The 55,846-nt window shown below is 72.1% G+C and carries 54 protein-coding genes and 1 pseudogene (2 of these 55 cut by a window edge); 33 read left to right on the top strand and 22 right to left on the bottom strand.

Going from position 1 to position 55,846, the window contains the following annotated elements; genetic code table 11:
* Positions 1-425: the 5' portion of an HNH endonuclease gene (locus KYY02_RS03585; RefSeq protein ID WP_371235911.1), read on the bottom strand. Its footprint begins 805 nt before the window's first position; 425 of the gene's 1,230 nt are visible here — the first part of the coding sequence; its start codon is at positions 423-425; its stop codon lies beyond the left edge, outside the window.
* A 430-nt stretch (positions 426-855) separates the two neighbouring features.
* Here KYY02_RS03585 and KYY02_RS03580 point away from each other — a divergent pair, with 430 nt between their 5' ends.
* Positions 856-1,023 carry a hypothetical protein gene (locus tag KYY02_RS03580; RefSeq protein ID WP_371235910.1) on the top strand — a complete coding sequence of 56 codons (168 nt, stop codon included), beginning with the start codon at positions 856-858 and terminating at the stop codon, positions 1,021-1,023.
* A 51-nt stretch (positions 1,024-1,074) separates the two neighbouring features.
* Here KYY02_RS03580 and KYY02_RS03575 read toward each other — a convergent pair whose 3' ends face one another.
* The gene (locus tag KYY02_RS03575; RefSeq protein ID WP_371235909.1) at positions 1,075-1,458 is read right to left on the bottom strand and encodes a DUF6083 domain-containing protein; all 384 of its coding nucleotides are present in this window, start codon (positions 1,456-1,458) and stop codon (positions 1,075-1,077) included.
* Between the two features lie 448 nt (positions 1,459-1,906).
* Here KYY02_RS03575 and KYY02_RS03570 point away from each other — a divergent pair, with 448 nt between their 5' ends.
* On the top strand, positions 1,907-2,128 hold the full coding sequence (locus KYY02_RS03570) for a CarD family transcriptional regulator (RefSeq protein WP_371235908.1): 222 nt from the start codon (positions 1,907-1,909) through the stop codon (positions 2,126-2,128).
* Between the two features lie 524 nt (positions 2,129-2,652).
* Here the strand turns inward: KYY02_RS03570 and KYY02_RS03565 are convergent.
* The 3 genes from KYY02_RS03565 to KYY02_RS03555 all read right to left on the bottom strand — a co-directional run bounded on the left by KYY02_RS03565 (position 2,653) and on the right by KYY02_RS03555 (position 6,164).
* Entirely contained in the window at positions 2,653-3,504 is an 852-nt protein-coding gene (locus KYY02_RS03565; protein ID WP_371235907.1) for a class I SAM-dependent methyltransferase, read from the bottom strand.
* Positions 3,505-4,056: 552 nt separating this feature from the next.
* On the bottom strand, positions 4,057-5,109 hold the full coding sequence (gene ku, locus KYY02_RS03560) for a non-homologous end joining protein Ku (RefSeq protein WP_371235906.1): 1,053 nt from the start codon (positions 5,107-5,109) through the stop codon (positions 4,057-4,059).
* A gap of 251 nt (positions 5,110-5,360) precedes the next feature.
* Positions 5,361-6,164: a nuclease-related domain-containing protein gene (locus tag KYY02_RS03555; RefSeq protein WP_371235905.1), complete on the bottom strand. Its 804-nt coding sequence runs from the start codon at positions 6,162-6,164 to the stop codon at positions 5,361-5,363.
* Between the two features lie 100 nt (positions 6,165-6,264).
* On the opposite strand from KYY02_RS03555, the gene KYY02_RS03550 reads away from it, so the two are divergent.
* The 9 genes from KYY02_RS03550 (at position 6,265) to KYY02_RS03510 (ending at position 14,730) form a co-directional block, all read left to right on the top strand.
* Positions 6,265-6,762, top strand: a complete 498-nt coding sequence (locus tag KYY02_RS03550; RefSeq protein ID WP_371235904.1) for a protein-tyrosine phosphatase family protein — start codon at positions 6,265-6,267, stop codon at positions 6,760-6,762.
* Positions 6,763-6,879: 117 nt separating this feature from the next.
* Positions 6,880-7,554, top strand: a complete 675-nt coding sequence (locus KYY02_RS03545) for an SH3 domain-containing protein (protein ID WP_371235903.1) — start codon at positions 6,880-6,882, stop codon at positions 7,552-7,554.
* Positions 7,555-7,597: 43 nt separating this feature from the next.
* Positions 7,598-8,959, top strand: coding sequence for an FtsW/RodA/SpoVE family cell cycle protein (locus KYY02_RS03540; protein WP_371235902.1), 1,362 nt, complete (start codon positions 7,598-7,600; stop codon positions 8,957-8,959).
* 37 nt (positions 8,960-8,996) lie between these two features.
* The gene (locus KYY02_RS03535) at positions 8,997-10,475 is read left to right on the top strand and encodes a penicillin-binding transpeptidase domain-containing protein (protein ID WP_371235901.1); all 1,479 of its coding nucleotides are present in this window, start codon (positions 8,997-8,999) and stop codon (positions 10,473-10,475) included.
* A gap of 45 nt (positions 10,476-10,520) precedes the next feature.
* Entirely contained in the window at positions 10,521-11,024 is a 504-nt protein-coding gene (locus KYY02_RS03530) for a DUF3291 domain-containing protein (protein WP_371235900.1), read from the top strand.
* Positions 11,025-11,136: 112 nt separating this feature from the next.
* Complete coding sequence (locus KYY02_RS03525; protein ID WP_371235899.1) at positions 11,137-12,075, top strand: AurF N-oxygenase family protein; 939 nt, start codon at positions 11,137-11,139, stop codon at positions 12,073-12,075.
* 244 nt (positions 12,076-12,319) lie between these two features.
* Positions 12,320-12,973, top strand: coding sequence for a TetR/AcrR family transcriptional regulator (locus KYY02_RS03520; RefSeq protein ID WP_371235898.1), 654 nt, complete (start codon positions 12,320-12,322; stop codon positions 12,971-12,973).
* A 178-nt stretch (positions 12,974-13,151) separates the two neighbouring features.
* Positions 13,152-13,463, top strand: a complete 312-nt coding sequence (locus tag KYY02_RS03515; RefSeq protein ID WP_371235897.1) for a DUF8847 domain-containing protein — start codon at positions 13,152-13,154, stop codon at positions 13,461-13,463.
* A 103-nt stretch (positions 13,464-13,566) separates the two neighbouring features.
* Positions 13,567-14,730: a C40 family peptidase gene (locus tag KYY02_RS03510; protein ID WP_371235896.1), complete on the top strand. Its 1,164-nt coding sequence runs from the start codon at positions 13,567-13,569 to the stop codon at positions 14,728-14,730.
* On the opposite strand, the pseudogene KYY02_RS03505 reads toward KYY02_RS03510, so the two are convergent.
* The 3 genes and pseudogenes from KYY02_RS03505 to KYY02_RS03495 all read right to left on the bottom strand — a co-directional run.
* Positions 14,694-15,773, bottom strand: a pseudogene (locus KYY02_RS03505) (styrene monooxygenase/indole monooxygenase family protein); the annotation flags it as partial. The gene KYY02_RS03510 and the pseudogene KYY02_RS03505 sit on opposite strands and share 37 nt — an antisense overlap.
* A 53-nt stretch (positions 15,774-15,826) precedes the next feature.
* Entirely contained in the window at positions 15,827-16,327 is a 501-nt protein-coding gene (locus tag KYY02_RS03500) for a roadblock/LC7 domain-containing protein (protein ID WP_371235895.1), read from the bottom strand.
* On the bottom strand, positions 16,324-19,716 hold the full coding sequence (locus KYY02_RS03495; RefSeq protein ID WP_371235894.1) for a sensor histidine kinase: 3,393 nt from the start codon (positions 19,714-19,716) through the stop codon (positions 16,324-16,326). The genes KYY02_RS03500 and KYY02_RS03495 overlap by 4 nt, the downstream gene beginning before the upstream one ends.
* Positions 19,717-20,109: 393 nt before the next feature.
* Here KYY02_RS03495 and KYY02_RS03490 point away from each other — a divergent pair, with 393 nt between their 5' ends.
* Positions 20,110-20,904 carry a protein phosphatase 2C domain-containing protein gene (locus KYY02_RS03490; RefSeq protein ID WP_371235893.1) on the top strand — a complete coding sequence of 265 codons (795 nt, stop codon included), beginning with the start codon at positions 20,110-20,112 and terminating at the stop codon, positions 20,902-20,904.
* 17 nt (positions 20,905-20,921) lie between these two features.
* Here KYY02_RS03490 and KYY02_RS03485 read toward each other — a convergent pair whose 3' ends face one another.
* The gene (locus tag KYY02_RS03485) at positions 20,922-21,416 is read right to left on the bottom strand and encodes a MarR family winged helix-turn-helix transcriptional regulator (protein WP_371235892.1); all 495 of its coding nucleotides are present in this window, start codon (positions 21,414-21,416) and stop codon (positions 20,922-20,924) included.
* 230 nt (positions 21,417-21,646) lie between these two features.
* On the opposite strand from KYY02_RS03485, the gene KYY02_RS03480 reads away from it, so the two are divergent.
* Entirely contained in the window at positions 21,647-22,471 is an 825-nt protein-coding gene (locus KYY02_RS03480) for a lysozyme (protein WP_371235891.1), read from the top strand.
* 174 nt (positions 22,472-22,645) lie between these two features.
* On the opposite strand, the gene lon is transcribed toward KYY02_RS03480, so the two are convergent.
* Entirely contained in the window at positions 22,646-25,081 is a 2,436-nt protein-coding gene (gene lon / locus KYY02_RS03475) for an endopeptidase La (RefSeq protein WP_371235890.1), read from the bottom strand.
* Positions 25,082-25,232: 151 nt separating this feature from the next.
* Between lon and KYY02_RS03470 the strand changes: the two genes are divergently transcribed.
* The 7 genes from KYY02_RS03470 (at position 25,233) to KYY02_RS03440 (ending at position 34,595) form a co-directional block, all read left to right on the top strand.
* A complete protein-coding gene (locus tag KYY02_RS03470) occupies positions 25,233-25,922 on the top strand; it encodes a spermine/spermidine synthase domain-containing protein (RefSeq protein ID WP_371235889.1) in 690 nt (229 codons plus the stop codon).
* 124 nt (positions 25,923-26,046) lie between these two features.
* Positions 26,047-26,787, top strand: a complete 741-nt coding sequence (locus KYY02_RS03465; protein WP_371235888.1) for a response regulator transcription factor — start codon at positions 26,047-26,049, stop codon at positions 26,785-26,787.
* Positions 26,784-27,896, top strand: a complete 1,113-nt coding sequence (locus tag KYY02_RS03460; protein ID WP_371235887.1) for a HAMP domain-containing sensor histidine kinase — start codon at positions 26,784-26,786, stop codon at positions 27,894-27,896. Before KYY02_RS03465 ends, KYY02_RS03460 begins: the two co-directional genes overlap by 4 nt.
* Before the next feature lie 291 nt (positions 27,897-28,187).
* Entirely contained in the window at positions 28,188-31,973 is a 3,786-nt protein-coding gene (locus KYY02_RS03455; protein ID WP_371235886.1) for a multifunctional oxoglutarate decarboxylase/oxoglutarate dehydrogenase thiamine pyrophosphate-binding subunit/dihydrolipoyllysine-residue succinyltransferase subunit, read from the top strand.
* Positions 31,974-32,050: 77 nt separating this feature from the next.
* Positions 32,051-32,230 (top strand): DUF6104 family protein, encoded by a 180-nt coding sequence (locus KYY02_RS03450; RefSeq protein ID WP_003992906.1) that lies wholly within the window; start codon positions 32,051-32,053, stop codon positions 32,228-32,230.
* Between the two features lie 459 nt (positions 32,231-32,689).
* Entirely contained in the window at positions 32,690-33,562 is an 873-nt protein-coding gene (locus tag KYY02_RS03445; RefSeq protein WP_371235885.1) for a DUF4097 family beta strand repeat-containing protein, read from the top strand.
* 1 nt (position 33,563) lies between these two features.
* Positions 33,564-34,595, top strand: coding sequence for a helix-turn-helix transcriptional regulator (locus KYY02_RS03440; protein WP_371235884.1), 1,032 nt, complete (start codon positions 33,564-33,566; stop codon positions 34,593-34,595).
* A 303-nt stretch (positions 34,596-34,898) separates the two neighbouring features.
* Here the strand turns inward: KYY02_RS03440 and KYY02_RS03435 are convergent, their stop codons facing one another.
* Together KYY02_RS03435 and KYY02_RS03430 are read right to left on the bottom strand one after the other, a co-directional pair.
* Positions 34,899-35,864 carry a zinc-binding dehydrogenase gene (locus tag KYY02_RS03435; RefSeq protein ID WP_371235883.1) on the bottom strand — a complete coding sequence of 322 codons (966 nt, stop codon included), beginning with the start codon at positions 35,862-35,864 and terminating at the stop codon, positions 34,899-34,901.
* Positions 35,865-36,029: 165 nt separating this feature from the next.
* Positions 36,030-37,268, bottom strand: a complete 1,239-nt coding sequence (locus KYY02_RS03430) for an NAD(P)-dependent malic enzyme (RefSeq protein WP_371235882.1) — start codon at positions 37,266-37,268, stop codon at positions 36,030-36,032.
* A gap of 582 nt (positions 37,269-37,850) precedes the next feature.
* Here KYY02_RS03430 and KYY02_RS03425 point away from each other — a divergent pair.
* Genes KYY02_RS03425 through KYY02_RS03415 form a run of 3 tightly spaced genes read left to right on the top strand, consistent with a single transcriptional unit; the run spans position 37,851 to position 40,537 of the window.
* On the top strand, positions 37,851-38,807 hold the full coding sequence (locus KYY02_RS03425; RefSeq protein ID WP_371235881.1) for an ABC transporter substrate-binding protein: 957 nt from the start codon (positions 37,851-37,853) through the stop codon (positions 38,805-38,807).
* A gap of 30 nt (positions 38,808-38,837) precedes the next feature.
* Positions 38,838-39,776, top strand: a complete 939-nt coding sequence (locus tag KYY02_RS03420) for an amino acid ABC transporter permease (protein ID WP_371235880.1) — start codon at positions 38,838-38,840, stop codon at positions 39,774-39,776.
* Positions 39,773-40,537: an amino acid ABC transporter ATP-binding protein gene (locus KYY02_RS03415; protein ID WP_371235879.1), complete on the top strand. Its 765-nt coding sequence runs from the start codon at positions 39,773-39,775 to the stop codon at positions 40,535-40,537. The genes KYY02_RS03420 and KYY02_RS03415 overlap by 4 nt, the downstream gene beginning before the upstream one ends.
* A gap of 59 nt (positions 40,538-40,596) precedes the next feature.
* Here the strand turns inward: KYY02_RS03415 and KYY02_RS03410 are convergent, their stop codons facing one another.
* Positions 40,597-41,367 (bottom strand): class I SAM-dependent methyltransferase, encoded by a 771-nt coding sequence (locus KYY02_RS03410; protein ID WP_371235878.1) that lies wholly within the window; start codon positions 41,365-41,367, stop codon positions 40,597-40,599.
* Positions 41,368-41,467: 100 nt separating this feature from the next.
* Here KYY02_RS03410 and KYY02_RS03405 point away from each other — a divergent pair, with 100 nt between their 5' ends.
* Positions 41,468-42,118, top strand: a complete 651-nt coding sequence (locus KYY02_RS03405; protein ID WP_371235877.1) for a CGNR zinc finger domain-containing protein — start codon at positions 41,468-41,470, stop codon at positions 42,116-42,118.
* Here the strand turns inward: KYY02_RS03405 and sodX are convergent.
* Positions 42,001-42,435 (bottom strand): nickel-type superoxide dismutase maturation protease, encoded by a 435-nt coding sequence (sodX, locus tag KYY02_RS03400; RefSeq protein WP_371235876.1) that lies wholly within the window; start codon positions 42,433-42,435, stop codon positions 42,001-42,003. The two genes, KYY02_RS03405 and sodX, sit on opposite strands and share 118 nt — an antisense overlap.
* Before the next feature lie 146 nt (positions 42,436-42,581).
* Here sodX and sodN point away from each other — a divergent pair, with 146 nt between their 5' ends.
* The 4 genes from sodN (at position 42,582) to KYY02_RS03380 (ending at position 44,709) form a co-directional block, all read left to right on the top strand.
* Positions 42,582-42,977: a superoxide dismutase, Ni gene (gene sodN / locus KYY02_RS03395; protein ID WP_004983535.1), complete on the top strand. Its 396-nt coding sequence runs from the start codon at positions 42,582-42,584 to the stop codon at positions 42,975-42,977.
* Positions 42,978-43,108: 131 nt separating this feature from the next.
* The gene (locus KYY02_RS03390) at positions 43,109-43,531 is read left to right on the top strand and encodes a helix-turn-helix transcriptional regulator (protein ID WP_371235874.1); all 423 of its coding nucleotides are present in this window, start codon (positions 43,109-43,111) and stop codon (positions 43,529-43,531) included.
* Positions 43,532-43,540: 9 nt separating this feature from the next.
* On the top strand, positions 43,541-43,969 hold the full coding sequence (locus tag KYY02_RS03385; protein WP_371235873.1) for a VOC family protein: 429 nt from the start codon (positions 43,541-43,543) through the stop codon (positions 43,967-43,969).
* A complete protein-coding gene (locus tag KYY02_RS03380) occupies positions 43,966-44,709 on the top strand; it encodes a VOC family protein (protein ID WP_371235872.1) in 744 nt (247 codons plus the stop codon). Before KYY02_RS03385 ends, KYY02_RS03380 begins: the two co-directional genes overlap by 4 nt.
* Here KYY02_RS03380 and KYY02_RS03375 read toward each other — a convergent pair.
* The 8 genes from KYY02_RS03375 to KYY02_RS03340 all read right to left on the bottom strand — a co-directional run bounded on the left by KYY02_RS03375 (position 44,706) and on the right by KYY02_RS03340 (position 52,398).
* Positions 44,706-44,948, bottom strand: coding sequence for a hypothetical protein (locus KYY02_RS03375; RefSeq protein ID WP_371235871.1), 243 nt, complete (start codon positions 44,946-44,948; stop codon positions 44,706-44,708). The genes KYY02_RS03380 and KYY02_RS03375 overlap by 4 nt on opposite strands.
* Positions 44,949-45,214: 266 nt before the next feature.
* Positions 45,215-45,799 (bottom strand): dihydrofolate reductase family protein, encoded by a 585-nt coding sequence (locus KYY02_RS03370; RefSeq protein ID WP_371235870.1) that lies wholly within the window; start codon positions 45,797-45,799, stop codon positions 45,215-45,217.
* A 159-nt stretch (positions 45,800-45,958) separates the two neighbouring features.
* Entirely contained in the window at positions 45,959-46,396 is a 438-nt protein-coding gene (locus tag KYY02_RS03365) for a hypothetical protein (protein WP_371235869.1), read from the bottom strand.
* 3 nt (positions 46,397-46,399) lie between these two features.
* The gene (gene ctaD, locus KYY02_RS03360) at positions 46,400-48,100 is read right to left on the bottom strand and encodes an aa3-type cytochrome oxidase subunit I (RefSeq protein ID WP_371235868.1); all 1,701 of its coding nucleotides are present in this window, start codon (positions 48,098-48,100) and stop codon (positions 46,400-46,402) included.
* Positions 48,101-48,222: 122 nt separating this feature from the next.
* Entirely contained in the window at positions 48,223-48,762 is a 540-nt protein-coding gene (locus KYY02_RS03355; protein WP_371236013.1) for a hypothetical protein, read from the bottom strand.
* A 176-nt stretch (positions 48,763-48,938) separates the two neighbouring features.
* A complete protein-coding gene (locus KYY02_RS03350) occupies positions 48,939-49,553 on the bottom strand; it encodes a GNAT family N-acetyltransferase (RefSeq protein WP_371235867.1) in 615 nt (204 codons plus the stop codon).
* Between the two features lie 192 nt (positions 49,554-49,745).
* Positions 49,746-50,801: a family 2 encapsulin nanocompartment cargo protein polyprenyl transferase gene (locus KYY02_RS03345; protein ID WP_371236012.1), complete on the bottom strand. Its 1,056-nt coding sequence runs from the start codon at positions 50,799-50,801 to the stop codon at positions 49,746-49,748.
* Between the two features lie 190 nt (positions 50,802-50,991).
* Complete coding sequence (locus tag KYY02_RS03340) at positions 50,992-52,398, bottom strand: family 2B encapsulin nanocompartment shell protein (protein ID WP_371235866.1); 1,407 nt, start codon at positions 52,396-52,398, stop codon at positions 50,992-50,994.
* A 291-nt stretch (positions 52,399-52,689) separates the two neighbouring features.
* Between KYY02_RS03340 and KYY02_RS03335 the strand changes: the two genes are divergently transcribed.
* From KYY02_RS03335 to KYY02_RS03315, 5 genes are all read left to right on the top strand, one after another.
* Positions 52,690-53,280, top strand: coding sequence for an N-acetylmuramoyl-L-alanine amidase (locus KYY02_RS03335; RefSeq protein ID WP_371235865.1), 591 nt, complete (start codon positions 52,690-52,692; stop codon positions 53,278-53,280).
* A gap of 234 nt (positions 53,281-53,514) precedes the next feature.
* Positions 53,515-53,856 (top strand): DUF6010 family protein, encoded by a 342-nt coding sequence (locus KYY02_RS03330; RefSeq protein WP_371235864.1) that lies wholly within the window; start codon positions 53,515-53,517, stop codon positions 53,854-53,856.
* Complete coding sequence (locus KYY02_RS03325) at positions 53,853-54,851, top strand: 1-aminocyclopropane-1-carboxylate deaminase/D-cysteine desulfhydrase (RefSeq protein ID WP_371235863.1); 999 nt, start codon at positions 53,853-53,855, stop codon at positions 54,849-54,851. Before KYY02_RS03330 ends, KYY02_RS03325 begins: the two co-directional genes overlap by 4 nt.
* A 130-nt stretch (positions 54,852-54,981) precedes the next feature.
* Complete coding sequence (locus KYY02_RS03320) at positions 54,982-55,281, top strand: UBP-type zinc finger domain-containing protein (protein WP_371235862.1); 300 nt, start codon at positions 54,982-54,984, stop codon at positions 55,279-55,281.
* 219 nt (positions 55,282-55,500) lie between these two features.
* Positions 55,501-55,846 carry the 5' portion of an ATP-binding protein gene (locus tag KYY02_RS03315; protein WP_359046028.1) on the top strand. It continues 68 nt past the right edge of the window, so only the first 346 of its 414 coding nucleotides appear in the window; its start codon is at positions 55,501-55,503; the stop codon falls past the right edge of the window.

Raw genomic sequence — 55,846 nt, 5'->3', positions numbered from 1 at the left:
GGGGTCATGCGGGGCCGTTCGTCGGCTTCGCGGGATATCGCCCACAGGAGGCTCAGCGGCTGGTGACGGCTGGGGGCCGGGTTCCCGGGGCCGCGGGAGACCTTGAGTTTCCGGAGGCGCTCCAGCAGGGCGGAGCGGTCGAGGGGCATCTCCCCGGTCTCCACCACGAAGCCGAGCTCGCGCAGGCGTCGCGCCACCGTGGCCGCACCGCCGCTGAAGTCCCCCGCGCTCAGGAAGTCGCCCGTGGCATACCCGTGGGCGACACCGGAAATGGCCTTCGAGTCGTAGCGAAGGCCGTCCAGGACCAGCTCGTACGACCTGGCTCGCCCGAAGCCGTACGTCCGGAGGAAGTCGTCCCGGCCCAGACGGCGGAACTCCTCGGTCGCCGCGATGACGTCCTCGTACCTGATGTCGCCAAGTCCCATACGCCGAAGGCTAGTCGGACAGTATGACAATCCATGCGATTGTGACGCGCAGGAGGTGGGGCGGTGTTCCTCGGCGAGCAGGGATGCGGCTGTGCGTCGCTGTTGGTGGTGTCGGGCCCGCACCGAGGCACCGTCTGGGAGGATTCGAGACCGATGCACCGCGATGGACCGATGGACCGAGGAACCGAGCCGACCGGGTATGACTTCGCGCACCGGTACCGAGGGCGGCTCGAGCGCACCGAGCGACAGTTCGAGACCCGACGGGGTGAGGACGATGCAGTACTGCGAGCGTCATGAAATGCACAACTGCGCCGATTGCGGCGCTCCGCGCGCACCTCACGGTAGCGCGCCTGCCACCAGTGAATGGGACGGCTGGCCGGCGGCCTCGATCATCATCCACGCCAGCGGCAAGGCCCACCTTCCGGGCTGCATGCACATCGTCCCGGCCGACATCCGGCCGCCCCTCTACGGCTGGGTGCTCACCCCCTCGCCCGGGGCATGGCGTCGCCTCGCTCCCTCCAGCCCGCTCCGCGCCACCCAGGGCAACACCGAGCGGACGGCTGTGAGCCGCTGTATGAGCTGCGACGCGACGCAGTAAGGGCACTCCTCGGTGCGCGGCCCCTCGGCCGGCAGGGTGACCTGCTGGGCGTCAGCCGGCGTCCGGCCATTCCTCGGGCGGCAGAGACGGTTCCGGGTCCTCCTGCCGGGCCGCTTGCCGGGCGTTCTCCTCCCTCAGGGTCGTCAGCCATCGCCACAGGTCCGGCAGAGGCTGTTCCGGGCAGGCGAGGCGGTGCTCGATGCGGCAGCGCTGGAACTGGTCCGGCGGGCACACTCCGTAGACCGTCACCCGTCCGTCGGACAGCTCGATCCAGCGGTGCTCCGCCGGCACGGTGTGGGCCAGTGGGTTCATGTCCGGTTCCAGCAGCACCCAGTCGTGCTCCAGCGTCGTCGCCCGCTCCTGCGGCAGCCCGCAGTACGGGCAGCGGAACCGTCCACCGCCCAGCCGCCTCGGCTCCTCCTCCAGAACCCCCATACCATGAGGGTCGCCAGCTCGGCGGCCCGGGCGTAGGGCGCGAACCGGACGGGACGTCTGGGGCAGGAGTCCGCCGGCGGGACGCGGGACGACACGGCAGGTGTGGTCGGCAACCGACGGACGACGGCACACGGCCGAGACGCAGCGGACCTTCGGCCCTTGCGGGCCGGCCGGAACGATCGGCGTGCATCGCGGTCGTGCGGGAACCCGCTCGGCTCCTGGGGAGGCGGCAGGCTCCGTTGGACGGGTTCCGCAGTGTCCCGCCGCCAGTGTCGAAGGACATGCTCATCACGGATCCCCCGCCCTCACGTAGCCGTCCCGGCGCAGGTCAGAGGCCCGGACGGTCGGGGGGTGCGCGGGCAGGAGGAGACCTGACGGGGGCCTGATCCGCTGATTTCCCCGGGCATCTCCGACTCCCTGCGCCCGTGATGGGCGCATACTGGAGGCAATGACAAAGTCTGCTGCGCCCAAACGCCACCTGCCCACCAGCCCCTTCAAGGCCCCGGTCGCGCTGCCTCCCAAGCAGTTCGCCGTGGGCGACCAGGTCACGCACGACATGTACGGCCTCGGCCGGGTCACCGGTATCGAGGAGGGGATCGCCGCGGTCGTGAACTTCGGCTCGGCGGAACGGCGGATCCTGAGCCCGTACTCCAAGATGACCAAGCTGTAGGACCGCTGTATCCGGTCACAGTACGTCGGGTCCCCCCGGGGACTCGCCATGAATGGGAGCCCCCTCATCGATCTGACCTTTCAGTTCTCCGCTCCGGAAGGAGCGCCTCGCCCTGCTTCCGCAGTGGCTCCGCCTCCGGCGACACATCCCTTCCGCGCCCCGGACTTCGGGGACGACGAACATCTCCGCCCGGAGGACGGTCCGGAGCCGTTTCCGGATGCGGGTGCGGTACGGCCCAAGGCGGCCGGTCGCCGTCCGTGACGGTGGTCCGGCGGTGCCGGAGGTGACCGGGCTCACCCGCTGGAAAGCGGATGAGCCCGGTCACGCGTCGGTGGCGACGGCGCAGAGCAGGGCGGCCACGCCCGTTCGTCGGGTCCCGCCTGATCGCACAGCACTCGCCCCCGTACTACGCCGTCGTCGCCCCGGGCCACTGTAGGACGGTGCGGGGAGGCCGACCGGGCGCCGGGCGGGAACAGGGCGGTGGTGGAGGCGCCGGGCGGGGCGGGGGTCCGCGGTCCGGTGGGTCACGCGGGTCCCGGCCAGGTCGCGGTCACCAGCCAGTGGCAGGCCGTGAGGCGTACGCCGTCCTCCGTCTCGTAGGCGCGGAAGGCGTCGGTGGCGGCCAGGCGGGCGCGGTCGACGGCCTCGGGGGCGGCGTCGCGCAGCCAGTGGCGCATGGGGCCCCAGCCGAAGAGGAAGGCGGCGGCGTCCGCGGCGTCCGTGCCCCACATCTGCGGCACTTCGAGTGGTTCGGCGCCGATCGCTTCGAACCCGGCTCCTCCCAGGACGCGTGTGGTGCGTTCCGGGTCCGCGAAGGCGGCGGGGCCGGTCTCCGTCCTCTCGGAGAAGTCGGGCAGGGTCACGTGCTCGGCGACGGCCGCGAAGACGACCGACTGGTCCATCCTGTCGACGGACTGCGGGCAGACGAAGGCCAGACGTCCGCCCGGCCGCAGGGCGCGTCCGATGTTCGTGAACGCGGCGACCGGGTCGGCGAAGAACATGATGCCGAAGCGGCTCAGGGCGACGTCGAAGGCGGCCTCCTCGAACGGGTGCACCTGGGCGTCGGCCCGGAGGTGGGAGACGTTGGCGAGGTGTTCCGCGGCGGCGCTCGCGCGGGCGCGTTCCAGCATGGGCGCGGAGAGGTCGACTCCTACGGCGCGGGCGGCGGTGCGGGCGGCCAGGCGGGTGAGGCGTCCGTTGCCGCAGCCGATGTCGAGGACGCTGTCGGTCTCCCGGATGCGGGCGGCGGCCAGGAGCGGGGCGTTGGTGGGGTCGTTGAGGGCGTCGTAGCGGGACTGGTGGTCGGCCCAGTGCCGGCCCTCGTAGCCGTTCCACGCCTCGGACTGGTGGGTGTTCACGATCCGGTTGTCGGCCATACGGTCCATGGTGCCGTGCGGGGGCGTCCCGCGGGGCCTCTCATCGCTCGGGCGGATCGTCCTGTGGAGCGACGACCCGCTGCGTTCCCCGGCCGGCGAAGGGTTCGCCGGCCGGCGGCACGCGGTGGATCTCCTGCGGTGGGCGAAGGAGCGGCCCTTCCGATCCCCTGCGGGGAGGCTTCCTCGGTCATGCCCTCCCCCGGTGTCCCGGACGTCCCGTGCGACCCGGCAGCCTCGCCGTGCGTACGGGTTCCGCGGGTCGCGCACATCGAAGCACAGCCCTGGAGGAAGACGTCGAACACGGGTGCCGGGATGCGCCGGCCCGCCGTCACGGGCGTGGCGCACTCCCCTTTCCGCCCGGCGCGTTCGTCCCGGGTGCGGCCCGGGGACGGTGACTTCGCCGGGTACGTGCGCGATCGCCGGGTACGCGCGGATCGCCGGGTGCGGCTGCTGGCCGCCGTCCGGCTGCTCGCCAGAGACGTGCGGGACGTCGGGGAGTCGGCGCGACGCACGCGGGTGCGGGCGGGCGTGTGGCGGCGGTTCCGCGGCGGGTCAGGCCGAGCGCTTGCGGGACGTCGTCCTCGTCGCCCGGGTCTTCTTCGAGGGCGTGTCCCCCGCCGTGTCCTCGGGCGCGCTCTTGGCCGTGCTCTTCGCCGTCGTCTTCTTCCCCGACCGGCTCGTCCTCGGTGTCGGTGTCGGTGTCGGTGTCGGCTTCCGAGCCGAGGACGCCGTCTTCTTCTCCGCCGTCGACGGGGCCTTCCCGCCGCCGGCTCCCCCGGTGGACGGGCGGGACGTCCTGCGCCGCGGCGGCCGCTCGGCCTCGGGCTCCGCCGGCTCACCGCGGACCGCGCGGACGCTCCGCTCCAGGGCCGTCGTCAGGTCCAGGACCTCGACGCCGCGCTCCGGTTCGGGCGCCTCGGGCAGGGCCTTGCCGGAGATCTTGGCGGCGACGACCTGCTCCACCGCCTCGCGGTATCCGTCGCGCAGGTCCTCCAGGCCGACCTCGCTGAGGGCGTCCATCAGGGTGTCCGCGAGGTTCAGCTCCTTGTCGTGGAGGGTGACGTCCGCGTCGGGGGCGATCCCTTCGGGGGCGCGGACCTCGTCCGGCCAGAGCAGACCGTGCAGGGCGATCGCCTCGCCAACCACGCGGAGCATGCCCAGGCGCTCCCTGCCCCGCAGCGCGAACTTCGCGATGGCCACCCTGTTGCCGCGCTTCAGGGTCTCCCGCAGAAGCGTGTAGGGCCGGGCGGCCGGCGCCCTGCCCGCCGCCAGGTAGTACGCGGCGCCCAGCTGGAGCGGGTCGATGCTGTCCTCGGGGACGAAGGTGACGATCTCGATCGTCCTGGCGGTGGGGATCGGCAGGTGGGCCAGGTCCTCGTCGGTGATCGGGATGATCGTGCCGTCCGCCTCCTCGTAGCCCCTGCTGATCTCCTGGGCGGTGACCTCGCGGTCCTCCAGCTCGCAGAACTTGCGGTGGCGGATCCGGCCGCCGTCCTCCGTGTGGATCTCGCGGAAGGGGACCGCGTGGCTCTCGGTGGCGTTCACGAGCTTGATCGGGACTCTGACCAGGCCGAACGAGATCACGCCGTTCCAGATGGATCTCATGTGCGGCACCTTCCCGGTCGCCCGCCGATCACCTTCGGGGCGTTTGTCGCCTTTTGCGAGATATTTCCATCTTATGATGCACGTCGCCGGGACGAGGGGCGACGGCTCGCGCCCGGTACCCCGCAGGAGGTGCCGCGCCGGGCGGCCCGGGGCCGGGACCTCAGGCCGCCCCGGGCCGCCCCGTGACGCTCACGGGGAGGCCCGGTCACTCCGCGGCGCTCACGGGAAGCGGACCCCGGCGCTCCGGCAGGTCACAGCCGGGCCCAGGTGTTCCGGTCCCGGGCCGTCGCGTACAGGGCCTCCGTGTCGGCCGGTTTCAGGACTCCGCCCGTACGGGCCAGGGCCTCCACGTCGGCGTCCGTCAGGACGCGCACCCCGCGGGGCGGGGCCGGGACCGTCACGGCCGACGCGCCGACCAGGACGAGCACCGGGCGGACCTCGGCCGTCAGCGCGTAGGAGGCGCGGTCGGCGTCGGCCCGGACCCGGTGCAGCAGGGGGCGCGGTTCGTGGCGGCCCAGGCCGACCCCGGGGTCGGCGACCGTCACCCGCTGCCGGCGGGCGTACAGGGCGTGGACGGCGTACAGACCGCCGGGGCCGATCAGCAGGTGGTGGATGCGGTCGCCGCCGGGGAGCGGGATCGAGTGCAGGGCGTGCCAGCCGGCGCCGTCCATGCGGTCCAGGGCCTCGCCCACCGCCCGCTCCGCGGCGAGCGCCCTGCGGCGCGGGTCGGGGCGGAGCCGGTGGGCCGGGCCGGGGGCGCGGTCGAGGTCGATCAGCAGCGCCTCGCCGGGGCGGTTCGGCGCGAGGTCGTCGTCGGGGTGCAGGGACAGACGGGCCAGCTCGGCGGGGGTGGGGACCGGGGGCGGGCCGACCGAGACCGGGCCGGTGAGGAGGGGACCCAGTGCGTTGAGCACGTCCTCCTCGTGGTCCCCGTCGAGCAGGTTCACCCGGGCCGTCTCACGGTCGTACCAGGCGAGGTCGCTGCCGTCCGGGAGACAGACGTACAGCCTCTCCCGGCCGTGCCGGTAGGTCGGTACGACGCGCAGTCCGTCCATGCACCATCACCCCATATCCATGGGAACAGGAGGGATGCTCCAGGGGCAAGAAGCCGTTTGTCTTGGAGAGAAGCTGGGCGGTGAGGGTGGGGAGGCGCCGTTGCGTACCCGCGGGAAGCAACCCGACGTACCGGCTCCGGACACTCCGTGGAACGAGATCGTGCCCGGCCTGTGGATGGGCGGACACGAGTTCCGGGGCCTTTCCGGCCGGCTGGAGTCCGCCGTGGTGAACCACCGGTTCGATCTTGTGCAGACGCTGCTGCGGCTGCCCGGGCACGGGCCGGATCCCGGGGTCGAGCACCATGTGTGGCCGATCCCCGACGGGCCGCTGGACGGGACACAGCTCGCGGGCGTGATCCGGCTGGCCGAAGCGGTGTGCGAGACGCTGGACGGCGGCCGTACGGTCCTCGTGCGCTGTTACCACGGGTACAACCGCTCGGGCCTGGTGGTCGCGCACGCATTGATGCGGCAGGGCGGGACCGCCGAGGCGGCGATCCGGCTGATCCGCTCCCGCCGCTCGCCCTGGGCCCTGCACAACGACCTGTTCGTCGACTACCTCCGTGCCGGGCTGACCACGGCACGGTTACTGGAGGAGTAGGCGGGGTGGGCGGTGCCGTCCCCGATGGCGCAGCAGGGCGGGCGGGCACGGAAGGGCGCTCCTAGTGTGGCGATAAGTCTCCTTCGACCCGCTTTCCTCGCATGTGGAGGTACTGCCATGTCCCTGCGTTCCCCGCTCACCCGCCGCCTGCCCATAGCTCTCGCCACCGGGGCCCTGGCGGTCGCGACCGCCGTCACCCCCGCCGTCGCCGCCGACGACCCGAACCAGGGCGGCGGTCAGGGGAACTGGACCCAGCAGGGCGGCAACGGAAACCAGCAGGTCGGCAACCAGCAGGGCGGCAACGCCCACCAGCAAGGCGGTAACCAGCAAGGCGGCAACGGCCACCAGCAAGGCAGCAGCGGAAACCAGCAGGGTGGCAACGCCTACCCGCCGGACAACGGAAACCAGCAGGGCGGCGGGAACCAGCAAGGCGGCAACGCCCACCAGCAAGGTGGCAACGGCAACCAGCAGGGCGGGAACCAGCAAGGCGGCAACGCCCACCAGCAAGGTGGCAACAGCGGCTTCAACAACCCGGCCGGCGGCAACCACGGCGACCAGGGCCAGTACAAGGGCGTCGTCACGGCGCCGTCCCTGGCCCTGCGCAGCGCCCCGGACCGGGGTTCCCAGATCATCCGGTACGCCCACAAGGGCGACGTCGTCTCGATCTTCTGCAAGGTCCCGGGCGACAAGGTGAACGGCAACCCGCTCTGGTACCTCCTCACGGACGGCACCTGGGCCTGGGGGTCGGCCGCCCACATCGACAACATCGGTCCCGCGCCACGCTGGTGCTGATGATCAAAGCACACAAAGCGTCCTCTTTGGGTAAGTTCCCGGCATGAGCAAGGTCGGCATCACCCCGGCGACGGCGGATCCGCCCGCGCCCACCGTCCGCCCCACCGGGCGCCGCGGCGTCGAACTCGCCCTGATCGTCCTGGCCGTCCTGCTGTCGGTGTACGGCTACTGCGCCGTCGGCCTCGCCAGGAACGGCACCGTCCCGCCCGGCGCCGCCGGTTACGGCGCCGGGCTCGGCGTGCTCGCGCTGGTCGCCCATCTGGCGGTGCGCTGGCGCGCCCCGTACGCCGACCCGGTGCTGCTCCCCATCGGGGTGCTGCTCAACGGCCTCGGCCTGGTGCTGATCTACCGGCTCGACCTGGAGACGCCGGGCGATCCGGCGGCCCCGACCCAGCTGGTCTGGTCGACGCTGGGCGTGGCGCTGTTCACCGTGGTCGTCCTGGTGCTGCGCGACCACCGGGTGCTCCAGAACTACGCCTATGTCTGCGTCACCACCGCGCTGGTGCTGCTGACGGTCCCGATTTTCTTCCCGGCGGTGAACGGGGCCAGGATCTGGATCCGGGTCGCCGGTTTCTCCATCCAGCCCGGGGAGTTCGCGAAGGTGCTGCTGGCGGTCTTCTTCGCCGCGTACCTCGCCGCGAACCGGGGCGCCCTCACCTACGCCGGCCGCCGCGTCCGGTGGCTGCGGCTGCCCACCGGGCGGGTGCTCGGCCCGATCGTCGCCGTCTGGCTGGTCAGTGTGGGCGTGCTGGTGCTGGAGCGGGACCTCGGCACCTCACTGCTGTTCTTCGGCCTGTTCGTGGTCCTGCTGTACGTCGCCACCGGCCGCACGGGCTGGATCGCGGTGGGACTGCTGCTGGCCTCCCTGGGGGCGGTGGCGGTGGGCCGGCTGGAGCCGCACGTGCACCACAGGATCGAGACCTGGCTGCACCCGTTCGGCTCCATCGAGGCGGGCGAGGGCCCGAACCAGCTCGCCCAGTCCCTGTTCGCCTTCGCGGAGGGCGGGACGCTCGGCACCGGGCTCGGGCTCGGGCACTCGGTGCTCATCGGCTTCGCGGTCAAGTCCGACTTCATCCTGGCGACGGCCGGCGAGGAGCTGGGCCTGGCCGGCCTGTCCGCGATCTTCCTGCTCTACGGGCTGCTGGTGGAGCGCGGCTACCGGGCGGGGCTGGCCCTGCGCGACCCCTTCGGACAACTGCTCGCGGTGGGCCTCGCCTCGCTCGTGGCGCTCCAGGTGTTCGTGATCGCGGGCGGGGTGACCGGGCTGATCCCGCTGACCGGGATGGCGATGCCCTTCCTGGCGCAGGGCGGCTCGTCGGTGGTGACCAACTGGGCGATCGTGGCGCTGCTGGTGCGGCTGAGCGACTCCGCGCGGCGGCAGGGCGACGGGGGTGCCGTCCGGTGAGCCGGCGCGTCCGGCGCGGCGGTGGAGGCGCGGTCCGGTGACCCGGCACATCCGGCACGCCGCGCTGTTCTGCGCCCTGCTGCTGCTGGCTCTGCTGGTGAACGCCGCCCGCGTCCAGGTGCTGCGGGCCGACGCCTACGACAGCAACCCGGCCAACCGCCGGGCCGCCATCGCCCGCTACCAGCAGCCTCGCGGCGACATCCTGGTCGACGGGCGGCCGGTCACCGGCTCACGGGACACCGGGGAGCAGCTGCGCTACGAACGGACGTACCGCGAAGGGCCGTTGTACGCCCCGGTGACCGGCTTCGCCTCGCAGGAGTACGGGACGACGCTGCTGGAGCACACGGAGGACGCGCTGCTGTCGGGAACCGCCCCGCTGCTCGCGCCGCTGCCGCTGTGGAACGAGTTCACGCGCTCCCGCAGCGCGGGCGGCGACGTGGTGACCACGATCGATCCGGCGGCGCAGCGGGCGGCGTACGAGGGGCTGCGCTCACGGAAGGGCGCGGTGGCGGCGGTGGAGCCGGCGACCGGCCGGATCCTGGCGCTGGTGTCGCTCCCGTCGTACGACCCGGAGCTGCTGTCCGGCAACGGCGCGACGGCACGGGACGCCTGGGCGCGGCTGAACGCCGATCCGGACCGGCCGATGCTGAACCGGGCGGTGCAGCGGACGTACCCGCCGGGTTCGACGTTCAAGGTGGTCACCGCCGCGGCAGCGCTGGACGCGGGCGTGGTGAAGGACCTGGACGAGCCGACCGACTCCCCCGACCCGTACACCCTGCCGGGGACGAGGACCCGGCTGACCAACGGGTCCCGGGGCTGTGAGGACGCCACGGTGCGGGAGGCGTTCGTCTGGTCCTGCAACACGGTGTTCGCCGGGCTGGGGGTGGGCACGGGGGCGGCGAGGATGGGGGCGACGGCCGGGAAATTCGGTTTCAACGACCCGGACGTACGCGTCCCGTTCCGGGTGGCGCGCAGCACCTTCGACACCACGGTGGACCGGGCGCAGCTCGCGCTGTCGTCGATCGGGCAGTACAACACCCGGGCGACGCCGCTGCAGATGGCGACGGTCGCGGCGGCCGTGGCGAGCGGCGGACAGGTGCGGGAGCCGTATCTGGTGGAGCGGACCACACGGGCGGGCGGCGGCACGGTGTCGGCGGCGGGTTCGCGTCCGGTGCGGCGGGCCATGCATCCGGCGACGGCGGTGCGGATGCGGGAGCTGATGCGGGGCGTGGTGGAGGACGGCACCGGCACGAAGGCGGCGATCCCCGGTGCGATCGTCGGCGGCAAGACCGGTACCGCCCAGCACGGTCTCGGCAACTCCGGTACGCCGTACGCCTGGTTCATCTCCTGGGCGCAGGGCGGTGCGGACATGGAGGCGAAGGTGGCGGTGGCGGTGGTGGTCGAGGACGCGGCGGCGAACCGGCGGGAGATCAGCGGGGGCGGGACGGCGGCGCCGATCGCGCGGGCGGTGATGGAGGCGGTGCTGAACTCCTGGAGTGAGCGGACCGCCCGGTGAGACGGGGGCGCCGGACCATCGCCTTCCCGGCCTAGCGTTCCGTACATGACCGAGATCGCGTACGAACTCGCCCAGGTGAACATCGCCCGCCTGAAAGCCCCGTTGGATTCCCCGCAGTTGAAGGACTTCGTCGACCACCTCGACCCGGTGAACGCGGACGCCGACGCCGCCGACGGCTTCGTCTGGCGCCTGCGGAGCGAAGGGGGCGACGCCACGGACATCGCCGTCTTCGGCGACTCCTGGCTGATCATCAACATGTCGGTGTGGCGGGGCGCCGGTTCCCTGACGGGGTTCATGTACCAGGGACGCCACCGCGAGATGCCGGCCCGGCGCAGGGAGTGGTTCGAGCGCGTCGGGGAGGCGATGGTGGCGCTGTGGTGGGTCCCGGCGGGCCACCGCCCGACGGTCGCGGAGGCCGAGTCCCGTCTCCTTCACCTGCGCACCCACGGTCCGACCCCGTACGCCTTCACCCTGCGCACGGCGTTCCCGGCGGGAGGCGCGGAGCCCCTGGTCGGCGAGGTGCCGGAGGGTCTGGGCTGCTCGGCGTAGCGGCGGTGGCCATCGACGAGTCGCGCGCGGGGGATTGACGGCCTTGCTGACAGGCAGTCTCATAAGTGGGTGACCCGCCGGTAACCCGAGACGCCCCCGAGGTGGAACCGTCATGACGACCCTGCCGGAAACCGACGCGCTCGATGGCCTGCGGGACGCGCTCGGGCCGCTCAAGGACCGGGAACAGGTGGCCCAGCGGCTGCTCGACGCGTCCGCCAGGCACTCCTTCGACCCGGACGAGGAGCTGGACTGGGAGGCGCCCTTCGAGGAGGGCAAGTGGTTCTGGCCGCCGGAGCTGGTGTCGCTGTACGGCACCCCGATGTGGCGGCGGATGAGCGAGGAGCAGCGCCTCCTGCTCTCCCGGCACGAGGCGGCGGCGCTCGCCTCGCTGGGCATCTGGTTCGAGCTGATCCTGATGCAGCTGCTGGTCCGGCACGTCTACGACAAGGCCGCCACGAGCGCGCACGTGCGCTACGCGCTCACCGAGATCGAGGACGAGTGCCGGCACTCCAGGATGTTCGCCCGGCTGATCACTCGCGTCGGCACCCCCTGGTACCCGGTGGGCCGCGTCCACCAGAACCTCGGCCGGCTCTTCAAGACGATCTCCACCACCCCCGGCTCCTTCACCGCGACCCTGCTCGGTGAGGAGGTCCTGGACTGGATGCAGCGGCTGACCTTCCCGGACGAGCGGGTCCAGCCGCTGGTCCGGGGCGTCACGCGCATCCATGTCGTGGAGGAGGCGCGGCACGTGCGCTACGCCCGTGAGGAGCTGCGGCGCCAGATGGTGACCGCGCCCAGGTGGTCGCAGGAGTTCACCCGGGTCACCTCCGGGGAGTTCGCCCGAGCGTTCTCCGTGGCCTTCGTGAACCCCGAGGTCTACACGAGCGTCGGCCTGGACAGACGGAAGGCCGTCACCCAGGTCAGGGCGAGCGCCCACCGCCGGGACGTGATGCAGCAGGGGGCGAGGAGACTCACCGACTTCCTCGACGACATCGGCGTGCTGCGCGGCGCCGGACGGAAGCTGTGGCGGTCGTCGGGGCTGCTCGCGTAGCGGACGCGACGACGAAGCGACCGCACCGGCAAACCCACCGCCGCACGACGGGCCCCCTCGGACACAGCCCCGACCGCACCGACGCGCCACACGGCTCCGGACGGAGACCGCGGCGGTCGTCCGGGCCACCGGCCCGGACAGACACGCCGCCGGAACGACCGCACCGGCAGGCCCGCCGCCGGAGGGAAACCGCGGCGGTCGTCGGGGCTGCTCGTGCGGACGGGCGGGCGGATACCCTGCGGGCATGACCCCGCAGGTCCCCACCCCCGCCTACCGGCGACTCAGCGTCGAGGAACGCCGCAGCCAGCTGCTCGAGGCCGCGCTGTCCCTCTTCGCCCACCGCGCCCCGGAGGACATCTCCCTGGACGACGTGGCGGAGGCGGCCGGCGTGTCACGCCCCCTGGTGTACCGGTACTTCCCGGGCGGCAAGCAGCAACTGTACGAGGTGGCCCTGATGTCCGCCGCCGACGAGCTGCGGCACTGCTTCGACGAGCCGCACGAGGGTCCGCTGCTGCCCCGGCTGTCCCGGGCCCTCGACCGCTACCTCGCCTTCGTCGACCTGCACGACACCGGGTTCAGCGCGCTGCTCCAGGGCGGGAGCGTCGTGGAGACCTCCCGTACGACCGCCATCGTGGACGGCGTGCGGCGGACCGCCGCCGAGCACATCCTCAGCCACCTCGGGGTCGCCGAGCCCGGACCCCGGCTGCGGATGACGATCCGGATGTGGATCACCGCAGTGGAGGCGGCCTCGCTGATCTGGCTCGACGAGGACAAGCAGCCGCCTTCGGACGAACTGCGGGACTGGCTCGTGGAGCAGTTCGTGGCAGTGCTGGCGGTGACCGCACGGCGCGACACGCAGACCGACGCGCTGGTGCAGGCACTGGCCACGGACCTCTGACGGACCGCGCGCCGCCGACACCGGGGGCGTCCCCCGCCGGACGAACCGCAGGACCGGCTCGTGGAGCAGTTCGTGGCGGTGCCGGCGGTGACCGCACGGCGCGACACGCAGACCGACGCGCTGGTGCAGGCACTGGCCACGGACCTCTGACGGACCGCGCGTCGCCGACACTGGGGGCGTGAAGAGCGAAGACACCCCGTTCGAGGGCGGGCCCATGGACGGGCGCGTCCTGCCCGTGCTGCTGGGCATCACCGGGCACCCGCCGAAGACGTACCGCATCCCCGTCCCCGCCCCGGACGGCGGCCCGCCCACCGTGCTGGTCTACCGACGGGTGCCCCGGGCCCGGGGCGCGCGGACCGGGCTGACACGGGGCTGGAAGTACCTGTACGACCCCACGGGGCAGGCCGGCCGCCGGAGGTGGCCGTGGTCGAGGGCCGCGCCCGATCCAGACGCCACGCCGAAGGGCAAGCCGGACGACGCCGACGGGTGACCGGGTTGCGCCGAACCGCGCACACTCGGCGAGCGGGCCGCGCACACCCGCCCGATGCTCGCGGTGCGGAGCGGACGAGCCGCCCCGCGTCGGAGGTGATGGTATGTCAGGAAAGCTTCTGCGTCTGGTGTGCACGGCGGCGCTGGCGGCCGGGGCCGTCCTCGCCCCCGCGCCCGCGGCGGCCGTTCCGGAGCCGGGTGGCGGCACCGGCGAGCGTTCCGTCGCCGAGCTGCTGACGGAGCTTCAGGCCCTGTACCGGGAGGCCGGGAAGGCCACCGAGACCTACAACGCCACCGAGGAACGGCTGAAGAGGCAGCGCGCCGAGACCGAGCGGCTGGAGCGGGCCCTCGCCCGTACCCGGCACTCCCTGCACGACAGCCGGGGCGCGGCCGGACGGCTGGCCCGCCAGCAGTACCAGAGCGTCAGCGGCCTCTCCCCCTACCTGGGGCTGCTGCTCGCGCGCGATCCGCGGCGCGCGCTCGACCAGGAGCACGTGATCGGGCGGATGGCGCGGGAGCGGGCCCGGACGGTGGTCCGGCTGACCGGCGACGAGAAGGAGGCCGGCGCACTGGCCCGCCGGGCGCGCAAGGCCCTCGACGCCCGGCTCGCCCTCACCGAGCGGCGCAGGAAGGAGCGGGACGAGGTCCTCGAACGGCTCCACGCGGTCGAGGAACTGCTCGCCTCGCTCACCGCCGAACAGCTCGCCGCGCTGGCCGAGCTGGAGCGGGAGACGGTGGCCGAGGCACAGGAGGAGCTGGTGACCTCCGGCGCGCTGGGCAGCGGCGGCACTCCTCCCTCGGCTGCGGGCGAGCGGGCCGTGCGCCACGCCGTGGAGCAGCTCGGGAAGCCGTACGAGTGGGGTGCGGAGGGGCCCGCCGCGTACGACTGCTCGGGGCTGACGTCCGAGGCCTGGGCCGCCGCCGGGACGCCGATCCCCCGTACCAGCCAGGAGCAGTGGGCGCGGCTGGAGCGGGTGCCGCTGGCGGAGCTGCGGCCGGGGGACCTCGTCGTGTACTTCCCGGAGGCCACGCACGTCGCCCTCTACCTCGGCGACGGCAAGGTGGTGCAGGCGCCCCGCCCCGGCGCGCGGATCAAGGTCTCACCGATCGCGGCCAACCCGGTGCTGGGCGCCGTGCGCCCCGACCCGGCCGCGGAGCCCGTGCCGCGGTACGTGCCGCCGGAGCTCCCCGGAGGGGCGGCGGAGGGGTCCGACGAGGGGTACGCCTCCGGTCACGCGCCGGACGCGCCCGAGACCTCCATCAGGTAGCCCCCGGTCTTCTTCGGGTCGTAGAAGAAGTTCTCGAAGTCGGCCGGGTCGTTGAAGCCGTTGGCGAAGCGGTCGGCGACCGGCTGGAGCTGTCCGGCCGCGCCGATCAGGTTCAGGACGTGCTCCGGCGGCGGGCCGAGCATGGCGTTCGTCCACTTGGTGACGTGCCGCGCCGTCTCCCAGTAGCGGTCGAAGGTCGCCTGCATCCAGGCCTCGTCGAACTCCTCCTCCCCGTGCTCCAGGATCGAGGCGAGGTAGAAGGCGGCGCACTTGGACGCCGAGTTGGAGCCCTGGCCGGTGATCGGGTCGTCGGCGACGACCACGTCGGCGACGCCGAGGACGAGGCCGCCGGAGGGCAGTCGGCCGACCGGGTTGCGGACGGTGGGGGCGTAGCGGCCGGCGAGGGTGCCGCCGGCGTCGGTCAGTTCGACCTCGGTGGCCCGCGCGTACTCCCAGGGGAGGAACCTCTCCATGGGTTCCAGGGTCAGGGAGAGGTGTTCCGCGGGGTCCCTGACGTCCTCGAAGGCGTCCAGCGGGCCGCCGGGGACACCCTCCCAGAACAGGATGTCGGCGCGGCCCGAGGTGGTGAACGTCGGCATGACGAACATCTCGCCGACCCCGGGGACCAGGTTGCAGCGGACCGCCTCCATGTCCGGGTGCTCCGGACGCGGGCCGAGGCCGTGGACGTAGGCCACCGCGAGGGCGCGCTGCGGCTCGCTGTACGGGGACCGCTCCGCGTCGCGGGCGAACATCTGCACCAGCTCGCCCTTGCCGGCCGAGACGAGCACGAGGTCGTACGTGCGGGAGAAGTAACCGAGCGGCATCCTCAGCAGCGCGGCGATCTCGGCCACCGTGCGCATACGGCGGCACAGTACGACGATGGCCCGCATCTCCGGCGTCACGCGGGAGGCCAGGTTGCCGTTCGTCAGCTCCTTGCGCTCCTCGGCGGCCTCGAGCGCGGCGGTGGCGCCGACGAACGTCTCGACGAGCAGGACGTGGCCGAAGCGGGTACGACCGCCGGTGAGCGAGTAGGGGCGGACCCGGGCGGGTCTGCGGTCGCCGCCGCGGACCGGGAGCCGTTTCCCGGGCTTGCCCATCAGCGGCTCCCGGTGGACTCGTTCTCCAGGGACTGGCGCAGCTCGCTGCGGAGTTCAGGCGTCAGGACATGGCCGGCGCGGCCGACGAACAGGGCCATGTGGTACGCCACCACGCTCATGTCGCAGTCCGCGGAGCCGTGCACGCCGAGCAGGGAGCCGTCACTGATGGACATCACGAACAGGCTGCCCTCGTCCATCGCCACCATCGTGTGCCTGACCGGACCGAAGTCCATCAGCTTCGAGGCGCCGACGGTGAGGCTGCCGATGCCGGAGACGACGGTGGCCAGGTCGGCGGCGGAGCCGCGGGGGCCGGTGCGCTTCGTGCTCCGTGCGTCGCGGGCCTCGGTGTTGCGGGAGTCGTCGGAGGAGAGCAGGAGCAGGCCGTCGGAGGAGACCACCGCGACGGAGAGGATCCCGGGCACCTCCTCGACGAGGTTGCTCAACAGCCAGTGCAGGTTGCGGGCCTCACTGCTCAGTCCGACAGTACTGGGCGCGGTCAACTGCTTGCCTCCTCGGCTGTGCTCCCCGTGGTCTCTTCGGGTGTGGCGGCCGGGTCGGACGGCGCCCGGTGGCCACCGGTCCGTTCGGCGAGTTCCGCCTCGGCGTCCCGGCGCCCGGCGTCCGCTCCCCGGCGGAAACCGCCCAGCCGGCGGCGCAGGGTCTCGGCGTCGACGGACCCGGTGCGCGGGCTCGGGGCCGCGGTGGGCGCGGTGGTCCTCGGAGTGCGCTTGGGCAGCCCCTTGGCCGTGACCGGTTCCCCGTTCCCGTCTCCGTTCCGGTCGGCGACGTGCGCGTGCTCCGCGGCGGCGCCGTCCCCGGACGCGGCGTCCGGCCGTCGCGAATGTCCTTCCGGGTTCCCGGCCCCGGCTACGGGGCTGTCCGCGAGGTCGGCGCCCGCCGGGGGCCGTCCCTCCGGCCCGGCGTCCGCCCCGGACGCGTCCCCGTGGGCCGCGGCCGGGTGGGCGGCGTCCTCCGTGTCCTCGCCGGCCGGCCGGCTCGCGGCGCCGGAAGGGGCTTCCCCGTCTCCGGCCGCGTGACCGGCGCCCGGGCGGACGACCTCGTCCGCCCCCGCGCCGAACGGCTGCGGAGCAGCGCCCGCGGCCCCGGACGGGGCAGCGTTCCCGCCCGTGTGACCTGGCCCCGGGCGAACGCTCTCGCCCTCCGGCCGGCCGGCGGTCCCGGCATCGGTCCCGGCTTCGGCTGCCGCTCCGGTACCGGCTTCGGTGACGGCGCCGCTCCCGGTTCCCCGGGCGCCGGGAACGGCCGTGCGGTCGGCGTGGCCGACGTCGCTCCCGTGGTCCCGGGTGGCTTCCGGCGAGGGCGCCGGCTCGTCGGCCGTCTCCGGCTGCGCCGGGATCAGCAGCTCCATCGTGACCTCGGCGGGCCGCTCAAGCGGCACGTCGGCGCCCTCCGCGTCCTCGTGCCCCGCGCGCTCCCGCGCAAGATCCTGTGCCGCCCCGCCAGGGGCCTGCGGCTCCACCGGCCGGTCGGCGCCGCTCCCCGCCGGCTCGCCGGCGTCCTCGGCGCGGGCCTTCTCCGGCCGCCCGGCGGAGTTCTCCGCCGCCTCCTCCGCGAGGGACGGCGAGGAGTCGTCCGCGTCGGCCGCCTCCGGCGTCCCCGCCGGCTCGTCCGGGTTCTCCCCACCGGGCGGGCCCTGGTGGCGTACCGCCTTCTCCGCCAGGGCGACCAGCGGGTCGTCCGACTTCGTGCGGCCGTGGGAGCCGGCCTCGGCCCCGGCGCCCGGGAGCGCGCGCGGGGGGGCGCTGCCGCCGGCGGGGGCCGCGTCGGGGGCGGCGGGCGCCAGGAGAGGAGCGGGGAGGACGACGACCGCGGCGATGCCGCCCTGCTTCTGCTCACGCAGCCGGACCCGCACCCCGTGCCGGTGGGCGAGCCGGGCCACGACGTACAGGCCGAGACCGAGACCGTCCTCGGTTTCCACGTCGTACGTGGTCTCCGGGTCGAAGTCGGACAGCCGGGAGTTGAGCCGCTCCAGCCGCTCCCCGGTCATGCCGATGCCCTCGTCCCGGACGGAGAGCACGACCTCGCCGTTCTCCAGCAGCCAGCCGGAGACCTCGACGGGCAGGTCGGGCGGGGAGAACGAGGTGGCGTTCTCCATGAGCTCGGCCAGCAGGTGGGACAGGTCGTCCGCGGCGAACCCGGCGATGTGCACGTGCGGCGGCAGCGCGGCGATACGGACCCGCTCGTACCGCTCGATCTCGCTGACCGCGGCCCGTACGACGTCCACCAGCGGGACCGGACCCGTCGTGTGCCGGCCCTGCTCGGTGCCGGCGAGGACGAGGAGGTTCTCGTTGTGCCGGCGCATGACCGTGGCGAAGTGGTCGAGCTTGAAGAGGGTGGCCAGCCGGTCCGGGTCCTCCTCCCGCTCCTCCAGTCCCTCGATGACGCCGAGCTGACGCTCGACGAGTCCGAGGGTGCGCAGGGCCAGACTGACGAACGTACCGCCGATGCCGGCGCGCAGTCGCTCCAGGTGGGCGGCGGACTCGGCGAGTTCGGTGCGCAGTTCCTCGCGGGCGTCGGCCATCTTCTGCCGCTGGCCCACGAGGTGTTTGCGGTCGGCCTCCAGTGTGGCGACCCGCTCGGCGAGGGCGACGGTGCGCGCGTGCAGGACGTTGACGGAGCGGACGACCTGGGCGAACTCGTCGTTGCGGCCGGTGAAGGCGACCGGTTCCTGGCCGACGGGGTCCTCCGCCTCGGCGAGGCGGGCGGAGCCCCGGCGCAGCACCGACAGCGGGCGCGTCAGGGTGCGGGCCATCGCGGTGGTGATGCCGACCGTGAGCAGCATCAGGGCGCCGAGGACGGCGATCCGGATCTCCAGCGCGGTGACGTCGTCGTCGCGCAGCCGGGCGAGGTCCTTGGTGCGCTTGTCGAAGAGGGCGGACTCCACCCCGCGCATCGTCTCGACCCGCGCGGTGAGCGCGGCCTGCAGCTTCTTGACGCTGGTGTCGAGGTCGTCGTCGGAGAGGGTCGGCTCGTCGGTGAGGCGGGCCAGGTACCTCTCGGCGGTCTCGACCTCGGGGCCGGTGACCGTGGAGTCGTAGGAGGCGCGGGCGGCCTGGGGCGCGGACTCGCGGAAGTGGGCGAGGGCGGCGTCGGAGCGCAGCCGGGCCTGGAGCGCGGCGGCGGTCAGCGCGTCGCGCCGCTCGGTGTCGGCGTCCGAGGAGCCGGTGGTGGTGGACGGCAGGCCGGTGAACGGGTCGATCACGGTCTCGGTGGTGCGCGGCACGTTCAGGGCGGCGAGCAGCAGTCCGCGGGTGGCGGCGGCCTGCTGGACGGCGGAGTCCAGTTCGCTGAGCGCGTGGGCGCCCGAGCCGGCGCGGGGCGGGGTCTGCTCGGCCAGCTGTTCGGCGAGCCGGTGCAGTCGCGTGATGGCGGTGGAGTACGCCTGATGCGCTTCGAGAGCACTGCTCTTGCCCGTGAGCGCCGCTCTGCGCACGGTGGCGACGGCGTCGAGGCCGTCGCGCAGCTCCTGCGGCATGTCGGTGTCGACGCGCAGTTCCCTGATCTGCCGGTCGACGCGGGCGCTGTGCTCCTCGGAGGGCGCCTTGGACTTGGGGCGGCCGGCCGCGATGTAGGGGACGACCTCGTCGCGCTCGTCGGCGAGGGAGTGCGCCAGGGCGAGGGCGTCCTGGGTCTGCTCGGCGAACGTCACCAGGTCCTGCGAGTCCTTGAGCTCCCCGGAGGCGGCGAGCACGGAGGGCGCCCCGGCCGCGGCGATCGCGGCGGCCACCACGGCCACGGCCACGATGAGCCGGTTGCGTACATGGGTGGGGCGCCCCCTGCCCACGCCGGCCGTCCGCTCCGCTTCCCCCGTGGGGGTCGTCTGCTTGCCTGTGCGACGAGGCCGCGACTTCTGCACCGGTGCTCGCATTCCTGACTCGTGTACCCGCGGTTCGGGTGACGCTCCGTCAACGGGTGCGGGCGTTCACCCCGAGCTCTCGACCGCGCTCGGGCAGCGAGGCGCCCCCATCGCTCCCCGACCCTCCCAGTGACCGTGGACGGTGGATGCGCATCACCTGACCCGCCACTCGAAGGAGTGAACCCCGGAGGCGAGTTGGGGGCAAGTTCCGCCGCCTCTCGCGGCGGCCCCGCACGGCGCACCGGTTGGACGTCTGCGGCAGGCGGTGGCAGGATTCGCCGCCACGCCTTCCCGGAGCACTCCATTCCCTCTCAAATCAGGCGTCTGACCTGCGCGGCTGCACGGATCCGGCGACCGGCGAGGACCTTTCGCGAGCCGTGCGGGGGGCTCGTGCAGACTGGCTGGATGCGTACGGAGCTTGTTTCGGAGCCCGGTGACCCCGGCCGCCCCAACGAGGACTTCGCGAGCGTCGGGCTTCCGGCCTCCGGGCAGGGCGGTTCGCTCGTGGTGCTGGACGGGGTCACGCCCCCCGGGGACGGCGGCGGATGTCTGCATTCCGTGCCCTGGTTCACCGCGCGACTGGGCGGGGCGCTGACCGAACTGACCGTTTCCCTCCCGGATGTTCCCCTCGCCGAACTGCTGTCCCGGGCCCTCGCGCGTACCGCCGGCAGCCACGCGGCGACCTGTGACCTTTCTCACCCTCGTACGCCGCAGGCGACGGTGGTGCTGGCCCGCTGGTCACCGGCCTCGGTGGACTACCTGGTGCTGTCCGACTCGGCCCTGCTCGTCGAGTCCCCCGACGGCGCGGTCACCCCGTTCCTGGACGACCGGCTGGACCGGCTGCCCCGTTCGGCCCTGGCCAGTCACGCCCTGGTGGACACCACGCTGCGCAACAAGGAGGGCGGCTTCTTCACGGCGGCGGCGGATCCCTCCGTGGCCTCCCGCGCGGTCACCGGTTCGCTGCCGCGCGACGAGGTGCGCGCCCTGGCCGCCCTGACGGACGGTGCGGCGCGCTGGGTGGAGCGGTTCCACGCGGGCGACTGGGCGGACTGCCTCGCCCTGGTCCGCGAGGAGGGCGCCCGGTCCCTGGTGGACCGCGTACGGACCCAGGAACGGGCGGACGCGGGCCGGGTGCCGCCGCGCCGCGGCAAGACGCACGACGACGCGACGGTGGTGTACGCCGAGCTGTCACTCCGGTAGCGGTAGTCCGTACGGGGTCACTTCTCCATGCCCCGGTTCAGCTGGCCCAGCAGCCGGGCGAGTTCCGTGACCTCGCGGGGGTCCCAGTCGGCGAGCCGTCCGGCGTAGCGGGCGCGGCGGGCCTCACGGACCTTGCGGACCCGTGCGCGGCCCTCCGGTGTGAGGGCGATCAGCCAGGCACGGCCGTCGGCGGGGTCCGGCTCGCGGGCGACGAGACCGAGTTCCTCCAGCGCGCGCAACTGACGCGACATCGTCGCCTTGCCGACGCCGATGTAGGCGGCGAGCTCGGTGGCCCGCTGCCGGCCGCACTCGTCCAGACGGATCAGCAGCCCGTACGCGGAGGGCTCCAGGTCAGGATGGACCGCGCGGGCCATCTCCCCCTGGCTGGCCCGGGCGCGCCGCAGCAACACCGTCAACTCACGTTCCAGCGCGAGGAACCCCGGCTGGTCCACACCCTGCGCGGGCTCCGGGGAGGCGGCGCGCTCCTCGCCGCCCTGTCCGTCTTCGTGCACGTCTGCCCCTGCTTCGGTTTTCCGGTTCTGAAAGTCTTCCGCCAAGTGGCGACGTCGCCGCAGCTCCACCAGTATTTCGCAGGCGTGGACCAGTGGCAGCGCGCGGACGTCTCGCCCCCGCCGCGGTCCACGTACGCAGTCTCCTTACCAGGCGATTGCGTGGCATGCCCCCACATAGGACGTAGGACACATTCCGGGTTCGCCCCACACCGACCTTTCGGAGATGCGTCATGCCTGTGCACAGATCCGCCCTCCCCCGCATACGCGCGCTCGCGACCGCCGGTGCGGTCCTGCTCGCGGTGCTCTCCCTCCCCCGCCCGGCCGTCGCGGCCGGATCCGCTCCCGGCGCTCCTCCGCGCGGCTCCGCCCACATGGGCATGGGCGTGCTCGCCCACGACGGCCGCGGCGGTCTCCCCACGGTCCGCACCACCCGGACGGAGGGCGTGGACGTCTCCAGCCACCAGGGCGACGTCGCCTGGAGAACCCTGTGGAACAGCGGCGTCCGCTGGGCCTACGTCAAGGCCACGGAGGGGACGTACTACACCAACCCGTACCGCTCCCAGCAGTACGGCGGCTCCTACGACGTCGGCATGATCCGCGGCGCCTACCACTTCGGCACGCCCGACACGGCGAGCGGCGCCGCCCAGGCCGACTACTTCGTCGACCGTGGCGGCGGCTGGTCCGCGGACGGACGGACCCTGCCGGGCGTGCTCGACATCGAGTGGAACCCGTACGGCGACGCCTGCTACGGCAAGTCGCGGAGCGCGATGGTGAGCTGGATCCGCGACTTCCTGGACCGGTACCGGTACCGCACCGGCCGCGACGCCGTCCTCTACACGGCCACCAGCTGGTGGAAGCAGTGCACCGGCAACTACGCCGGCTTCGCCGCCACCACCCCGCTGTGGATCGCCCGGTACGCCTCCACCGTGGGTGAACTGCCCGCCGGCTGGAACGCCTACACGATGTGGCAGTACACCTCGACCGGCCCGACCGTCGGGGACCACGACCTCTTCAACGGTGCCCTGGACCGGCTGCGGGCCTTCGCACTCGGCTGACCGGCAGGCCGGCCCCGGGCGCGGGCCTTCGCACTCGACCGACCGACAGGCCGGCCCCGGGCGCGGGCCTTCGCACTCGACCGACCGACAGGCCGGCCCCGGGCGCGGTGAAGACCCGGGCCTCCCTCACGGGACCCGGGTCTTCACCCGCCCGGCCGCCTCCTCCCTCCGTGCCTAAAGCCCGGGGGACGCTCCCACCGCGGCGACCGGAACCTCCGGCGCCGCGCCGTTCGTCGCGGGCGACAGCGCCAGTTCCAGGACCTGGCGGACGTCGGTGACGGCGTGGACGTCGAGCTTGTCCAGCACCTCCGCCGGGACGTCGTCCAGGTCGGGCTCGTTGCGCTTGGGGATGATCACGGTGGTGATCCCCGCGCGGTGCGCGGCGAGCAGCTTCTGCTTCACCCCGCCGATCGGCAGCACCCGCCCGGTCAGCGAGACCTCCCCGGTCATCGCCACATCCGTGCGGACCAGCCGGCCGGAGAGCAGCGAGGCCAGGGCGGTGGTCATGGTGACGCCCGCACTCGGGCCGTCCTTGGGCACCGCGCCCGCCGGGAAGTGGATGTGCACGCCCCGGTCCTTCAGATCGCCCACCGGCAGCTCCAGCTCGGCGCCGTGGCTGCGCAGGAAGCTCAGCGCGATCTGCGCGGACTCCTTCATCACGTCACCCAGCTGGCCGGTCAGGGTCAGTCCCGCCGCGCCCGTCTCCGGGTCGGCCAGGGACGCCTCCACGTAGAGGACGTCCCCGCCCGCGCCGGTCACCGCGAGCCCGGTGGCGACGCCGGGGACGGCGGTGCGGCGCTCGGCCGGGTCCTGGGCGGACTCGGGCACGTGGTGCGGCCGGCCGATCAGGTCGCGCAGGTCGGCGTCCGTCACGGTGAACGGGAGTTCCCGCTCCCCCAGTTCGTGCCGGGCCGCCACCTTGCGCAGCAGCCGCGCGATGGACCGCTCCAGGGTGCGCACGCCGGCCTCGCGCGTGTACTCGCCGGCCAGCTTGCGCAGCGCGCCCTCGTCGATCGTGACCTCGTCCCCGGCCAGTCCGGCGCGCTCCAGCTGGCGCGGGAGCAGGTGGTCACGGGCGATGACGATCTTCTCGTCCTCGGTGTAGCCGTCGAGGCGGACCAGCTCCATCCGGTCGAGGAGGGCCTCCGGGATGGCTTCCAGGACGTTGGCCGTCGCCAGGAACACGACGTCGGACAGGTCGAGCTCGACCTCCAGGTAGTGGTCCCGGAAGGTGTGGTTCTGCGCCGGGTCGAGGACCTCGAGCAGTGCGGCGGCCGGGTCGCCCCGGAAGTCCGACCCCACCTTGTCGATCTCGTCGAGGAGCACGACCGGGTTCATCGACCCGGCCTCCTTGATCGCCCGCACGATCCGGCCGGGCAGCGCGCCGACGTACGTACGGCGGTGGCCGCGGATCTCGGCCTCGTCGCGGACACCGCCGAGGGCCACGCGGACGAACTTCCGGCCCATCGCGTGGGCGACGGACTCGCCGAGGCTGGTCTTGCCGACACCGGGCGGGCCGACGAGGGCGAGCACGGCGCCGCCGCGCCGTCCGCCGACGACGCCCAGGCCCCGGTCGCTGCGCCGCTTGCGCACCGCCAGGTACTCGGTGATCCGCTCCTTCACGTCCGCCAGGCCCGCGTGCTCGGCGTCCAGGACCGCCTGGGCGCCCCGGATGTCGTAGGCGTCCTCGGTGCGCTCGTTCCACGGCATCTCCAGGACCGTGTCGAGCCAGGTGCGGATCCAGGAGCCCTCGGGCGACTGGTCGGAGGACCGCTCCAGCTTGCCGACCTCCTTGAGCGCGGCCTCCCGGACCTTCTCCGGCAGGTCGGCGGCCTCGACGCGGGCGCGGTAGTCGTCGGACTCCTCGCCCTCCTGCTCGCCGTTGAGTTCGCGCAGCTCCTTGCGGACGGCCTCCAGCTGGCGGCGCAGCAGGAACTCGCGCTGCTGCTTGTCGACGCCCTCCTGGACGTCCTTGGCGATGGTCTCGGCGACGTCCTGCTCGGCGAGATGGTCGCGCAGCTGCTGGGTGGCGAGCCTCAGCCGGGCCACCGGATCGGTGGTCTCCAGCAGGGCGACCTTCTGCTCGGTGGTCAGGAACGGCGAGTAGCCGGAGTTGTCGGCGAGCGCGGAGACGTCGTCGATGGCCTGGACGCGGTCGACGACCTGCCAGGCGCCGCGCTTGCGCAGCCAGGCGGTGGCGAGCGCCTTGTACTCCTTGGCCAGCTCGGTCACGTGGCCCGGCAGCGGCTCGGGCACGCTCTCGTCGATGCGGGTGCCCTCCACCCACAGCGCCGCGCCCGGCCCGGTGGTCCCGGCACCGATCCGTACGCGGCCCCGGCCGCGGATCAGGGCACCGGGATCGCCGTCGGCCAGCCTGCCGACCTGCTCGACCGTGCCCAGCACGCCGGTGCCGGCGTAGGTCCCATCGACGCGTGGCACCAGCAGCACCCTGGGCTTTCCCGACTCCGTCCCGGCGGCGGCCTGGGCGGCCTCCACCGCGGCGCGCACCTCGGAATCGCTCAGGTCCAGCGGAACCACCATCCCGGGCAGCACGACCTCGTCGTCGAGCGGCAGCACAGGCAGGGCGAGCGATGTGGACTCAGCAGCCATGATCTCCCCTTCGGCAGTCAAGTTGAGCTATGCCGACTCAATGCATGTGAGCCGCCGAATGTTCCCGAAGGCCTGTTCGCTCTGAGCGATCACCGATCCGGGGCGCCGAAGCCCCTGATCGCCGACGGGACGAAGCTGCCAGGATGAACGCATGTCCACCCCGTACGACATTCCCGAACCCCCCGAAGTCCTGGACCGCCGCGAGGGCCCGTACGGCGAGGTCGTGCTGCGCAGGCACGGTGACCTGCTGCAGATCATCGCCAACGGCTGCTTCCTGATGGACACCTCCGACGGCCGTTCGGAACGGCGGCTCGTCGACGCCGCCCTGACCGCCCTCGACGCACGCGCGGCGGACCCGCACGTCCTGATCGGCGGTCTCGGGGTCGGCTTCTCACTCGCACACGCCGCCGGGCAGCCCCGCTGGGGACGGATCGCCGTGGTGGAACGCGAGCCGGCGATCATCGAGTGGCACCGCGCGGGGCCGCTGGCCAAACTCTCCGCGCGGGCCCTCGCCGACCCGCGCACGGAGATCGTCGAGGCAGACCTCGTCCGTTACGTCGATGAGACGCCGGACACGTTCGACGCGCTCTGCCTCGACATCGACAACGGGCCCGGCTGGACCGTCACCGAGAGCAACGACGGGCTCTACTCGACGGCCGGACTGGCCGCCTGCGCAAGGGTGCTGAAGCCGGGCGGGGTACTCGCCGTGTGGTCGGCGAAACCGTCCCCGGAATTCGAGGGAACCTTGCGGAATGCCGGGTTCCAGCAGGTGCGTACCGAAGAGATCCCCGTTGCCCGGGGCGTTCCGGACGTGGTGCACCTCGGCGTCCGCCCTGGATAGCAAAGCCCCGGCGCCTCCCCGTACGCTGCTGCCCTGGCGCGGTCATTCAAGCGTCAATCGCAGCGATGCGCAGACGACGGATCACCCCACGGATTCCGGAAAAAGCACACCTCAGGGGCGGGCGATGGAGCAGACACAGACCTCCCACAACGGCACGGCCGCGACCACTCCCGGCGCCCAGCGCCGGGTCCTGGTGGTCGAGGACGACGCGACGATCGTGGACGCCATCGCGACCCGCCTGCGCGCCGAGGGATTCCTGGTGCAAACGGCGGGCGACGGCCCGTCCGCGGTGGACACGGCGGAGGCCTGGCAGCCCGACCTGCTGATCCTCGACATCATGCTGCCGGGCTTCGACGGTCTGGAGGTCTGCCGGCGCGTGCAGGCCCAGCGTCCGGTGCCGGTGCTGATGCTCACCGCGCGCGACGACGAGACCGACATGCTGGTCGGCCTCGGCGTCGGCGCCGACGACTACATGACGAAGCCCTTCTCCATGCGGGAGCTGGCGGCACGCGTGCACGTGCTGCTGCGCCGCATGGAGCGGGCGGCCCTCGCCGCGACGACCCCGCGCAGCGGCACCCTGCGCCTGGGCGAACTGGAGGTCGACCACGCTCAGCGCAGGGTGCGGGTGCGCGGCGAGGACGTCCATCTGACGCCCACCGAGTTCGACCTCCTGGTGTGCCTGGCGAGCACCCCCCGCGCGGTGCTCTCCCGTGAGCAGTTGCTGGCCGAGGTCTGGGACTGGGCGGACGCCTCCGGCACCCGCACGGTCGACAGTCACATCAAGGCGCTGCGCCGGAAGATCGGCGCCGAGCGCATCCGCACCGTGCACGGCGTGGGCTACGCCCTGGAGACGCCGACGCCATGAGCGACGGCCCGGCCGGACGCAGGGGCCCCGGGGCGCGGCGGCCCTGGGGCGGTGTGCGCCCGTTCTCGATCAAGACCAAGCTCGGCGCGCTGGTCGTCGTCTCGGTCCTGATCACCACCGGTCTCTCGGTGATCGCCGTGCACACCAAGACGGAGCTGCGCTTCATCACGGTCTTCTCGATGATCGCGACGCTGCTCATCACGCAGTTCGTGGCGCACTCGCTCACCGCGCCGCTGGACGACATGACCGCCGTGGCCCGCTCCATCTCGCACGGCGACTACACCCGTCGGGTGCGCGAGAACCGCCGGGACGAGCTGGGCGACCTGGCTCAGGCGATCAACGTCATGGCCGACGAGCTGGAGGCCCAGGACCGCCAGCGCAAGGAACTGGTCGCCAACGTCTCGCACGAGCTGCGCACCCCCATCGCCGGCCTGCGCGCGGTGCTGGAGAACATCGTCGACGGCGTCACGCAGGCCGACCCCGAGACGATGCGCACGGCCCTGAAGCAGACCGAGCGCCTCGGACGCCTCGTGGAGACGCTGCTCGACCTGTCCCGCCTGGACAACGGCGTGGTCCCGCTGCGGAAGCGGCGGTTCGAGGTGTGGCCGTATCTGTCCGGGGTGCTGAAGGAGGCCAACATGGTCGCCTCCGCCCGGGCGGGCATGGCCTCCGGATCGGGCAGCCACACCCGTACGGACGTCCACCTGCACCTCGACGTGTCGCCGCCGGAGCTTGTCGCGCACGCCGACCCCGAGCGCATCCACCAGGTCGTCGCCAACCTCATCGACAACGCGGTCAAGCACAGTCCGCCGCACGGCCGGGTGACGGTCCGGGCGCGGCGCGGGGACCGGCCGGAGTCGCTGGAGCTGGAGGTGCTGGACGAGGGGCCCGGCATTCCGCGGACCGAGTGGCACCGCGTCTTCGAGCGGTTCAACCGGGGCAACGTCAACCGGCCGCACGGTCCGGGCAGCGACGGCGGCACCGGCCTCGGCCTGGCGATCGCCCGCTGGGCCGTGGATCTGCACGGCGGCCGGATCCGCGTGGCCGAATCCGAGCGGGGCTGCCGCATTCTCATCACTCTTCCGGGAGAGTGGTCCGCACCAAGTTGACGTAAAGTTCGAAGCGGAACCGCAGGATCCATCCGCGTCCGCGCCGACGGACACGTGTGATCAGGCAGAGGCCCGCGCGAGCTGTGCGCCGGGGCCCGGTCGAGCGATCCCTGAGACGTCCCGTAGAATCAAAACCAGGGTTGTTTCCCGCCATTTCACGCACCGAAACACCCGTCGCGATGTGACTTACGCGACGATGAACGGGCCCGGCCTGACCTTCTCGCTCCGGGGGGCGTAGCCTTTATTTCCGCTGTCCATCATCTTGCGAAGCGGAAGAGGGCGGTTGACGCCGTGTCGCCACAGTCCCCCAGTAACTCGAGCATCTCGACCGACACCGACCAAGCGGGTAAGAACCCCGCTTCGGCCTTCGGTGCCAACGAATGGCTCGTCGACGAGATCTACCAGCAGTACCTCCAGGACCCGAACTCGGTGGACCGAGCCTGGTGGGACTTCTTCGCCGACTACAAGCCGGGCGCGCCTGCGACCTCGGCTCCGGCGGGTACCGCGGCCGCGGGGGCCGCGGCCACCTCCCCCACGCCCGGACCGACTCGCGCGGGAGGACCCCCGGCCCGGCCGGCCGCTCCGGCCCAGCCCGCCGCGCCTGCGGCCGCGCAGCCGGCCGCCCAGGCCCCCGCCCCGGCGAAGGCCGCGCCTGCCGCCAGGCCGGCCGCCGCGAAGCCCAAGGCCGAGCCCGCCACGGAGGCGAGGACCGGCCCCGAGCAGGTCACCCTGCGCGGCCCGGCCGCCGCCGTGGCGAAGAACATGGACGCCTCCCTGGAGCTGCCCACGGCCACCTCCGTGCGCGCGGTCCCGGTGAAGCTGCTGTTCGACAACCGCATCGTCATCAACAACCACCTCAAGCGGGCCCGGGGCGGGAAGATCTCCTTCACGCACCTCATCGGCTACGCGATGGTCCAGGCCATCAAGGCCATGCCGGCGATGAACCACTCGTTCGCCAAGGTGGACGGCAAGCCCACCCTGGTCAAGCCGGAGCACGTCAACCTCGGCCTGGCCATCGACCTGGTGAAGCCCAACGGCGACCGCCAGCTGGTCGTCGCGGCCATCAAGAAGGCCGAGACGCTGAACTTCTTCGAGTTCTGGCAGGCCTACGAGGACATCGTCCGTCGCGCCCGCGACAACAAGCTGACGATGGACGACTTCACCGGTGTCACGGTCTCCCTGACCAACCCCGGCGGCCTCGGCACCGTCCACTCCGTGCCGCGCCTGATGCCCGGCCAGTCGGTGATCATGGGCGTCGGTTCCATGGACTACCCGGCGGAGTTCCAGGGCACCTCCCAGGACACCCTGAACAAGCTCGGCATCTCCAAGGTCATGACGCTCACGTCGACCTACGACCACCGGGTGATCCAGGGCGCCGCCTCCGGCGAGTTCCTGCGCGCGGTCGCCAACCTCCTGCTCGGCGAGAACAACTTCTACGACGAGATCTTCGAGGCGCTGCGCATCCCCTACGAGCCGGTCCGCTGGCTCAAGGACATCGACACCTCCCACGACGACGACGTCACCAAGGCCGCCCGCGTCTTCGAGCTGATCCACTCCTACCGGGTCCGCGGCCACGTCATGGCCGACACCGACCCGCTGGAGTACCGCCAGCGCAAGCACCCCGACCTGGACATCGTCGAGCACGGCCTCACCCTGTGGGACCTGGAGCGCGAGTTCGCCGTCGGCGGCTTCGCCGGCAAGTCCCTGATGAAGCTGCGCGACATCCTCGGCGTGCTGCGCGACTCGTACTGCCGCACCACCGGCGTCGAGTTCATGCACATCCAGGACCCCAAGCAGCGCAAGTGGATCCAGGACCGCATCGAGCGCTCGCACACCAAGCCGGAGCGCGAGGAGCAGCTGCGCATCCTGCGCCGGCTGAACGCCGCGGAGGCCTTCGAGACCTTCCTGCAGACGAAGTACGTCGGCCAGAAGCGCTTCTCCCTGGAGGGCGGCGAGTCCGTCATCCCGCTGCTGGACGCGGTGCTGGACTCGGCCGCCGAGTCCCGCCTGGACGAGGTCGTCATCGGCATGGCCCACCGCGGCCGGCTGAACGTGCTGGCCAACATCGTCGGCAAGTCGTACGCGCAGATCTTCCGCGAGTTCGAGGGCAACCTCGACCCGAAGTCGATGCACGGCTCCGGCGACGTGAAGTACCACCTGGGCGCCGAGGGCACCTTCACCGGCCTGGACGGCGAGCAGATCAAGGTCTCCCTGGTCGCGAACCCCTCGCACCTGGAGGCGGTGGACCCGGTCCTGGAGGGCGTCGCCCGCGCCAAGCAGGACATCGTCGGCAAGGGCGGCACGGACTTCACCGTCCTGCCGGTGGCGATCCACGGCGACGCGGCCTTCGCGGGCCAGGGCGTGGTGGCCGAGACCCTGAACATGTCGCAGCTGCGCGGCTACCGCACCGGCGGCACGGTCCACGTCGTCATCAACAACCAGGTCGGCTTCACCGCCGCCCCGGAGTCGTCGCGCTCGTCGATGTACGCGACGGACGTGGCCCGCATGATCGAGGCCCCGATCTTCCACGTGAACGGCGACGACCCGGAGGCCGTGGTCCGCGTCGCGCGGCTCGCCTTCGAGTTCCGCCAGGCGTTCAACAAGGACGTGGTGATCGACCTCATCTGTTACCGCCGCCGCGGTCACAACGAGTCGGACAACCCGGCCTTCACCCAGCCGCTGATGTACGACCTGATCGACAAGAAGCGCTCGGTGCGCAAGCTGTACACCGAGTCCCTGATCGGTCGCGGCGACATCACCCTGGAAGAGGCCGAGCAGGCGCTGCAGGACTACCAGGGCCAGCTGGAGAAGGTCTTCACGGAGGTCCGTGAGGCCACCAGCCAGCCCGGCTCCGTGGAGTCCTCCGACCCGCAGGCCGAGTTCCCGGTCGCCGTGAACACCGCGGTGACCACGGAGATCGTCAAGCGGATCGCCGAGTCCCAGGTCAACATCCCCGACCACATCACCGTCCACCCGCGTCTGCTGCCGCAGCTGCAGCGCCGCGCGACGATGGTCGAGGACGGCACCATCGACTGGGGCATGGGCGAGACCCTCGCCTTCGGCTCCCTCCTCCTGGAGGGCGTCCCGGTCCGTCTCGCGGGCCAGGACTCCCAGCGCGGCACCTTCGGCCAGCGCCACGCGGTCATCATCGACCGCAGCACGGGCGAGGAGTACACGCCGCTGCAGTACCTCTCCGAGGACCAGGCGCGGCTCAACGTCTACAACTCCCTGCTCTCCGAGTACGCGGCGATGGGCTTCGAGTACGGCTACTCGCTGGCCCGCCCCGACGCGCTCGTGCTGTGGGAGGCGCAGTTCGGCGACTTCGTCAACGGCGCGCAGACGGTCGTGGACGAGTTCATCTCGTCGGCCGAGCAGAAGTGGAACCAGACCTCCGGTGTGGTCCTGCTCCTCCCGCACGGCTACGAGGGCCAGGGCCCGGACCACTCCTCGGCCCGCCCGGAGCGGTTCCTGCAGCTCTGCGCCCAGAACAACATGACGGTCGCGATGCCGACCTCGCCGTCGAACTACTTCCACCTGCTGCGGTGGCAGGTGCACAACCCGCACCACAAGCCGCTGGTCGTCTTCACCCCGAAGTCGATGCTGCGCCTGAAGGCCGCGGCCTCGAAGGCGGAGGAGTTCACCACGGGCCAGTTCCGCCCGGTCATCGGCGACGCCTCGGTCGACCCGGCCGCGGTGAAGAAGGTCGTCTTCACGGCCGGCAAGGTCTACTACGACCTCGATGCCGAGCGGCAGAAGCGCGGCGCGACGGACACGGCGATCATCCGCATCGAGCGTCTGTACCCGCTGCCGGGCGCGGAGCTCCAGGCGGAGATCAAGAAGTACCCGAACGCCGAGAAGTACCTGTGGGCCCAGGAGGAGCCGGCGAACCAGGGCGCCTGGCCGTTCATCGCGCTCAACCTGATCGACCACCTCGACCTGGCGGTCGGCGCCGACCTCCCGCACGACGAGCGTCTGCGCCGCATCTCGCGGCCGCACGGCTCGTCCCCGGCGGTCGGCTCCGCGAAGCGCCACCAGGCCGAGCAGGAGCAGCTGGTGCGCGAGGTCTTCGAGGCGTAACCGGCGGCAGCGCGCGGGCCGCACCCCTCTCACGGGGGGTGCGGCCCGTCCGTTTTCCCGCACCTATCCTTGTCCCCATGTACTTCACGGACCGTGGCATCGAGGAACTGGAGAAGCGGCGCGGGGAGGAGGAGGTCACCTTCGAGTGGCTGGCCGAGCAGCTGCGCACGTTCGTCGACCTCAACCCCGACTTCGAGGTCCCGGTGGAACGCCTGGCCACCTGGCTGGCCCGCCTGGACGACGAGGACGACGAGTAACACCCCACGGGGCGGCGTCCCCGCCCCCGCCACACCCGCCCCTGCGCCGTCAACCGCCGCGCCTGCCGCCAGTCGCCCGCCGCGCCAGCCACAGGCGCAGGCCGCAGGCTGTCTCTGCCACCGCCCCCGCGATCCGCGGGCGCCCGTGCCGCAGGGCGGCACGTGCGGTGGCGGGGGGCGGCGGGGGCCTCCCACTCGAGTGAAGCCGAGAGCGGAGGAGGCGCCCCGCAAGCACCGGGCCGCGCCCCCGGTCCGCACCAGCGCGGGGCACCCGTGAACGCCGGATCGCGCGAACCCTCCCCCGCTCCGCGCCGGCGCATCGGCGTACTTCGACCACGCCGCGAAAGGCCGATCACCGGAACGAGTGCCTTGACTTTCCCCTGCCGCGATATATCGTGAATCACGTAAGACGCGATATGCCGCGTCGTTGTCGGCCGCTGCGTTCCCAGGAGGTCCCCCATGCCCGAGTGGTCCGTCGCGGAGCCCACGAAGCTCACCTTCGACACCCCCGTGAGCGACCTGCACGTCCGCATCGTCAACGGCGCCGTGAACATCGTGGGCCTCGACGAAGGCCCCGCCCACCTCCAGGTCTCCGAGATCGAGGGACCGCCTCTGGTGGTCACCCAGAAGGACGGCACCCTCACGGTGGCCTACGACGACCTCCCCTGGAAGGGCTTCCTCAAGTGGCTGGACCGCAAGGGCTGGTGCCGCAGCGCGGTGGTCTCCCTGGCGGTCCCGGCCCGGACCCGGGTCGAGGTGGGCGTGGTCGGTGCCGGAGCCGTGATCTCCGGCATCCGGGGCCCCGCCGCGGTGAAGGGCGTCGCCGGCGACACCGCCCTGGTCGCCCTCTCCGGCCCGGTCCGCGCGGAGACCGTGTCCGGGAACGTGGAGGCCCAGTCCGTCACCGGCGACCTCCGTTTCGTCTCCGTCTCCGGCGACCTCACCGTCGTCGAGGGCTCCGGCTCCTCCGTGCGGGCGGACACGGTCGGCGGATCCATGATCGTCGACCTCGATCCCGACGGCCCCGCCGACGTCAGGCTGACCAGCGTCTCGGGTGAGATCGCCGTCCGGCTGCCGTATCCGGCGGACGCCGAGGTGGAGGCCAACACCGCGAGCGGCGCGATCTCCAACGCCTTCGACGGCCTCCGGGTACAGGGTCAGTGGGGCGCCCACAAGCTCACCGGCCGCCTGGGCGCGGGCAGCGGCACGCTGCGCGCCACCACCGTCTCCGGCTCCATCGCCCTGCTGCGCCGCCCGGCCGGGGAGGACGGACCCGAACCGCAGGGCGGCTCGGGGAACAATGCCGGTACGACCGACAAGAAGGTGCTCTGACATGCCTCCCGTCTTCGCCCACGGACGCCTCCGTCTCTACCTGCTGAAGCTGCTGGACGAGGCCCCGCGTCACGGCTACGAGGTGATCCGCCTTCTGGAGGAGCGTTTCCAGGGGCTGTACGCGCCGTCGGCAGGCACGGTCTACCCGCGGCTGGCCAAGCTGGAGGCGGAGGGACTGGTCACCCACACCACCGAAGGCGGCCGCAAGGTGTACTCCATCACGGACGCCGGCCGCGCCGAACTGGCCGACCGCAGCGGCGAACTGGCCGATCTGGAGCTGGAGATCCGGGAGTCGGTCGCCGAGCTGGCCGCCGAGATCCGGGCCGACGTCAGCGGCGCGGCGGGCGACCTGCGCCGCGAGATGCGGGACGCGGCCGGCAAGGCCCGCCAGAGCCGTACCGGCGGGGCCGAAGAGGAGGGCCTCTTCGGCGACTTCGGGGTCTTCGGCAACAAGGACGCCTGGCAGGCGGCCAAGGAGGAGATGCGCCGCGCCAAGCAGGAGTGGAAGGAGCAGGCCCGCCGTGCCAAGGACGAGAGCCGCCGCTCCCGCGAGGAGGCCCAGCGCGCCCGTCGCCAGGCCAAGGAGGCCCAGGACAGGGCGCAGGAGGAGGTGCAGCGCATCGTGCGCCAGGTCCAGGAACAGGTGCAGGGCCACTTCGCCCGGGGCGACTGGCCGACGGGCCTGCGGGAGGGCCTCGGTGAACTGGCCAAGGAGATGGGCGGTTTCGGCAAGGACTTCACCTTCGGCCGCACCGGTGCGGGGGCCTCCGGCAAGGTTTCGGAGCCGTCGTACTCCCGGACCCCCGAGGACTTCCCCGCCGATTACACCCCGTCCTGGGCCCACGAGGACGCCTCGGACTCCACCGGTGACCCGGCCCGCGATCTGGACCGCCTGCTGGACCGTTTCCGGGACGACATCCGTGACGCGGCCCGCGACCACGGAGTCACGACCGACCAGCTCCGCGACGCCCGCCGCCATCTGTCCACGGCGGCGGCCCACATCGGGGCGATACTGCGCACGCCGAAGCAGTAGGTCCCCTGACCCGACCTGACACCACCAGACCGACACGCCGCCTGGACTCACCCGCCCCCGCGAGCCTCCGAGGAGCCCGGCAGAGACGCGCCGGACCCGACCGTGGCCCCACGACCGACCTGCCCCGAACCGGGCCGGGCCCCTCCGAGCCACCTGCCCCGCGGAGCTCCTGGCCCGGTGAGGACGTACCGGGCCCGGCGGAGCCCGACCGTCCCCCAGGCCCGGCCCACCCGGACCGAACCTGAGCCCTCTGAGCTCCCACCCCGACGGGCCCGGACCGGCCGTCGAGGCGGACTTCGCCCCTCAGGGATTAGTGAGCACGATCTTGCCGAACTGACCCCCGGACTCCATCCGTTCGAAGCCCTCCCGCGCCCGGTCCATGGGCAGCGCCTCGTCGATGACGGGACGTACACCGGTGGCGGCGCAGAAGGAGAGCAGGTCCTCCAGCTCGTCCTTGGTCCCCATGGTCGACCCGACGACCTTGAGCTCCAGGAAGAAGATCCGGGTCAGCTCGGCGTGCGAGGGGCGGTCACCGCTGGTGGCGCCGGAGATCACCAGCGTGCCGCCGGGCCGCAGCGACTTCACCGAGTGGGACCAGGTGGCGGCCCCCACGGTCTCGATCACCGCGTCGACCCGCTGCGGCAGCCGCGCCCCCGGCTCCACGGCGTCCACGGCCCCGAGCTCCAGCGCCCGCTTCCGCTTGGCCTCGTCCCGGCTGGTGGCGAAGACCCGCAGCCCCGCCGCTCTGCCGAGCACGATCGCGGCGGTGGCGACGCCGCCACCGGCCCCCTGCACCAGCACGGCATCCCCGGGCCGCACCCCGGCGTTGGTGAACAGCATCCGGTACGCGGTCAGCCAGGCGGTCGGCAGACAGGCGGCCTCCTCGAAGGAGAGCTCCTTCGGCTTGGGCAGGACGTTCCAGGTGGGCACGGCGACCTGCTCGGCGAACGTGCCCTGGTAGCGCTCGGTCAGGATGGACCGGGGCTCCTCGGGGCCGACCCCGTGTCCGCTCTGGCCGATCACGGAGTGCAGGACGACCTCGTTGCCGTCCTGGTCGACGCCGGCGGCGTCGCAGCCGAGGATCATCGGCAGCTTGTCCTCCGCGAGGCCCACGCCCCGCAGGGACCAGAGGTCATGATGGTTGAGGGAGGCGGCCCTGACCGTGACGGTGCTCCAGCCGGGCCGGGACTCGGGGGCGGGGCGCTCCCCCGACTCCAGACCCGCGAGCGGCTGGTCGCGGTCGATTCGGGCGGCGTAGACGGCAAACATGACCTTGACGATAGGTTCCCCGCCCCGCCGAAGGAACCAGGCCCGGCTGTGAGACACGCCCTCTTGCCACCCGGCGGGACCCGCCGCCCGGACGGCCCAAGCCCCCGGAGGAAGACATCGGCCCCGTCCCGCCCGGGGACGGGGCCGGCCGGCGCTCCACGCGCCTCAGCGGCGGGCGACGCCCTCCGCCCGGGCGGCCGCGGCCACCGCCGCCGTCACCGCGGGGGCGACCCGCTCGTCGAACGGGGACGGGATGACGTAGTCGGCGGCGAGATCGTCGCCGACCACCGAGGCCAGCGCCTCGGCCGCCGCCAGCTTCATCCCCTCGGTGATCCGGGAGGCCCGCACCTGCAGCGCCCCCGCGAAGATCCCGGGGAACGCCAGCACGTTGTTGATCTGGTTCGGGAAGTCCGACCGTCCGGTGGCCACGACCGCCGCGTACCGGTGCGCGACCTCCGGGTGCACCTCCGGGTCGGGGTTGGCCATGGCGAAGACGAACGCGCCCCCGGCCATCGACGCCACCGCCGTCTCCGGCACCGTGCCGCCGGAGACGCCGATGAAGACGTCGGCGCCGGCCAGCGCCGACTCCAGCGACCCCGAGAGGCCGGCCTTGTTGGTGAACGACGCCAGCTCCGCCTTGATCGGCGTGAGGTCCTCGCGGTCCCGTGACACGACGCCCTTGCGGTCGGCCACGGCGACGTCGCCGACACCGGCCTCGACCAGCATCTTGGCGATCGCCACACCCGCGGCGCCCGCACCCGAGATCACGGCGCGCAGATCGCCGAGGGCACGGCCGCTCAGCCGCGCGGCGTTCCGCAGCGCGGCCAGCGTCACGACCGCCGTGCCGTGCTGGTCGTCGTGGAAGACCGGGATGTCCAGCCGCTCCTGCAGCCGCTTCTCGATCTCGAAGCAGCGGGGCGCGGAGATGTCCTCCAGGTTCACCCCGCCGAAGGACGGGGCGAGCCGGACCACGGTCTCGACGATCTCGTCCACGTCGGTGCAGCTCAGGGCGATCGGAACGGCGTCCACGCCGCCGAACTGCTTGAAGAGGATGGCCTTGCCCTCCATTACCGGCAGGGAGGCCTCGGGCCCGATGTCACCGAGCCCCAGCACGGCCGTGCCGTCCGTCACGACGGCGACGACCTGCGACTTCCACGTGTAGTCGTGGACGAGGTCCGGCTGCTCGGCGATCGCGCTGCAGACCTTCGCGACGCCGGGCGTGTAAGCCAGGGACAGATCGTCCTTGTCACGGATCGGCACGGTGGCCTGCACGGCCATCTTGCCGCCGCGGTGCAGCGCGAACGCCGGGTCGAAGGAATCGAGGGGCTCGGCCCCGTCGTCCTGCCCTGTACGACCGTTCCGGCTTTCGCTGTCGCTGCGAGGATTGACAATCTCCGCTGCCACTTGGTTTTACCCCTTAAGTGTTCATGGTTTGAGGGTTGCCACTCCTGGTGAGGGGTGGGCGGGACCGCGCAAGGCCCGGAGGGTTGATACGTACGGGCCGAACACGACGGGCGCGCCGCACACACGCCCTGCTCCCCGGATGAGGGGTGTAAAGAACCTTCTTACCGGACGGACGCCGTCGGCGACGAGTCCATAACGCGAAGGTCACATGCCGGAGCTCGCACTGTCGCTCGATATCAGGACAAGGCCGAGAAGAAGTAGGAGCAAACCCACAACCACGGCAAAAACCACGATGCGCGAGTCCGCATCCCGAGATACGCCGGAGATTTTCCGGCCTGAGCAGATGATTTCCACAGACTGTCCGGCCAGATGTCCAGGAGTGGTGCGGTTCGGGCGTCGCCCGTTATCCGATTTTGACATCGCGAGCCCCCTGAACAGCTCCGTCCAAATGGCAGGATGCCGTAATCGCACGAGGTCGCGACACTCGAAGACGTGTGTTCTCGTCGGCCTGCGGCGCTGCCGATACCCGTCGGCAGCGGCCCACCCATCGGCATCTCCACCCATCCGCCGGAGGAACCCACCATGACCGCAAGCACCACCCGTCGTACCACCGCCGCGCGCTCCCGTCTTGCGGCGGCCGGCGCGATCGCGGTCGCAGGCGCACTGCTTCTCACCGGTTGCGGCGACCAGACCGACAAGGGCAGCGACAGCAGCACCGCGGACTCGTCCACCGCGCCTCTCGCCGACAGGCTCCCGGCCGACATCCGCAAGGCGGGCGTCATCAAGGTGGGATCGGACATCGCGTACGCCCCGGTCGAGTTCAAGGACGGTTCCGGCAAGACCGTCGGTATCGACCCGGACCTCGCGGACGCCATGGGCAAGCAGCTCGGCGTGAAGTTCGAGTTCGAGAACGGCACCTTCGACACGCTGCTCGGCGGCCTGCGCTCGAACCGGTACGACATCGCCATGTCCGCCATGACCGACACCAAGGCCCGCCAGGAGGGCGTCGACTCCGAGACCGGAAAGAAGGTCGGCGAGGGCGTCGACTTCGTCGACTACTTCACCGCGGGTGTCTCGATCTACACCAAGAAGGGCGACGACCAGGGCATCAAGACCTGGGCCGACCTGTGCGGCAAGAAGCTGGTCGTCCAGCGCGGCACGGTCTCGCACGACCTGGCCAAGGCCGAGGCGGAGAAGTGCCCGGCGGGCAGGACCATCGCCATCGAGTCCTACGACAACGACCAGCAGGCCCAGACCCGTCTGCGCGCGGGCGGCGCCGACGCCGGTTCCTCCGACTTCCCGGTCGCCGCGTACGCCGTGAAGACCTCCGGCGGCGGCAAGGACTTCCAGCTCGTCGGCGAGCAGGTCGACGCCGCCCCGTACGGCATCGCGGTCGCCAAGGACGACACCGAGCTGCGGGACGCCCTCAAGGCCGCGCTCGACGCGGTCATCGAGAACGGCGACTACCAGAAGGTCCTGGAGAAGTGGGGCGTCACGGAGGGCGCCGTGAAGGAAGCCACCATCAACGGCGGCAAGTGACCGCACCCGCGGCGCTGAAAGGCAAGATCCGTGACTGCTGACATCAAGAAGACGGACGGGCCGGCGAGCACCCCGCCGGCCGGACCGGAGGCCATCAAGGCCGTTCCGGTCCGGCACTACGGCCGCTACGTCTCAGCCGTTCTCGCCCTCGCGATCTTCTTCGCGCTCGTCTGGGCCTTCGCGAACGGCGACATCAACTGGGGCGCGATCCCCGACTACTTCTTCAACGACCGCATCCTCACCGGTGTCCGCGAGACGCTCTGGCTGACCTTCCTCTCGATGGTCATCGGCATCGTCGGCGGCCTCCTGCTGGCCGTGATGCGGCTGTCCAAGAACCCGGTGACCTCGTCGATCGCCTGGTTCTACATCTGGTTCTTCCGCGGCACCCCGGTGCTGGTCCAGCTGTTCGTCTGGTTCAACCTGGGCTTCGTCTTCGAGTACGTCAACCTCGGCCCGGTCTACAAGGACGAGTGGGCCCAGTTCATGACGCCGTTCCTGACGGCGCTGCTCGGCCTCGGCCTGAACGAGGCCGCGTACATGGCGGAGATCTGCCGCGCCGGTCTGCTGGCCGTCGACGAGGGCCAGACCGAGGCCGCCCACGCGCTCGGCATGAGCCACTCCAAGACGCTGCGCCGGATCGTCGTCCCGCAGGCGATGCGCGTGATCGTGCCGCCCACGGGCAACGAGGTCATCAACATGCTGAAGACCACCTCGCTCGTCGCGGCGGTCCAGTACTACGAGCTCCTGCGCTACGCCCAGGACATCGGCACGACCTCGGGCGCCACGGTCGAGATGCTGTTCCTCGCGGCGGCCTGGTACCTGATCCTCACCTCCGTGCTCAGCGTGGGCCAGTACTACGTCGAGCGGTACTACGCCCGTGGATCGAGCCGTCAGCTGCCACCCACCCCGTGGCAGAAGGTCCGCGCCCACCTGACGTCCTTCTCCAGCCGCAAGGGGGTCACGGCATGACGAACGCGATGGTCAAGGCGGAGGGCGTCCACAAGTCCTTCGGTTCCGTCGAGGTCCTCAAGGGCATCGACCTGGAGGTGAGGTCCGGCGAGGTGTTCTGCCTCATCGGCCCCTCCGGCTCCGGCAAGTCCACCTTCCTCAGGTGTATCAACCACCTCGAGAAGATCAACGCCGGACGTCTGTACGTCGACGGGGAGCTGGTCGGCTACCGCCAGAGGGGCGACAGGCTGTACGAGCTCAAGGACAACGAGGTCGCCCTGAAGCGCCGGGACATCGGCATGGTCTTCCAGCGCTTCAACCTGTTCCCGCACATGACGGCCGTCGAGAACGTCATGGAGGCGCCGGTCCAGGTCAAGGGCGTGAGCAAGGGGCAGGCCAGGGAGCGCGCGATGCAGCTCCTGGAGCGCGTGGGCCTCGGCGACAAGGCGGGGAACTACCCCTCGCAGCTCTCCGGCGGCCAGCAGCAGCGCGTGGCGATCGCCCGCGCGCTCGCCATGGACCCCAAGCTGATGCTCTTCGACGAGCCGACCTCGGCGCTCGACCCGGAACTGGTCGGTGACGTCCTCGACGTCATGCGCGATCTCGCCGAGTCCGGTATGACGATGGTCGTCGTCACCCACGAGATGGGCTTCGCCCGCGAGGTGGGCGACAGCCTGGTCTTCATGGACGGCGGTGTGGTGGTCGAGTCGGGCAATCCGCGCGACGTCCTGACCGACCCGCAGCACGAGCGCACGAAGGCGTTCCTGTCCAAGGTGCTCTGAGCGGACACGCGAAGGGGCGGTACGGACCGGCCGTACCGCCCCTTCGCGTTCCCCTCCGGCTACTTCAGCGCCAGCAGCAGGGTGTCCGACGGCGAGCACCACACCGGCCGCGCCTCGCCGAACCCCTTCTCGCGCAGCACGCGCGCGTGCCAGGCGACCGGCGGCATGTCCCCGTCGGCGTGCTCGCCGTAGATCTCGAACCGGCGGGCCGTCGGTCCGGCGAGGACCGGGTCCTCGGCGGCGAGCTGCCACCACCGGGCCCAGTCGAGGGCGCCGTCCCGCTTGGCCCGGTCCATACGGGCGTGGCGCAGGGCGCGCTCGGCCGCGTTGATCCGGGGCGTCGTGTCGTCGATCATGTGGTCCGCGTTCATGAAGACACCGCCGTCGCGGACGAGCCCCGCGATCTGCCCGTAGAGGCCCGCGAGGGGTTCCTGGTGCAGCCAGTGGAGGGCGGTCGCGGTCAGCACGGCGTCGTAGGAGTCGTACGGCAGTTTCGCCGGCCACTCGGGGTCCTTGAGGTCGGCCGTCACGAAGGAGACCCGCCCGTCCCCCTGGAACGTGCCCTCCGCGATGGCGAGCAGCGCCGGGTCCAGGTCGACGCCGGTGCTGGTGGCGTCCGGGAACCGGTCGAACAGCCTGGCCGTGATGCTGCCGGTGCCGCAGGCGAGGTCGAGCACGCGCGGCGAGGTGCCGACGAGGGCCTCCACCATGTCGAGCATGACCCGGAAGCGTTCCTCGCGGTCCGGCATGTACCACTCCTGCTGCCGGTCCCAGCTCTCCTGCCAGGCCCGCCAGTCCGCGGTGGCCGTGGTGGTGTCCGCGTCCGTCATCGAGCGCCTTCCTCATATACGTCCCGTAATACCCTGGATACGCGATCGTCCATTACAAGACCGCGCTCCTGACGATAGAGCCCCTGCGTAAGGACTACAAGTGGAACTGGCCTATTACTCGGACTACGCCGTGCGCCTCGTCAACACCGAGGAACCGGCCCGGGGGAAGGACACGCTGACCTCGGTCGAGGCCGTCCGGGACCTGTTCGGCACCAGCCAGTCGGCGGCCCGGCGCACCACCGACGCCGACGTGACGCGGTTCCGCTCGGTCCGGGCCAGGCTCCGCTCGGTCTTCGAGGCGGCGGACGGCGGCGACGAGACCCTCGCCGTCGACCTGCTGAACTCACTGCTGCTGGAGTTCCCGGTCAGCCCGCAGATCTCCGGTCACGACTTCCGCGACGACGACGGCCGCCCGCTGTGGCACATGCACCTGGCCCACCACCCGTCCAACGCCACCGCCGGCTACGCCGCCATCGCCGCGATGGGCCTGGCCTTCCACCTCACCGAGTACGGCGTGGACCGCCTCGGCCTGTGCGAGGCGTCGCCCTGCCGCAACGCCTACCTGGACACCTCCACCAACCGCTCCCGCCGCTACTGCTCCGACCGCTGCGCCACCCGCGCCAACGTGGCCGCCTACCGCGCCCGCAAACGCCTGGAGGCCGGCCGGCCGGAGAACACGGGCCGGGCCGACGTCAGCGCCCAGCCCACCACTGCCAGCGGCGAACGCCGCCCGGAGCCGCGCGGCCGGTAACGGAACCGGACCCGGCCGAGCACCAACTCGTCGGGCACCACCCCGTAGTCGGTGCTGTCGCCGCCCGCGAACGCGTTGTCCCCGAGCACCCACCAGCCGCCCGCGCGCCGCTCGGCGGCCCGCTTGACGACGAGCAGGTCCTGCTGGAACGGATGACGCAGCACGATCACGTCCCCGCGTCTGACCCGAGCGCCGTAGTGCACCAGGAGCCGGTCCCCGTGGTGCAGCGTGGGCACCATGGACGGCCCGGTCACCTCGGCCACCCCGAAGGGGAGCGGCGCCCTCGCCCGCTCGGCGTCCTGCGACGGCTCCGGCATCACCCGGCACCTCCCCGGTTCGTCCTCCACCAGTCCCAGTCTCACCCCGGACTTTTGTCCTAAGCCCGCGGGGGCACCCGCGAAAAGCCGTCCGTCACGGAGTAATGTCCAGTGTGAGAAGACGATCACGAGGAAGGAAACGCTCCATGCTTTCCCGCCTGTTTGCCCCCAAGGTCAAGGTCAGCGCCCACTGCGACCTGCCCTGCGGCGTGTACGACCCGGCCCAGGCCCGCATCGAGGCGGAGTCGGTGAAGGCCGTCCAGGAGAAGATGGCCGGCAACGACGACCCGCACTTCCAGGCCCGTGCCACGGTCATCAAGGAGCAGCGCGCCGAGCTGGCGAAGCACCACGTCTCCGTGCTGTGGAGCGACTACTTCAAGCCCCCGCACTTCGAGAAGTACCCGGAGCTGCACCAGCTGGTCAACGACACCCTGAAGGCCCTCTCGGCCGCCAAGGCGTCGACGGACCCGGCGACCGGCCAGAAGGCTCTGGACTACATCGCCCAGATCGACAAGATCTTCTGGGAGACCAAGAAGGCCTGATCCGGCCTCCTTCCGCGACGGCGATCGGTACACCGTCGCGGTTCGCGGGTGCGGTGAAGGGCCCCGCCACTCCGGGCGGGGCCCTTCGGCGTCTCCGTGACCGGTCCCGCGAAGGGTGGCATGCTGGGCGGATGGAGCTGGAGGATCTGGTGCGGCTGCGGCGGGCCCGGGACCGGATGGACCGGGAGTACGCCGAGCCTCTCGACGTCACGGAGCTGGCGCGGACCGCGCTGATGTCGGCCGGTCACTTCCAGCGCAGCTTCCGCGCGGCGTACGGGCAGACGCCGTACGCCTACCTCATGACGCGGCGCATCGAGCGGGCCAAGGCGCTGCTGCGGCGGGGCGACCTCACGGTGACGGAGGTGTGCCTCGCGGTCGGCTGTACCTCGCTGGGGTCGTTCAGTTCCCGGTTCACCGAGCTGGTCGGGGAGACGCCGAGCGCGTACCGTGCCCGGTCGCACGAGGAGGGCGCGGTCATTCCGCCGTGCGTGGCCCGCACGTACACCCGGCCGGTCCGGGGCCGGCCCCGGGTCGATCCGGGCGGAACCTTCTAGCGTGGGCGCATGCACACAGGAAACGACGTACGACTCGCCCAGTGCTTCATCGCCGTCGACGACCACGACAAGGCGCTGGCCTTCTACCGTGACGTGCTGGGGCTCGAGGTCCGCAACGACGTGGGGTTCGAGGGGATGCGCTGGGTGACGGTCGCCTCTCCGGAGCAGCCGGATACGGAGATCGTGCTGGAGTCGCCCGCCGCGCACCCGGACGCCTCCCCCGGTGACAAGCAGGCGATGGCCGAGCTGCTGGCCAAGGGCATGCTGCGCGGGGTCAACTTCACCACCGCCGACTGCGACGCCCTCTTCGAGCGCGTCCGCGCCGCCGGTGTGGACGTGCTCCAGGAGCCGGTGGACCAGCCGTACGGGGTGCGCGACTGCGCGTTCCGTGACCCGGCCGGGAACATGCTGCGCTTCATGGAACGGCCCCGGCGGTGAACGTCCGCTGGACGTACGCCTTCATCGACCGGCCGGCGTCCGGGGCCGACCGGGCCGGCGGGTTCTGGGCGGCCGTCACGGGGACGCGGCCGTCCGGACCGAGCGGAGACAGCGAGGAGTTCGTGACCCTGCGGGCGGACGGCGCCGACGCCTGCGTGGGGGTGCAGCGGATCGTTTCGGGCCCGGGCGGCGCCCATCTCGACTTCTCCGTCGACGACATGCCCGGGTTCGTCGCGAACGCGCTGCGGCTGGGCGCGGAGACGGCCGGCGAGCACGAGGGGTGGGCCGTACTGCGTTCGCCCGCCGGGCAGTTGTTCTGCGCGGTGCCCTGGCACGGGGAGTCGGTACGGCCGCCCGTCGCGCACGGCAGCCGTCTGGACCAGGTGTGCCTCGCCCTCCCGCCGTCCGGCTATGACGCGGAAGTCGTCTTCTGGAGCGGGCTGTTGCCCGGCTGGGAAGCGGTGGCCGGTTCGCTCCCGGGGTTCCACGTGGTCAGGCCGCCGGCCGGGCTGCCCGTGCGCGTCCTGCTCCAGCGGCTGGCCGAGGAGCAACCGGCCTTCGCCCACCCGGACCTCGCCTGCGCCGACGTCGACGCGACCCGGGCACGGCACGAGGAGCTGGGTGCGGTGTGCGTGGCCGTGTTCGACCGCTGGACGGTGATGCGGGATCCGGCGGGCGGCGCGTACCGTCTGACCGACCGCGATCCGCAGACGGGCGGTCCGGCCCGCCGGCCGGACTAGTCGGTGGTGACGCGGCAGACGACGGCCGTCAGGCCTTCCTCGACGTCCGGCGGCGGCTCGGGGGTGGGGCAGTGCGTCTCCCAGTCCCCCGGGAGGACGGGGGCCGAGCTCGGCTCCGCCCTCTCCCAGCCGGCCGGGGCCGGCGGTTCGGCCTTCTCCTGCAACCACAGGGTCAGTCCGCCCCCGACGATCACGACGACCGTCCAGATGCCCACGCCCCACCGCCATATCACGCCCATACCGCAACGCTAGCGCTTGGCGGGGGCCCGGCTCACGGCCATCCTCCCGGCCCGGCCCGAATCGAGGACACCGGTCTCCCTGGCTCCCCTGCTTCACGCGAGCGGGATTCCCGGCGTTCCAGGTCGCGGCACGGGCCGCGCGCCCACACCGGAACCCACGCGCCCGGCGTCTTGTGACGCCGGACCGCCTGCTCCACCGGCCGTCCGCGGGCGGGACAGCCGGGCTGCTCGCTGTCCGTGGCCCCAGGACAGGCCCCGGAGCGGGCTCAGCGCTTCCTGCTGTACGTCCGCACGACCACACCGTTGCCGAACGAGCGCACCGACTCCAGCGCGAAGTGCGTGATCGCGAAGCCGGATGCGAACATCGGCATGCCGGAACCCTGCACGACGGGGTACGTCTTGATGACCATTTCGTCGATCTCGTCGACCAGCCCGCCGGCGAGCCCGGACCCGCCGCACAGGTAGATGTCGTACGGGCTGTCCTCCGCCTTCAGCGCGCGCACCCGGCCTACCAGGTCGTCCGCGATGATCTCGACGTTGGGGTCGGGCGACTCCCCCAGCGTGCGGAAGGCGACGTATTCGCGCAGGTGGGCGTAGGGGCTGGTGATGCCCTCCTTCAGGGCCACGTCGTAGCTGGCCCGGCCCTGGATGACCGTGTCGAACCGCTTGTTCGGCAGGTCGTCCAGGCCGAGGGGGCGGCGGCCGTGGGTGGGCAGGGTCTCCGGGTACTCCGTCCTGAGGAACTCGAAGAACTCCTCGTCGACCAAGGAGACCATGGCCGACGCGTCGCCCTCCGGGTCCCCGATGAAGCCGTCGATGGAACAGGCGATGAAGTACGTGAGCTTGCGCAACGCGGTCTCTTCCCGTAGGCGGCACTCGTCACTGATAACTTCGGTTGTAGTACTTCAATCGTAGTGGTCACAAGGGATTATCGGGGGCCGGGGCAAGAGGGAGGCGAGGTTCCGCATGGTTCGGTGCCGAGCCTCGTGCGGGCGGTCGCCCCGGGCCGTCTACCCGGCGTGGAGTCCCCGGCCGGCGAGCGCGAGGAACAGACCCACGACCATGACGGGAACGACGGCCACGGTCACCGCCACTCCGCGGGGGCGGTGAGCGCCGGCGGACAACGGCACGTACGGGAACTGCGCCCACTGCCCGGCCGCCTCCCGCCGCTCACCGGCGCGTCGCACGGCGGCGCCGGCCCGCAGGGTGGCGGCGGCCGTGCCGCCCACGGCCGCCACACCCGCCGGCACCCACCACTCCGTGGCCACGAGCAGCACCAGGGCGACCGTCCCGAGGGAACCCCAGCCGGTCAGGCAGGCGATCGCCGCCGTACGGCAGGACAGCGGCCGGTCGGCTCCGGCGCGCAGGTCGGCGAGGGCCGGCAGGTACCAGACGCAGCCGGCGGCCGTCACCGCCGCGCACCCCAGGGCCAGAACGGGCTGCGGCACGGCTCACCCCGCCGTCTCGGTCGCGGCGATCCCGGGGTGGTGCAGGTCGAACGCCGGGGACTCGCTGCGGATCTTCGCCAGGGTGAGGAAGTTGTGCCGGGGCGGCGGGCAGGAGGTCGCCCACTCCAGGGAGCGGCCGTAGCCCCAGGGGTCGTCGACGCCGACCGGCTCGCCGTACTTGGCCGTCCTCCAGACGTTGTAGAAGAACGGCAGGATCGCCAGGCCGAGCAGGAACGACCCGATGGAGGACAGGGTGTTCAGGGCGGTGAAACCGTCGGCGGCGAGGTAGTCGGCGTAGCGGCGGGGCATGCCCTCGACGCCCAGCCAGTGCTGGACCAGGAAGGTGAGGTGGAAACCGGCCGTGAGGGTCCAGAAGGTGATCTTGCCGAGGCGCTCGTCGAGCATCCTGCCGGTGAACTTCGGCCACCAGAAGTGGAAGCCGGCGAACATCGCGTACACGACCGTGCCGAAGACGGTGTAGTGGAAGTGCGCCACCACGAAGTAGCTGTCCGAGACGTGGAAGTCCAGCGGCGGCGAGGCCAGGATGACACCGGTCAGACCACCGAAGACGAAGGTGATCAGGAAGCCGATCGTCCACAGCATCGGGGTCTCGAAGCTGAGCGAGCCCTTCCACATGGTGCCGATCCAGTTGAAGAACTTCACCCCGGTCGGGACCGCGATCAGGAACGTCATGAAGGAGAAGAACGGCAGCAGCACACCGCCGGTGACGTACATGTGGTGCGCCCACACGGTCACCGAGAGGCCGGCGATGGCGATGGTGGCGCCGATCAGGCCCATGTAGCCGAACATCGGCTTGCGGGAGAAGACCGGGATCACCTCGGAGACGATGCCGAAGAACGGCAGCGCCAGGATGTACACCTCGGGATGGCCGAAGAACCAGAACAGGTGCTGCCACAGCAGCGCCCCGCCGTTGGCCGAGTCGAAGATGTGGCTGCCGAACTTGCGGTCCGCCTCCAGGGCGAACAGCGCCGCCGCCAGCACCGGGAACACGATCAGCACCAGCAGGGCCGTCAACAGCACGTTCCAGGTGAAGATCGGCATGCGGAACATCGTCATGCCCGGCGCGCGCATGCAGATGATCGTGGTGATGAAGTTGACCGCGCCCAGGATCGAGCCGAAGCCGGACAGGGCCACGCCCATGATCCACAGGTCGGCCCCGATGCCCGGCGAGTAGACCTCGTTGGACAGCGGCGCGTACAGGAACCAGCCGAAGTCGGCGGCTCCTCCCGGAGTGAGGAAACCGGCGGCGGCGATCGAGGAGCCGAACAGGAACAGCCAGAAGGCCAGCATGTTCAGCCGCGGGAACGCCACGTCGGGTGCGCCGATCTGCAGCGGCATGATCCAGTTGGCGAAGCCGGTGAACAGCGGCATCGCGAACATCAGCAGCATGATCGAGCCGTGCATCGTGAACGCCTGGTTGAACTGCTCGTTCGACATGATCTGCAGGCCCGGCCGGGCGAGCTCCGCACGCATCATCAGCGCCATGACTCCGCCGACGACGAAGAACACGAACGCGCTGACCAGGTACAGCGTGCCGATCCTCTTGTGGTCGGTGGTGGTCAGCCAGTCCACCCAGGCGGCCCGGCGCACCGCGGGCGTCCCTGCGGCGGTCCCTTCGGGCGGTACCGGACGGGGCCGCGCGTCCCCCGCGGCTTCGACCTTCTTCATGCGTATCTCGTCCACCGGACGTCTTCCTCCCCAGGCTGTTTCGCGCCCATGATCGGCGCCGGGGAGAGGGCTCCGCATGAGGCGAAGGGCCCCTGCGAGGGCCTGCGGGCAGGGGCCAATGGTCCCTGCCCCCGCCGTCAGCCCTCCGCGTGGACGGCGGGCAGCGCTTCCCGGGCGGCCCCCTCGGGCCACACGATCTCCACAGGGACGCCCCGGGCACGCGCGTAGGCCACCAGATGGGCGGTGGTGTCGTGGCCGTCGGACGGGGAACCGCCCCAGACGGCCAGGAGGAGGCCGCTGCAGGCGACGAGCCGTCCGTCCGCGCCGACACAGGAGTCGCGATCCGCCGGGTCGTAGGCCGGCAGGCGCACCTCGTCGGCGAGGGCCAGCAGCTCGCCGGCCGCCGTCCGGTCCCGCTGGGGCGGCGCGGCGGGCACTCCGACGCGCGTGGGGATCACCACGGCCAGCGGGCACCCCGACGCCCGCGCGGCCCGGCCGGACGCCAACGGCGTACCCACGCCGGTGCGCACCATGGTTACGGCCGGGACGGGCGGTCGCGCCAGCCGGGTCCGCAGCGCGGACTCCACCAGCAGGAGCGTGTCCGGGGTCAGGTCGGCGTGCCCCACCACCGCGGTGTTCCCGCCCGTCGTGCCGTCGTCGCCCGCCGTTGTCCTCATCCCGCCCCCGCCGGCCTCGTCGTCCGACACCCGCCGGATCCCTCGGTACGGCCGGCGGGCGCCACCCGCGGGCCAGTGAAGTCCTGACGCACGCCGGCGACCAGGGCCGAACGTCCCTTCCGAGGCCCCGGACCCGACGGCGGCCGGCCGCGCGGCCCGTCGCCCCGGCCGGTCCGTCAGCCGGCCGTACGGGGTTCGCGCCACATGGGCCACATGCACGGGCCGTCCGGGAGGGCCAGGGGCTCACCGGACGCCTCGAAGCCGAGGCGCCGGTACAGCAGGGCGCTGCGCTCGCTGCTCGCCTCCAGGTACGCCCCCAGCCCTTCCCTGTCGCAGCGGTCGAGGACGGAGCTGATCAGCGCGGTGCCGAGCCCCTCGCCCTGGCGGTCCGGTGCCACACCGATCATCCACAGGTACTCGTGGGCCCGCCCCGAGGGGTGGATGTCCGCGGTGAGCCGGCCGATCAGCTCCACCCGCTCGTTGTCCGGGTCGACGGCCCGGCGCATCCGCGCCGGGCCGTCGTCGTCCGGCTGCTCCTCGCCGTGCTCGGGCTCGCCCGCCGGTAGGGACATCCAGAGGGCGCACGCCGAACCGTCCTCGGTGAGGTCCACACGCCCTTCGGCGAGCACGGCGTCGGTGAAGGCGGCCATGAGCCTGTGGTGCGTCGTACGGCGGTACTCGTCGCCGGGGAAGACCCACCCGCTGACCGGGTCGTCCTGGAACGCCTCGTCCAGCAACCGGACCACCAGCTCCCGGTCCCCGTCCCCAGCCCTCCGGATCTCCACACCCATGTCCGCTCCTTCAGCTCAACCGACTTACCAGATACGGGTGTTGAGCGTAGTGGGGCCACCGGGACGGGGAGGGCGGGCCCCGCACACCGTGGGGAAGTGCGGGACCCGCCGGACCGGAGCCCCGGTGCCGTGCGGGGCCAGGAGCCGCACGGCACCTGTGGCTCCGGGGCCGGGAGGACAGCCGGCGGGCCGTCAGGTGGTGCGCCGTGTCACGAACTCGGCCAGGGCCAGCAGCCCGCCCGCCGCTTCCGGGTCGGGCACCGCGCGGGCCACTTCCTGCATCGCCCGGGCCATCCGGTCGGCCGCCTGGGTCTGTGCCCAGTCCCGGCCGCCCGCCCGTTCCACGGCCAGCGCGATCTCCTCCAGGTCGTCCTCCTCGCGATGCGGGGTCGCGTACACGGCGGCGAGCTCCGCGGCCTCCGGAGTACCGGAGGTGAGCGCGGCCACCACCGGCAGTGACTTCTTGCGGGCGGCCAGGTCCGCGCCGACCGGTTTGCCGGTGCGGCGCGGGTCACCCCATATGCCGATCACGTCGTCGATGAGCTGGAAGGCCAGTCCCGCCTCCCGGCCGAACGCGTCCAGTGCGGCCACGTCCGCGTCTCCGGCGTCCGCGTACAGCGCCCCGATCGCGCAGGCGCAGCCGAGCAGCGCCCCGGTCTTGGCCTCGGCCATGGCCAGTGTCTCGGCGAGGGTGACCTCGTCGGGACCTCGCTGCTCCAGGGCCGTGTCCGCGTGCTGCCCCGCGCACAGTTCGACCACGCAGTCCGCGAGCCGGGCCGCCGCCGCCGAGGCCGCCGGATGGGGGTCCTCGGCGAGCAATCGCAGGGCGAGCGCCTGGAGGGCGTCCCCGGCGAGGATCGCGTCGGCGTCCCCGAACACCGTCCAGGCGGTGGGCCGGTGGCGGCGGGTGGTGTCCCGGTCCATCACGTCGTCGTGCAGCAACGTGAAGTTGTGGATCAGTTCCACGGCGGCCGCCGCCCGTACCGCGGTGGCCCGGGCCACGGGCCCGCCCAGGGCGGAGGTCGCGGCGAGCACCAGGGCGGGGCGGATCGCCTTGCCCGGACCGCCTCCGGCCTGGGTGCCGTCCGCCTGCTCCCAGCCGAAGTGGTAGAGCGCGACGCGGCGCATCGGGCCGGGCAGCGAGCCGACGGCGGCCCGCAGCGCCGGGTCGACCGCGGCCCGCGTCCGCTCCAGCAGGGTCGTCGCCTCGTGCCCGTCGCCGGGCCACTGCTCCGACACCGCCGGCATCCCGATCGCGTTCTCCGTCGCAAGCCCCGTCCTCGGCTCCGTCATGGACTCCGTCATCGACTTCCCCCAGGGACCGACTCGGTGGAGGAGCGGAGGGACGGCGCTTCCGCACCCGTCGAGCTCTCACCTCCGAGGTGTACCCGCCCGGAGGGGCGGGGACACGGCGTGCGGGGCGGGAGCCGGCGACAGGTCATCGCCAACGGCCGATCTCGACGTTCTCCAGGACGCCGAGCGCGTCCGGTACCAGGACCGCTGCCGAGTAGTAGGCCGTGACCAGGTACTTGATGATGGCTTGTTCATTGATGCCCATGAACCGCACGGACAGGCTCGGCTCGATCTCGTCGGGGATGCCGGCGGCCCGCAGCCCGATGACGCCCTGGTCCCCCTCACCGGTGCGCAGGGCGATGATGGAGGTCGTCCGGGCCTCGGTCACCGGGATCTTGTTGCACGGGTAGATGGGCACTCCCCGCCAGGTGGGGATGCGGTTGCCACCCATGTCGATGGTCTCGGGGACGAGCCCCCGCCTGTTGAGCTCCCGGCCGAACGCGGCGATCGCGCGCGGGTGGGCGAGGAGCAGCCTGGTCCCGCGCCGCCTGCTGAGCAGTTCGTCCATGTCGTCGGGGCTCGGGACGCCGCTGTGCGGCTGGATCCGCTGGTCGTACTCGCAGTTGTGGAGCAGGCCGAAGTCGCGGTTGTTGACGAGTTCGTGCTCCTGTCGCTCCTTCAGCGCCTCGACGGTCAGCCGGATCTGCTGCTCCGTCTGGTTCATGGGCTGGTTGTAGAGGTCGGCCACGCGGGTGTGGATGCGCAGCACGGTCTGGGCGACGCTGAGTTCGTACTCGCGCGGCCTGGCCTCGTAGTCGACGAAGGTGTGCGGGATGTCCGGCTCTCCGCTGTGGCCGGCCGCGAGGTCGATCTCCTTCTCGCCGTATTTGTTGGTGCGCTGCTCCGGGACCGTGAGCCGCCGGCGGAGGTGTTCGCGCAGGGTGTCCGACCGCTCGGCGACCTGTTCGACGGCCTCGCGCGGCAGCACGAGCACGGTACAGGCGGTGAGGGTACGGGCGGTGTACTCCCAGATGGCGTCCTCGTCCAGCAGCGCCTGTTCACCGAAGTAGGCGCCGTCGGCGAGGACTCCGAGGGATTCGTCCTCGCCGTAGGGACCGGTGCCGACCCGCTCCACCCTGCCGTGCGCCAGCAGGTACACCTCGTCGGCCGGGCTGCCGAAGGAGGCGATGACCTGACCGGCCCCGATCTCCCGCTGCCGGCAGCGGGCGGCCAGCTCGGCCAGCACCTCCTCGTCCTCATACGACCGCAGTACCGGCAGTTCGCCCAGTTCCGCGGGGATGATCTCGACGCGGTCGCCGGTCTTCACGAACGTGATCCGGCCATCACCCACGGCGTAGGTCAGCCGCCGGTTGACACGGTATGTACCGCCCTGCACGTCGACCCAGGGCAGCATGCGCAGCAGCCAGCGCGAGCTGATCTCCTGCATCTGCGGCACGGACTTGGTCGTGGTGGCCAGGTTCCGCGCGGCCGCCGTACCGAGGCTCTGCTGCTGCCCGGTCTGCTCCGAACGGACCTCTTCGCCTACCGACATAGAGAACTGCCCTCCCCAATGGTGATTCCGCGCCCGGTCGCGCCGGGCGGGACATTGCGCGATCAAGCCTTCCTCACGCGGCGTGCGCGCACCATTACCCGATCGAGCGGGATTGGATCTTGGGAGGGATGGGCACACAGCGCTCGCTCGACAGCGCCGTACCGGAGGGGGACTGTCCGGATCGACTCGCACAGGAGACGGACAAGTAGTCGCACTCACCCCTTTTCGGTATAGGCCCGGTAGCGAGCGGTTGCGAAAGACGGCCGCCGCCCGGAACGAAGGAGGGCGGTCATGGCCCCACCCATGTCCGCGGGTGCGTTCCTGCGCGCTCTGAAGGCGGAGGGCCTCACGGTCGTGGAGGTCGGCGACTGGCGCGACCACAACCGCAACCACAAGGGTCCGTGGGGCCCCGTCCACGGCGTGATGGTCCACCACACGGTGACCAAGGGCAGCGCCCGCACGGTCGACCTCTGCCGCAGGGGCTACGAGGGGCTGCCCGGACCCCTGTGCCACGGCGTCATCACCAAGGACGGCCGGGTCCACCTCGTCGGCTACGGCCGGGCCAACCACGCCGGGCTCGGCGACGACGACGTGCTCCGCGCGGTGATCGCCGAGAGGCGGCTGCCGAAGGACAACGAGGCGAACACCGACGGCAACCGGCACTTCTACGGCTTCGAGTGCGAGAACCTCGGCGACGGCGAGGACCCCTGGCCGGCGGTCCAGCTGGAGGCCATCGCGAGAGCCGCGGCCGCCGTGTGCCGCCACCACGGCTGGAACGAGCGGTCGGTGATCGGGCACAAGGAGTGGCAGCCGGGGAAGGTGGACCCGCGCGGGTTCACGATGGGCTCGATGAGGAAACGGATCGGCGACCGGCTGAAGTGACGCGCGGGCACGACGGCGCGCGGTCCGTCCGGCGACAACCCGGGGGCCTGCCGCCCGCTCCCCCGGGGCCCGGAACGGCTCGCCCCCGGCGTGGCGAACCGTCCCTGGCGGTCCCGGGAGAGGACCTCGCCGCCCAGTACGTCGCCCCGGCCGGCATCGGTGTCCTCCACGGCCTGCTGATGTCCCCCGAACGCGAACCGCACCGGCGGCGCCCGAACGCCCCCGTGGTCGCCGGTGCGGGCGCCGCCTGCCTCGGCGGCGGGCCGGACGGCCGGAGTTCGCCTTCACGGCGCTGGTCGCCTGTGCCGCGTTCCGGGCTCCTGGACGTTCGGCGGCGGCGGCCGGCTGCCGCACACCGCGTGGGACGTCGTCCACCGCCCCGGGGGGCGAGCCCATCGTCCCGTTCGCTCCCGCCCCGCCCCCGGCCCGCCCCTGGGCTGCGCCGTCTGCGATCCGGTGATCGCGCTGTGGTGCCCGCGGGGCGGTCCTGCCCCGATCGGCATGTTCCGCGACCACGACGGCGACGGCGACCGTCGCCGAAGCCTCGGGGAGCCCCGGGCGACAATGGCCCGGTGACCGGCTCCGACGCTCCCGACCCCCGCGACGCCCTGGCGGGCCTGCGTCCACGGCTGCCCTCCCCGCTGCAGGAGGTCGTGGACGGGCGGTTCGAGCGGCGCGGGGTGCGACTGCTGCTGAAGCGGGACGATCTGATCCACCCGGAGCTGATCGGCAACAAGTGGCGCAAGCTCGCCCCGAACCTCGCCGAGGCGGCCGGGCGGACCGTGCTCACCTTCGGCGGCGCGTACTCCAACCACCTGCGGTCCACGGCCGCCGCCGGCCGGCTGCTCGGCCTGCGCACGGTCGGCGTGGTGCGCGGACAGGAGCTCGCCGACCGCCCGCTCAACCCCTCGCTGGCCCGGTGCGCGGCCGACGGGATGCGGCTGCGCTTCGTCGACCGGTCGACGTACCGCCGCAAGACCGATCCGGAGACCCTGGCGGCCGTGCTGCGCGCGGCGGACGCCGAGGACGCGTACGTCGTGCCCGAGGGCGGCAGCAACCCCGCCGCCGTACGCGGCTGCCGGGCGCTCGGGGAGGAGCTGGCCGGCCTGGCGGACGTGGTGGCGGTGGCCTGCGGCACCGGGGGCACGCTGGCCGGACTGGCCGCCGGGCTCGGCGGCGGCACGCGCGCGCTGGGCGTACCCGTGCTCAAGGGCGGCTTCCTGGCCGAGGACATACGGGCCCTGCAGAGCGGGGCGTTCGGCGGCCCGCGCGGCGACTGGAGCCTCGACGACCGCTTCCACTTCGGCGGCTACGCCCGCATCCCTCCTGAACTCGACGCGTTCGCCCAGGACTTCGAGCACCGCCACGGCGTCCCGGTCGAACGTCTCTATGTCGCCAAACTGCTTTTCGCTCTTGTCGCCCTGGTGGACGACGCCGCGTTCCCACGCGGGAGCACGGTCGCCGCGGTGATCACCGGGCGTCCCTTCCCCCAAGTCGTCTCCCGGAGCGCAGCCGTCTCCTCCAGGTCCGGCCAGCGCAGCAGCGTGCGCAGCATCTCGTCGTCGATGTAACGGCCGTCGCGCAGTCGGACCCGGTCGCGGCGCCGCCCGCCACCGGCAACGACAGCGGCATCACGTCCAGGTCCGGCCCGCCCTCGTTTTTCCGCGCGGCTCCCCGCGCGGGCATCGTAATCTGGCAATCATGAAACAGTGCACGCACGTCGAGGCGCTGCCGCACCCGGAACCCGTCCCGCTCGGCGAGACGTGTCCGGAGTGCCTGCGGGACGGAACCGATCCGGTACCACTGCGCCCCTGCCTCACCCGCGGTCACGTCGGGTGCTGCGACTCCTCGCCGAAGCGGCGCGCCGCGGAGCACCGCAGGGAAACCGGTCACCCCGTGCTGCGGACCCACGAGCCCGGCGAGGACCGGCGCCGGCGCCTCGTCGACCACGTACTCGTACGACCCGACATGACCCCGGTACCGGACGGTTCGACCGTCTGACGTCTGGGTACGTCAATGCGGCGCGCGCTCTTTCCATTTGGGGGCCGCAGACCCCTAGCCACGGAGCGTGTTCATAGTTTTACTATGAGTGACGACACATGGGCCGGGGTCCCGGGGACAGGACCGCCGAGAGCGCGATAGCGTCACCGCTGAACCACGTAGCGCGTTGCCCGGGGGCGAACCAGGCCCTGAAACGCTTGTACCACCTTGGAGGTGAGGGTGTCCCAGATCGCAGGCGAGCCCGCGACCCAGGACTTCGTGGAAGTCCGGCTGCCGGCCGCGGGGGCCTACCTGTCGGTGCTGCGTACGGCCACGGCCGGTCTCGCGGCCCGTTTGGACTTCACCCTCGACGAGATCGAGGACCTGCGCATCGCGGTCGACGAGGCCTGCGCGATCCTGCTCCAGCAGGCCGTGCCGGGCTCGGTGCTCAGCTGTGTCTTCCGGCTCGTCGACGACTCGCTCGAGGTGACCGTCTCGGCGCCGACCACGGACGGCCACGCCCCTTCGAGGGACACCTTCGCCTGGACCGTCCTGTCCGCGCTCGCGGGCAAGGTCTCCTCCGCCG

It is taken from the genome of Streptomyces pimonensis, from assembly GCF_041380215.1.
GTDB lineage: Bacteria > Actinomycetota > Actinomycetes > Streptomycetales > Streptomycetaceae > Streptomyces > Streptomyces pimonensis.
The sequence above is the reverse complement of the archived record's forward strand: the minus strand, read 5'-3'. Positions and strand labels throughout refer to the sequence as shown.

What these genes read in the sequence shown, in the direction of transcription:
- KYY02_RS03580 (WP_371235910.1), top strand. Translation starts at nt 856, where the DNA reads ATGCACATCGTCCCGGCCGACATCCGGCCGCCCCTCTACGGCTGGGTG.
- KYY02_RS03575 (WP_371235909.1), bottom strand. Translation starts at nt 1,458, where the DNA reads ATGGGGGTTCTGGAGGAGGAGCCGAGGCGGCTGGGCGGTGGACGGTTC.
- KYY02_RS03570 (WP_371235908.1), top strand. Translation starts at nt 1,907, where the DNA reads ATGACAAAGTCTGCTGCGCCCAAACGCCACCTGCCCACCAGCCCCTTC.
- KYY02_RS03565 (WP_371235907.1), bottom strand. Translation starts at nt 3,504, where the DNA reads ATGGCCGACAACCGGATCGTGAACACCCACCAGTCCGAGGCGTGGAAC.
- ku (WP_371235906.1), bottom strand. Translation starts at nt 5,109, where the DNA reads ATGAGATCCATCTGGAACGGCGTGATCTCGTTCGGCCTGGTCAGAGTC.
- KYY02_RS03555 (WP_371235905.1), bottom strand. Translation starts at nt 6,164, where the DNA reads ATGGACGGACTGCGCGTCGTACCGACCTACCGGCACGGCCGGGAGAGG.
- KYY02_RS03545 (WP_371235903.1), top strand. Translation starts at nt 6,880, where the DNA reads ATGTCCCTGCGTTCCCCGCTCACCCGCCGCCTGCCCATAGCTCTCGCC.
- KYY02_RS03540 (WP_371235902.1), top strand. Translation starts at nt 7,598, where the DNA reads ATGAGCAAGGTCGGCATCACCCCGGCGACGGCGGATCCGCCCGCGCCC.
- KYY02_RS03530 (WP_371235900.1), top strand. Translation starts at nt 10,521, where the DNA reads ATGACCGAGATCGCGTACGAACTCGCCCAGGTGAACATCGCCCGCCTG.
- KYY02_RS03525 (WP_371235899.1), top strand. Translation starts at nt 11,137, where the DNA reads ATGACGACCCTGCCGGAAACCGACGCGCTCGATGGCCTGCGGGACGCG.
- KYY02_RS03520 (WP_371235898.1), top strand. Translation starts at nt 12,320, where the DNA reads ATGACCCCGCAGGTCCCCACCCCCGCCTACCGGCGACTCAGCGTCGAG.
- KYY02_RS03510 (WP_371235896.1), top strand. Translation starts at nt 13,567, where the DNA reads ATGTCAGGAAAGCTTCTGCGTCTGGTGTGCACGGCGGCGCTGGCGGCC.
- KYY02_RS03495 (WP_371235894.1), bottom strand. Translation starts at nt 19,716, where the DNA reads ATGCGAGCACCGGTGCAGAAGTCGCGGCCTCGTCGCACAGGCAAGCAG.
- KYY02_RS03490 (WP_371235893.1), top strand. Translation starts at nt 20,110, where the DNA reads ATGCGTACGGAGCTTGTTTCGGAGCCCGGTGACCCCGGCCGCCCCAAC.
- KYY02_RS03480 (WP_371235891.1), top strand. Translation starts at nt 21,647, where the DNA reads ATGCCTGTGCACAGATCCGCCCTCCCCCGCATACGCGCGCTCGCGACC.
- lon (WP_371235890.1), bottom strand. Translation starts at nt 25,081, where the DNA reads ATGGCTGCTGAGTCCACATCGCTCGCCCTGCCTGTGCTGCCGCTCGAC.
- KYY02_RS03470 (WP_371235889.1), top strand. Translation starts at nt 25,233, where the DNA reads ATGTCCACCCCGTACGACATTCCCGAACCCCCCGAAGTCCTGGACCGC.
- KYY02_RS03465 (WP_371235888.1), top strand. Translation starts at nt 26,047, where the DNA reads ATGGAGCAGACACAGACCTCCCACAACGGCACGGCCGCGACCACTCCC.
- KYY02_RS03460 (WP_371235887.1), top strand. Translation starts at nt 26,784, where the DNA reads ATGAGCGACGGCCCGGCCGGACGCAGGGGCCCCGGGGCGCGGCGGCCC.
- KYY02_RS03450 (WP_003992906.1), top strand. Translation starts at nt 32,051, where the DNA reads ATGTACTTCACGGACCGTGGCATCGAGGAACTGGAGAAGCGGCGCGGG.
- KYY02_RS03445 (WP_371235885.1), top strand. Translation starts at nt 32,690, where the DNA reads ATGCCCGAGTGGTCCGTCGCGGAGCCCACGAAGCTCACCTTCGACACC.
- KYY02_RS03440 (WP_371235884.1), top strand. Translation starts at nt 33,564, where the DNA reads ATGCCTCCCGTCTTCGCCCACGGACGCCTCCGTCTCTACCTGCTGAAG.
- KYY02_RS03435 (WP_371235883.1), bottom strand. Translation starts at nt 35,864, where the DNA reads ATGTTTGCCGTCTACGCCGCCCGAATCGACCGCGACCAGCCGCTCGCG.
- KYY02_RS03425 (WP_371235881.1), top strand. Translation starts at nt 37,851, where the DNA reads ATGACCGCAAGCACCACCCGTCGTACCACCGCCGCGCGCTCCCGTCTT.
- KYY02_RS03415 (WP_371235879.1), top strand. Translation starts at nt 39,773, where the DNA reads ATGACGAACGCGATGGTCAAGGCGGAGGGCGTCCACAAGTCCTTCGGT.
- KYY02_RS03410 (WP_371235878.1), bottom strand. Translation starts at nt 41,367, where the DNA reads ATGACGGACGCGGACACCACCACGGCCACCGCGGACTGGCGGGCCTGG.
- sodX (WP_371235876.1), bottom strand. Translation starts at nt 42,435, where the DNA reads ATGCCGGAGCCGTCGCAGGACGCCGAGCGGGCGAGGGCGCCGCTCCCC.
- sodN (WP_004983535.1), top strand. Translation starts at nt 42,582, where the DNA reads ATGCTTTCCCGCCTGTTTGCCCCCAAGGTCAAGGTCAGCGCCCACTGC.
- KYY02_RS03390 (WP_371235874.1), top strand. Translation starts at nt 43,109, where the DNA reads ATGGAGCTGGAGGATCTGGTGCGGCTGCGGCGGGCCCGGGACCGGATG.
- KYY02_RS03385 (WP_371235873.1), top strand. Translation starts at nt 43,541, where the DNA reads ATGCACACAGGAAACGACGTACGACTCGCCCAGTGCTTCATCGCCGTC.
- KYY02_RS03375 (WP_371235871.1), bottom strand. Translation starts at nt 44,948, where the DNA reads ATGGGCGTGATATGGCGGTGGGGCGTGGGCATCTGGACGGTCGTCGTG.
- KYY02_RS03355 (WP_371236013.1), bottom strand. Translation starts at nt 48,762, where the DNA reads ATGAGGACAACGGCGGGCGACGACGGCACGACGGGCGGGAACACCGCG.
- KYY02_RS03350 (WP_371235867.1), bottom strand. Translation starts at nt 49,553, where the DNA reads ATGGGTGTGGAGATCCGGAGGGCTGGGGACGGGGACCGGGAGCTGGTG.
- KYY02_RS03345 (WP_371236012.1), bottom strand. Translation starts at nt 50,801, where the DNA reads ATGCCGGCGGTGTCGGAGCAGTGGCCCGGCGACGGGCACGAGGCGACG.
- KYY02_RS03340 (WP_371235866.1), bottom strand. Translation starts at nt 52,398, where the DNA reads ATGTCGGTAGGCGAAGAGGTCCGTTCGGAGCAGACCGGGCAGCAGCAG.
- KYY02_RS03335 (WP_371235865.1), top strand. Translation starts at nt 52,690, where the DNA reads ATGGCCCCACCCATGTCCGCGGGTGCGTTCCTGCGCGCTCTGAAGGCG.
- KYY02_RS03320 (WP_371235862.1), top strand. Translation starts at nt 54,982, where the DNA reads ATGAAACAGTGCACGCACGTCGAGGCGCTGCCGCACCCGGAACCCGTC.